Origin of the sequence: uncultured Campylobacter sp. (assembly GCF_938030145.1) — a bacterium.
Classification (GTDB): Bacteria; Campylobacterota; Campylobacteria; order Campylobacterales; family Campylobacteraceae; genus Campylobacter_B.
The window spans coordinates 1-41,633 of sequence record NZ_CALHGM010000022.1; the positions used below are offsets into that span (position 1 = coordinate 1).

Annotated in this window: 39 protein-coding genes and 1 other RNA gene; 18 read left to right on the forward strand and 22 right to left on the reverse strand. The window is 46.2% G+C overall.

The window, feature by feature from the left end; genetic code table 11:
• Positions 1-83: 83 nt before the first annotated feature.
• The 7 genes from Q0323_RS04735 to Q0323_RS04765 all read right to left on the reverse strand — a co-directional run bounded on the left by Q0323_RS04735 (position 84) and on the right by Q0323_RS04765 (position 9,005).
• Positions 84-1,448 (reverse strand): sodium:solute symporter, encoded by a 1,365-nt coding sequence (locus tag Q0323_RS04735; RefSeq protein ID WP_298052041.1) that lies wholly within the window; start codon positions 1,446-1,448, stop codon positions 84-86.
• A gap of 2 nt (positions 1,449-1,450) precedes the next feature.
• Positions 1,451-3,613 carry an adenosylmethionine--8-amino-7-oxononanoate transaminase gene (gene bioA / locus Q0323_RS04740; RefSeq protein ID WP_298052044.1) on the reverse strand — a complete coding sequence of 721 codons (2,163 nt, stop codon included), beginning with the start codon at positions 3,611-3,613 and terminating at the stop codon, positions 1,451-1,453.
• Between the two features lie 185 nt (positions 3,614-3,798).
• Entirely contained in the window at positions 3,799-4,311 is a 513-nt protein-coding gene (locus Q0323_RS04745) for a pyridoxamine 5'-phosphate oxidase family protein (protein WP_298052047.1), read from the reverse strand.
• Positions 4,312-5,472, reverse strand: coding sequence for a cell division protein FtsZ (gene ftsZ, locus Q0323_RS04750; protein WP_040303139.1), 1,161 nt, complete (start codon positions 5,470-5,472; stop codon positions 4,312-4,314). It abuts the gene before it with no gap.
• Positions 5,473-5,494: 22 nt separating this feature from the next.
• Positions 5,495-6,862, reverse strand: coding sequence for a cell division protein FtsA (gene ftsA, locus Q0323_RS04755; RefSeq protein WP_298052049.1), 1,368 nt, complete (start codon positions 6,860-6,862; stop codon positions 5,495-5,497).
• Positions 6,855-8,312 (reverse strand): peptidylprolyl isomerase, encoded by a 1,458-nt coding sequence (locus Q0323_RS04760; protein WP_298052051.1) that lies wholly within the window; start codon positions 8,310-8,312, stop codon positions 6,855-6,857. The genes ftsA and Q0323_RS04760 overlap by 8 nt, the downstream gene beginning before the upstream one ends.
• Before the next feature lie 132 nt (positions 8,313-8,444).
• Positions 8,445-9,005 (reverse strand): class II aldolase and adducin N-terminal domain-containing protein, encoded by a 561-nt coding sequence (locus Q0323_RS04765; protein ID WP_298052053.1) that lies wholly within the window; start codon positions 9,003-9,005, stop codon positions 8,445-8,447.
• Positions 9,006-9,069: 64 nt separating this feature from the next.
• Here Q0323_RS04765 and rsmH point away from each other — a divergent pair, with 64 nt between their 5' ends.
• The 3 genes from rsmH to Q0323_RS04780 all read left to right on the forward strand — a co-directional run bounded on the left by rsmH (position 9,070) and on the right by Q0323_RS04780 (position 12,767).
• Positions 9,070-10,005, forward strand: a complete 936-nt coding sequence (gene rsmH, locus Q0323_RS04770; RefSeq protein WP_298052056.1) for a 16S rRNA (cytosine(1402)-N(4))-methyltransferase RsmH — start codon at positions 9,070-9,072, stop codon at positions 10,003-10,005.
• Between the two features lie 889 nt (positions 10,006-10,894).
• The gene (locus Q0323_RS11265) at positions 10,895-11,707 is read left to right on the forward strand and encodes a hypothetical protein (RefSeq protein ID WP_366939554.1); all 813 of its coding nucleotides are present in this window, start codon (positions 10,895-10,897) and stop codon (positions 11,705-11,707) included.
• The gene (locus tag Q0323_RS04780) at positions 11,697-12,767 is read left to right on the forward strand and encodes a DNA recombination protein RmuC (protein ID WP_298052060.1); all 1,071 of its coding nucleotides are present in this window, start codon (positions 11,697-11,699) and stop codon (positions 12,765-12,767) included. Before Q0323_RS11265 ends, Q0323_RS04780 begins: the two co-directional genes overlap by 11 nt.
• Before the next feature lie 2,055 nt (positions 12,768-14,822).
• On the opposite strand, the gene Q0323_RS04785 is transcribed toward Q0323_RS04780, so the two are convergent.
• Positions 14,823-15,101: a hypothetical protein gene (locus Q0323_RS04785; RefSeq protein WP_298052063.1), complete on the reverse strand. Its 279-nt coding sequence runs from the start codon at positions 15,099-15,101 to the stop codon at positions 14,823-14,825.
• 37 nt (positions 15,102-15,138) lie between these two features.
• An RNA gene (rnpB, locus tag Q0323_RS04790) (RNase P RNA component class A) lies at positions 15,139-15,455 on the reverse strand.
• A gap of 99 nt (positions 15,456-15,554) precedes the next feature.
• On the opposite strand from rnpB, the gene Q0323_RS04795 reads away from it, so the two are divergent.
• Both Q0323_RS04795 and Q0323_RS04800 read left to right on the forward strand, forming a co-directional pair.
• Positions 15,555-15,833, forward strand: a complete 279-nt coding sequence (locus Q0323_RS04795) for a hypothetical protein (RefSeq protein ID WP_298052066.1) — start codon at positions 15,555-15,557, stop codon at positions 15,831-15,833.
• On the forward strand, positions 15,796-16,161 hold the full coding sequence (locus tag Q0323_RS04800) for a hypothetical protein (protein ID WP_298052067.1): 366 nt from the start codon (positions 15,796-15,798) through the stop codon (positions 16,159-16,161). Before Q0323_RS04795 ends, Q0323_RS04800 begins: the two co-directional genes overlap by 38 nt.
• 412 nt (positions 16,162-16,573) lie before the next feature.
• Here Q0323_RS04800 and truD read toward each other — a convergent pair whose 3' ends face one another.
• The gene (truD, locus tag Q0323_RS04805; RefSeq protein WP_298052069.1) at positions 16,574-17,686 is read right to left on the reverse strand and encodes a tRNA pseudouridine(13) synthase TruD; all 1,113 of its coding nucleotides are present in this window, start codon (positions 17,684-17,686) and stop codon (positions 16,574-16,576) included.
• 106 nt (positions 17,687-17,792) lie between these two features.
• On the opposite strand from truD, the gene Q0323_RS04810 reads away from it, so the two are divergent.
• Entirely contained in the window at positions 17,793-18,827 is a 1,035-nt protein-coding gene (locus Q0323_RS04810) for a hypothetical protein (protein ID WP_298052072.1), read from the forward strand.
• Between the two features lie 164 nt (positions 18,828-18,991).
• On the opposite strand, the gene Q0323_RS04815 is transcribed toward Q0323_RS04810, so the two are convergent.
• From Q0323_RS04815 to Q0323_RS04850, 8 genes are all read right to left on the reverse strand, one after another.
• A complete protein-coding gene (locus Q0323_RS04815) occupies positions 18,992-19,474 on the reverse strand; it encodes a hypothetical protein (RefSeq protein ID WP_298052074.1) in 483 nt (160 codons plus the stop codon).
• Positions 19,475-19,489: 15 nt separating this feature from the next.
• A complete protein-coding gene (locus Q0323_RS04820; protein ID WP_298052075.1) occupies positions 19,490-19,975 on the reverse strand; it encodes a hypothetical protein in 486 nt (161 codons plus the stop codon).
• 476 nt (positions 19,976-20,451) lie between these two features.
• Positions 20,452-21,138 (reverse strand): 1-acyl-sn-glycerol-3-phosphate acyltransferase, encoded by a 687-nt coding sequence (locus Q0323_RS04825; protein ID WP_298052078.1) that lies wholly within the window; start codon positions 21,136-21,138, stop codon positions 20,452-20,454.
• Positions 21,119-22,411 carry an SH3 domain-containing protein gene (locus tag Q0323_RS04830; protein WP_295152901.1) on the reverse strand — a complete coding sequence of 431 codons (1,293 nt, stop codon included), beginning with the start codon at positions 22,409-22,411 and terminating at the stop codon, positions 21,119-21,121. The genes Q0323_RS04825 and Q0323_RS04830 overlap by 20 nt, the downstream gene beginning before the upstream one ends.
• Entirely contained in the window at positions 22,405-23,070 is a 666-nt protein-coding gene (gene purQ, locus Q0323_RS04835) for a phosphoribosylformylglycinamidine synthase I (RefSeq protein WP_298052080.1), read from the reverse strand. The genes Q0323_RS04830 and purQ overlap by 7 nt, the downstream gene beginning before the upstream one ends.
• Entirely contained in the window at positions 23,067-23,303 is a 237-nt protein-coding gene (gene purS / locus Q0323_RS04840) for a phosphoribosylformylglycinamidine synthase subunit PurS (protein ID WP_298052083.1), read from the reverse strand. Before purS ends, purQ begins: the two co-directional genes overlap by 4 nt.
• Positions 23,304-23,306: 3 nt before the next feature.
• Positions 23,307-24,026 (reverse strand): phosphoribosylaminoimidazolesuccinocarboxamide synthase, encoded by a 720-nt coding sequence (purC, locus tag Q0323_RS04845; RefSeq protein ID WP_297896375.1) that lies wholly within the window; start codon positions 24,024-24,026, stop codon positions 23,307-23,309.
• Between the two features lie 10 nt (positions 24,027-24,036).
• Positions 24,037-25,335: a S41 family peptidase gene (locus Q0323_RS04850; protein ID WP_298052112.1), complete on the reverse strand. Its 1,299-nt coding sequence runs from the start codon at positions 25,333-25,335 to the stop codon at positions 24,037-24,039.
• A gap of 216 nt (positions 25,336-25,551) precedes the next feature.
• Between Q0323_RS04850 and Q0323_RS04855 the strand changes: the two genes are divergently transcribed.
• The gene (locus Q0323_RS04855; protein ID WP_298052085.1) at positions 25,552-28,161 is read left to right on the forward strand and encodes an AAA family ATPase; all 2,610 of its coding nucleotides are present in this window, start codon (positions 25,552-25,554) and stop codon (positions 28,159-28,161) included.
• A 959-nt stretch (positions 28,162-29,120) separates the two neighbouring features.
• Here the strand turns inward: Q0323_RS04855 and Q0323_RS04860 are convergent.
• From Q0323_RS04860 to ppk2, 3 genes are all read right to left on the reverse strand, one after another.
• Positions 29,121-29,255 (reverse strand): hypothetical protein, encoded by a 135-nt coding sequence (locus Q0323_RS04860; protein WP_298052087.1) that lies wholly within the window; start codon positions 29,253-29,255, stop codon positions 29,121-29,123.
• Between the two features lies 1 nt (position 29,256).
• Positions 29,257-29,502: a helix-turn-helix transcriptional regulator gene (locus Q0323_RS04865; RefSeq protein ID WP_040303199.1), complete on the reverse strand. Its 246-nt coding sequence runs from the start codon at positions 29,500-29,502 to the stop codon at positions 29,257-29,259.
• Between the two features lie 650 nt (positions 29,503-30,152).
• The gene (gene ppk2 / locus Q0323_RS04870) at positions 30,153-31,055 is read right to left on the reverse strand and encodes a polyphosphate kinase 2 (RefSeq protein WP_297879905.1); all 903 of its coding nucleotides are present in this window, start codon (positions 31,053-31,055) and stop codon (positions 30,153-30,155) included.
• A gap of 108 nt (positions 31,056-31,163) precedes the next feature.
• Between ppk2 and dsbD the strand changes: the two genes are divergently transcribed.
• Both dsbD and hisB read left to right on the forward strand, forming a co-directional pair.
• Complete coding sequence (gene dsbD / locus Q0323_RS04875; RefSeq protein ID WP_298052089.1) at positions 31,164-33,137, forward strand: protein-disulfide reductase DsbD; 1,974 nt, start codon at positions 31,164-31,166, stop codon at positions 33,135-33,137.
• A gap of 48 nt (positions 33,138-33,185) precedes the next feature.
• Positions 33,186-33,764, forward strand: coding sequence for an imidazoleglycerol-phosphate dehydratase HisB (gene hisB, locus Q0323_RS04880; RefSeq protein WP_298052092.1), 579 nt, complete (start codon positions 33,186-33,188; stop codon positions 33,762-33,764).
• Between the two features lie 205 nt (positions 33,765-33,969).
• Here hisB and Q0323_RS04885 read toward each other — a convergent pair whose 3' ends face one another.
• Entirely contained in the window at positions 33,970-34,368 is a 399-nt protein-coding gene (locus Q0323_RS04885) for a hypothetical protein (RefSeq protein WP_298052095.1), read from the reverse strand.
• Between the two features lie 72 nt (positions 34,369-34,440).
• Here Q0323_RS04885 and Q0323_RS04890 point away from each other — a divergent pair, with 72 nt between their 5' ends.
• The 9 genes from Q0323_RS04890 (at position 34,441) to mrdA (ending at position 41,245) form a co-directional block, all read left to right on the forward strand.
• Positions 34,441-34,578: a hypothetical protein gene (locus Q0323_RS04890; protein ID WP_005869117.1), complete on the forward strand. Its 138-nt coding sequence runs from the start codon at positions 34,441-34,443 to the stop codon at positions 34,576-34,578.
• Between the two features lies 1 nt (position 34,579).
• On the forward strand, positions 34,580-35,527 hold the full coding sequence (locus Q0323_RS04895) for a substrate-binding domain-containing protein (RefSeq protein ID WP_298052097.1): 948 nt from the start codon (positions 34,580-34,582) through the stop codon (positions 35,525-35,527).
• 86 nt (positions 35,528-35,613) lie between these two features.
• Positions 35,614-36,102 (forward strand): HAD family hydrolase, encoded by a 489-nt coding sequence (locus Q0323_RS04900; RefSeq protein ID WP_298052100.1) that lies wholly within the window; start codon positions 35,614-35,616, stop codon positions 36,100-36,102.
• 55 nt (positions 36,103-36,157) lie between these two features.
• Positions 36,158-36,691, forward strand: coding sequence for an LPS export ABC transporter periplasmic protein LptC (gene lptC / locus Q0323_RS04905; RefSeq protein ID WP_298052103.1), 534 nt, complete (start codon positions 36,158-36,160; stop codon positions 36,689-36,691).
• On the forward strand, positions 36,655-37,170 hold the full coding sequence (gene lptA, locus Q0323_RS04910; RefSeq protein WP_298052105.1) for a lipopolysaccharide transport periplasmic protein LptA: 516 nt from the start codon (positions 36,655-36,657) through the stop codon (positions 37,168-37,170). The genes lptC and lptA overlap by 37 nt, the downstream gene beginning before the upstream one ends.
• Complete coding sequence (locus Q0323_RS04915; protein WP_298052108.1) at positions 37,167-38,066, forward strand: GTP-binding protein; 900 nt, start codon at positions 37,167-37,169, stop codon at positions 38,064-38,066. Before lptA ends, Q0323_RS04915 begins: the two co-directional genes overlap by 4 nt.
• A gap of 112 nt (positions 38,067-38,178) precedes the next feature.
• A complete protein-coding gene (locus Q0323_RS04925) occupies positions 38,179-38,973 on the forward strand; it encodes a GNAT family N-acetyltransferase (RefSeq protein ID WP_366939556.1) in 795 nt (264 codons plus the stop codon).
• Positions 38,940-39,428 (forward strand): hypothetical protein, encoded by a 489-nt coding sequence (locus tag Q0323_RS04930; protein ID WP_177389110.1) that lies wholly within the window; start codon positions 38,940-38,942, stop codon positions 39,426-39,428. The genes Q0323_RS04925 and Q0323_RS04930 overlap by 34 nt, the downstream gene beginning before the upstream one ends.
• A complete protein-coding gene (gene mrdA / locus Q0323_RS04935; RefSeq protein ID WP_298052110.1) occupies positions 39,425-41,245 on the forward strand; it encodes a penicillin-binding protein 2 in 1,821 nt (606 codons plus the stop codon). The genes Q0323_RS04930 and mrdA overlap by 4 nt, the downstream gene beginning before the upstream one ends.
• Positions 41,246-41,633 lie beyond the last annotated feature (388 nt).

Sequence of the window (41,633 nt, forward strand, 5' to 3'; positions counted from 1 at the left end):
CAGCTTCACTCTTATGCGATAACGATATTATTAAACGCGCCGTATCCGCCCGCGTAAAATTTACCGAAAGCGGCTAGCTGCGCTTATTTCTCTTCGTACTCGCTTGCTTTGGGTATGCAGACGCAGTTTGGATCAAGCTTTGAAGAGGCTGCGTTAAATTTTAATCTGGCCGCCAGGCATAAAATGCACGCCGTAATGATCCCTGCTACGGCAAAGGCATTTATACCGCTAATAGCCGCGGCTAGCCCCAAGGCGCCGCCTAGATACATGGCGCACAAAACAAGATCCTTATCGATCTTGCCGCGAAAGATGATGGCGAAAAATAGCGCCGTCGCCACGCCGCTTACGAAGATGTTGCTCGCTGCGAAGAGATAGTTTAAAATTTCGCCCCCGAAGCTTGCTAAAAGTAGCGCGATCGCGCCGAAACCTAGCGTAGCGATGCGGTAAATTTTTAGATCCTCGCTTCGCAAAATATCGTGCGCGAAGATGCTAGAAGCCGTGATCAAGCAGGTGTCCGCAGAGGATATGATCGCCGCCAATAGTCCCAGCATCAAAACCGAGCCCAACGACGCAGGCAGCGCATTAAAAAGGCTTACGTTAAGCAGATTTTCGCCGCTCGTGCCGGCGGTCGCAAGGCTCATCGCACCGAAACCTATAAAAGCGATCATTATGCTGCTGATTGCGATTCCAAAAGCACCGAAGATAGAGCCCAGGATCGCCGCGCGCTCGTCCTTTGCGCTTAAAATTCTAGAAAATAGCATCGGATCGATCACGTAGCTAGTACCGATAACCAGCAGATAATATCCGATCTTATCGTATCCGAAGGTGTCATTTTTGAGCGTAAAATTTACATTTTCAAATACCTGCGGCGAATTAAAATTTAGCCAGAGCAAAACTGCCAAAAACGCCGCGATTACGATAGCGTATTGATATACATCACTTCTAATGACCGCTCTTTGTCCGCCCAAAATCGTATAAACGGTGATGACCGCGCCTCCGATGAGTAACGAGGAGTTGAAATTTAGATCAAACGTCGAGAGTATGCGTGCGCTAGCGCTAAACTGCGCCGCTAAAATAGCGCACCACGCCACGCAAATGATAACCGCGCTAACGAGCCTGGCTCTTTTGTCGATAAAAATTTCTGCTATCTGCGCGAAAGTCAGCGCCTTGCTCGCGCGTAGAATTTTCGCAATAAAAATCGCTAAAATCATCAGTCCGATCGCGCCGCTTAAAAGCCACCAAACCGCGGCAAATCCATACTTTTGCATATTCGATACCACGCCGATCGTAGCTGCGCCGCCCACGCAGGTAGCGACTATCGAAAAAGCAATCTCAAAAGCGCTTGCCTTTCTGTCCGCGACCAAAAAGCCCTCAAGGGCGGTCTTTTTGCGAAATTCCAAGAAGCCTAGCAAAAGTAGAAATATGATAAATACGATTAAAATTTGCAATCTTATCCTTTATAAATTTTTAATTTTACCGCATCGCGGATCGCTTCGCAAAGCGCCTGCGTATCGCTTCTGGGCGTGATGAACGGCGGCATGAGATAGATGTTTTTGCCAAAGGGTCTGATCCAGACGCCCCTTTTTACGAAAAATTCCTGCAGCGCCTCTACGTCCACTGCCTCCTTCATCTCTACGACGCCGATAGCGCCCAAGGTGCGAACGTCTGCCACGCCGTCTAAGCTCCTGCACCCCCTCAGGCCCTCTTGCAGGTCTGAGTGGATTTGCGCGACCTTCTGCGCCGTGTCCTGCGCGCATAAAATTTCTAAATTTTTAAGCGAAACGGCACAAGCTAGAGGATTTGCCATGAAGGTCGGTCCGTGCATCAAAACGCCGCCGTTTCTGCTCACGCCGTGCGCGATCTTTTCGTTCGTCAAAACCGCCGCAAAGCTCATAAATCCGCCGCTTAGCGCCTTGCCTATGCAGATTATGTCGGGCGCCGCGCTACAGTATTCGTATGCAAATACCCTGCCCGTGCGCCAAAAGCCGGTGGCGATCTCGTCAAAGATAAGCACTGCGTTCGCTTCGTCGCACAGCTCGCGGAGACGGTCTAAAAATTTCGGATGGTAAAACCACATCCCGCCAGCTCCCTGGACGATAGGCTCGATTATGATGGCTGCGATCTCATCTTTGTTTTCTTTAAAAATTTTAGAAATTTTATCCGTGCTAGATGGGTCAAACGGCGCGTCGAAGCGACAGCTCGGGCGCGGCGCAAAAATTTGACGCGCCAAGATACCGCTAAATAGCGAATGCATGCCGGTGACCGGATCGCAAACGCTCATCGCGCCGAACGTATCGCCGTGGTACCCGCCTCTGACGGTTAAAATTTTATTCTTTTTAGGCGATACGTTTTGCTGATAGCAGATCGCCGCTTTCAATGCCACCTCGACCGCTACCGAGCCGCTGTCCGCGTAAAAGATGCGATCAAATTGCGGCAACATCGAGAGTAGCTTTTTGCCTAAATTTACCGCGGGCGCGTGGGTAAGCCCGCCGAACATCACATGAGAAAATTCCTTCATCTGCGCGGTCGCCGCGGCATTTAACGTCTCGCTGCCGTATCCTTGCACGGCGCACCACCAAGAGCTCATCCCGTCGATCAGCGCGCCCTGCGTCGTGTAGATTTTATTGCCTTCGGCGCGGAGCACGCCGTGCGCCTTAAGCGGATGCGTCGCGGAAGTGTAGGGGTGCCAAAGATGCTTCGCATCGAAGTTTAGATCAATGGGGCCCGTGTTTGAAGCACTCATGAGCGGCGGCGCGACGTGGCTGCTTTTAATTTCGCCGTCTTGTTCGCAGACCTGCGCTGTGTCCAAAGCAAAGCAAGCATCGCTATTTTTAGAATTTTCATCTAAATTTGCATCCTTCTGACCCCTTTGCGCCGCATCCAAGGCTATCGCAGCGGTTTCGTTTAAATTTGCCGCGCCCGCGTCCATCTGCGACGGATCGTTAAAATTTAGCGAGGCGATAAAATTTTCAAAAGAGCGTGCTGCCGCTGCAAAGTCGTCTTTTTGAAATTTGCGTAGCGATATGACGGGTATGCCTTTGAGTTTGCTTTTCAGATACGCTGCGTTCGATACGCAAATTTCGTCCTTTTCGTCGGTGAAATTCAGAACCAGTGCTGCGATTTTAAGCCCGTGCGAGCGCAGGACATAGACGCTGCAAAGTGCGCTGTTTATTGCGCCCAGCTCGTTTTTGCAGACCAGAACGATCGGCGCATCTACCGCTCTCATCACGTCTAAAAAGCTCTCGTGCGAATTTAGCGGCACGAAAATACCGCCTGCGCCTTCGATCAGCGTGATTTCGCGCTGCGCCGAATGAGCGTCGATAAATTTTAAAATTTCATCCGTCTTGATCTCTCGATGCTCTAAACTCGCGCTGTAATGCGGCGAAGCCGGAAATTTAAACGCATAAATCGGCGCAATGTCGCTATATGCGTTTACTTTAGCATATTCGCTCACATCCGGCGCGACAAGCCTGCCGCCGCTCATCTCACATCCCGTCTGCACGGGCTTTAGCGCGATTGCGGTGCGACCGCTTTGCAAAAACGCCCGCAGAAGCGAAGCCGTAACGAATGTCTTTCCTACCTCCGTATTCACGGCGGTTACAAAAAATTTCAATCTCGCTCCTTAAAAGCCTATCATAACTGAAATCAAATAGCGGCGTTGAAAAGAGGTACCGCACTAAACCCAAGCGAATGTCGATCGCAAGTAAAGTAGGGCGGTCGACAAAAAGGATAAAAACATATAAAAGAAGAGATTCCCGCAAAGTAAGGCATGGCGCAGGAAGCGCAAATTTGGACGCATTATAAAATTTTAGCCTTTGCGGTTACGGATTTTATTTTGAGTTCGTAAATTTTCGTGCGCTTTAATGATGCTCTGGAGGCGAACTCCACGCGCGACATGTAGTTTGGGGTGTATTTTTCGCACAGTATTCGCAGGGCATAAATTTTACGCTCGTCATCTTCTACTTCGCTTGCTTCGCAAACGGCGATCGCGCTACGGTACTCCGTCGTATAAACTCTAGAGCCTAAAGCGGCAGCATCGTTTGCGATAGATCGGTATTCTTCGTCGCTTGGGGTAGGAACGCGGTTGTAGCTAACAAAAACCGCCGTTACCGCGCGTCCGCTTTGAAAGAGTTTTGCTTTTGTGCCGGCAGGCGCACCGTGAATATAAATAATGTCTGCATCGCGCACCGGCGAGATAGGCACACTAAAAATTTCGCCGCTATCGTCTATGCAGCTAAGCGTAGCGTATTCGCTCTCGTCGATGATTTTTAACGCCTCATCTTCGCTTAGCTGCCTATCTCGTCTGCGCATTTAGTCCATCTGGTTTCGTAGGAATGCGGGCTCGTCGAGCTCGTCGTAAGTCTCGTCTCCGTTAAAATCGCCGCTACTTACCTTTTGTCTAGAAAAGATAGAATTTCGACCCATGCTCTCTAAAAGCGCCTTCCTACGATCCGCTACGTTATCGCTGGCGACCTGCTTTTTTTCCTCGATGCTCCTTTCAAAGCCGGTGGCGATGAGAGTAACTTCGACGCGGTTGTTTTCCATCTTAGGATCGGTGGTGGTGCCCCAAGTAACGTCGGCATCCTTATCCACTGTATCTTCGATGATATTCATCGCGGATTCGATCTCAAGCAAGGAGCAATCAGGCGACATCTTAAAATGCACTAGCACACCCATAGCGCCGTGGATGGAGGTGTTATCCAAAAGCGGAGATTGGATCGCACTTTTTAGCGCTTCTTCTGCTGCGCCATCACCTTCGCTAACGCCGATACCCATAAGCGCCAAACCGCGGTGCGTCATTACCTTTTTTACGTCGGCATAATCGACATTGATATCGCTATCGCCAGACTCTAAGATCACGGAGATCATACCGTTTACGGCTTGGAATAGGACATTATCTACGATTTTAAAGGCATCTTTTAGGCCGGTTTTTTTATCGATGATCTTCAATAAATTTTGATTTGGGATAACGATTATGGAATCGCACTCTTTTTTAAGCTCTTCAAGACCCTCTTGTGCTAATCGCATGCGCTTTTTGCCCTCAAAACCGAAAGGGGTGGTAACGACGCCGATAGTTAGCGCTTTTTTCTCTTTCGCAGCTTTTGCAACGATAGGTGCAGCGCCCGTACCAGTACCGCCACCTAGACCGGAGCCCACGAAAACGATGTCGGAGTAGTCCAAGCGGTCCTTAAGATCGTCGTAGTTCTCCTCCGCAGCCATCTTAGCAAGCGCTGGATCCATACCGCAGCCAAGGCCTTTGGTGGTGTTTTCGCCTAGTAAAATTCTAGTATTTGCGATCGACTTTTCTAACGCCTGTGCGTCGGTGTTAGCCACCATAAGCTCAACGTCGGTTTTGGTAAATCCTTCACGAATCATATGATTTATCATGTTGCATCCGCCGCCGCCGACGCCGATAACCTTCATCTTGGCACCGTAGATGCCCTTTCTTTCTTCCATACTATATCCTTTCACGAGTATCTCCTTAGCTTAAAATTTAAAACCAATTTTTCATAGACGACCAAATTTTATTGAAAAAATTCTGTCCGTCTTTTTTGGGAAGTTGGATATTTAGATCCTCCTTCTTAGCCACACCGTTATCCGCTCTGACGCCCTCTTTTTCTATTGCCTTACTGACCTCTTTTTCATAATATTCGTTCACGTTTCGCTTCGGAGCTTTATTTATAACTTCGTCCTTGTAGCGGAGTTTGCCGTTAGAGTCCATCTCGTAAGGGGTGAATTCGCCGAAACCATACATGCAAAGTCCTAGTGCGCAAGAATTTGAAATATCATCAGCAATCTCGTGTAGACCGCCCACGCTTTTTGCTCTTGCAACCCTAACGGAAGTATTATCAAAAACTATCGCCGCTAAATCACGCACATCGTCTAGCTTCGCCATACCGCCCGTGATTACAATACCTGCGCCTATGCGGTCTTTATAGCCGCTTCTTTCGATCTTATCGGCTATCATATCGAAGGTCTCTTTAACGCGAGCCAGGATGACTTGAGAGATGATCTCAAGGCTTATGATATGGTTTTCTGACTCGCTATCTCCTAAAGCAGGCAGCTCGACTTCGCTATTGCCTTGATTTATTAGATCGTTATAAGTAATTTTAATGTTTTCCGCATACGGAAGCGGCGTGTGTAGAGCGCGCGATAGATCGTTAGTAACGTTATTGGAGCCGAACATAACCACATCGTTATAACGCAAGGAATTTCCCAGGTGGATGACTATATCGCAAGTAGCACCGCCCATATCGATCAGTACGACACCTAGCTCTTTTTCGTCCTTGCTAAGCGTAGATATAGAAGATGCATAGCCAGAAAGGACGATGTTATCTACCTTTACGCCCGCCATCTCAACGGATTTTTTCAAATTTTTAATAGAGCTTTCCGGCGCGATGACGATATGTGTAGATACCTCTAGGCGAGTTCCGCTCATGCCGAGCGGATCTTCGATGTGTTCCTGCTCATCGACTCTAAAATCATACGGAAGCACATGCAAAATCACGCTATCGCTAGGCACATTTGCTTGCGCTTCAGCAACCTGCATGGCACGCTTGATTTCATCCAGCCCGATCTCATTTTCCATGGTTATGACACCGCGAGATTTAACGCTTTTAGCATATGAGCCAGAGATAGATATAATGGCTTTATCATAGCTTCTGCCAGCGCCTTTTACCGCTGCTTTCACTGCCTGTTTTATTGAGCCCGCGGCTTGCTCTATGTTTGTTATAACGCCCTTTTTGATACCTAAAGTATCGGCTCCGCCAACGCCTAAGACCGTAAAAATGCCATCATTTTTAGCGATTATCGCGCGAATTTTAGTCGAGCCTATATCTAGACCTAAAATATATTCACTCACTGTCTTTACCTTTAAAATATCTTTCGGTTTTATAGCGCTTTTCTAGCATTTTGGTTAGATCGTCTTGCAGATTGGAATTTAATAACGTGGTTATCCTATCAGCTACGATCGTTTTTTCTTTATCTATCTCTTCGCTGTCGCCTAGGCTCTGCTGTGAAATTTTATACACTACGGCTTTGTTATCAAACATCACTATACCTTCTTTCGCGGGCTTATTAAACATATCGATAAGAAATTTATAAAATTCGTCATCGCTTAGCTTGGTATTATTTTTACTATTAAGAGATAGCGTGCCGAAATCTTCGCCTTTGAAATTTTTAAGCGAATTTTGAGCTCTTTTTTCAAGTAGCTCTTTGCGTTTCTTCGTTTCAAATTCTTTAGAAGCCAAAGACTTAGCCTCTTCAAAGCTCATCTGCCTAGGCTGCTCTACACCGTTTAGTTTAGCAATCAAATATCCACCTTTGTACTCGAAAGGCTTGATGACATCTCCTGGCTTTGCCACCTCAATCTCAGATATTGGAAAATTGCTAGCCGTAGCAACTATGGTTTCATTAGTATCGATTTTGCCTTTTTTAATATCTGGAAAATCTTTTTTTGCGATTTTTTTAGCCTGATCCATTCGGTAATCTTTTAAGACATTAGGTTTGGCTTCTGCAAAATCCAATAATTTATCATCTAGGCTTCTATACTTGCCTCTGTGTTCTTCATAAAATTTACTTAGTTCGGTCTCATTCACATCGGCATTGCTAGGTGCCACAAAATATGTTCCTAGAGTATATTTTTTCTCGGTCATAAAGTGCGATTTCTCGCCTTCCCAAAATTTCTTTAGCTCGTCGTCGTTAAAAGTGACGTTAGCGTCTGCGTAGATTATCTCTGCAGAAACCTTATCCTGCATCAGCTGTGATGCTGCAAATGCTTCTACGATCTTAGGGCTAGGCGTTATTTTTAGTGCTTTGCCGAGCTTTTCTAAAGTTAGGACCCTTTGTAGATTGCGCTCAAATTCCTTTTTAGTAAGTCCTGAATTCCTTACGACATTATCGTAAAGTTCCTTACTAAATGCGCCATTTTCTTGGAAATTCGGCGAGTTTAGCACAAATTCCGCCACATCTTTATCACTAGCCTGAACGCCTAAGTCTTTAGCAAAATTTAGAAAATACGCTTCGCCGATTAGCTGATCTACTGCGATCTGATCTAGATGCATATTTTTGGCTTGTTCTTGAGTAAATTGCCCATCGCTCATAGCACTCAGCCTGTTGTATAGTTCGGAATATTTTGTGTTTAGTTCTTGATTTGTTATAGAGATCTGCCCTACTCTAGCGATTGAGCCTGCACGGTTAGCGTTCATATCATATGCGCCCCAGCCGACGAAGCCTGCGCCCACGAAAGCTATCGTGCTTATCCAAATAGTCGGTATAAGCGACTTCTTATGCTTTTGCATCCATTCTATCATCTAAATCCTTAAATAGCTAACTAAAGAAAATTTTTGTTAGTAATTATACAGATAAAACCTTATGTAAGGCTGAAAAATAGGCATTTTTAGCGAATTATAACGCGTTAGTAAATGATTTGGTATACATTAATCTTAGCTTAGCAAAAGTAGCTTTGAACTCATTTCTAAAATCGCTATTTTTTTCGCCATTTGCTGCGCGCTCCTTGCATGGGCAAAAACCCCATAGCCGCGAATCACCATTATATCGCTATTTTCATTTATCATATAGTTACAAATTTCATACGGCGCACGCTCGTGCCAGTCGTCGTAGTTCTTAGGATCGTAAATTTCAATGCGCCTAAATTTGCCCACCCCAAAGTAATCTCGCGGCAAAATAAAATCATGCTCCAGCGTATATGCGACGAGATATGGTGGTGTCGCGTAGGTTACAAATTTTGCCTCTTTTATATTTTTGTAGATATTTATATGTATGTCACTATCGATGCTAGCATCCTGCCAGCGGTAGTCTTTTTTTGAAAACAGCGTTATAAAATCATCCCTATTCAGGCTATCGAAAATCGCGTCTTTTTTGTTGATCAAGAACTGATTTTCTTTAATTTTTGCTGAAATCGAGCCGTGAAAGATCCCAAAAAGCCTATCTCTAAACATCGAAAGCGAAATTTTTCGTAAAATTTCATAATAATACTCGTCCATCTCTTGCCTTTATAAAAAATTTCGCTATTATATAGGATTAGAAATTTCAAAAGGATAAATTCAGGTGCAAGCTCCACATATTCCGGTACTTTTTTCGCAAACGATCGCCGCATTTTCGCAGCTTGAGGACGGCTACGTTATCGACTGCACACTAGGCTACGGAGGGCACAGCGAGGGCATTTTGACCGCTAATCCGCAGCTTAAGCTTATCGCTTGCGACAGAGATGCCGAAGCGATAGAATTTTCGCGCGAGCGGCTTAGTAAATTTAAAGATCGCATAGAAATTCACAAAGCAAAATTTAGCGAAATTTTAGAAATTCTGCCCGAGCAAAAGCTCCGCGCAGTTCGCGGGATATTAGCCGACATCGGCGTTTCATCTCTTCAGCTGGATAAAAACTGTCGCGGCTTTTCCACTAAAAGCGACGCGCTGGATATGCGAATGAACGAAAGCGCAACGCTAGATGCGGCGTATGTCGTAAACCGCTACTCGCAAGCGGATCTAGCGCGCATTTTCCGCGAATACGGCGAGCTAACAAATGCTAACGCAATCGCCTCCAAAATAGCTACTGCGCGGGCTAACGCACCACTAACAAGCGCCAAAGCTTTGGCAAATTTAATCGGAACGAAGCCCGTTAAAGGGCGTAGCATCAGCACGGCTACGCTAGCATTTCAGGCGATCCGCATCGAGGTAAACGACGAGCTTAGCGAACTAAAGCGCCTGCTGGCGCTCATTGAGCAAAAATCGCGTGATTCAATTCTAACTAATGCAACTGTCGCTATAATTTCATTCCATTCGCTTGAAGATCGCATAGTAAAGGAGCAATTTAGAGCGTGGGAGCGCGATTGCGTCTGTCCTAGCGAGTTTATGCGCTGCGAATGCGGCGGCGGGCATTCGTTAGGCAAAATCCTAACTAAAAGCCCTATAACGGCGGATGCGCAGGAACTCGCACAAAATTCTCGAGCAGCGAGCGCGAAGCTTAGAATTTTTCGGCTAAAATAACCGCCTTTGCTTGCTATGAATTTTAAATTTTGACGAAATTTTGTAAAATTTATAGATTTGCAGGCATTAAATTTTAAAATTTTACGGAATTTTGAAATTCAGCTTTCAAAGATTCGCTTTAGAATTTATGATATTTTCAGCGTTACTTCGAACGCGCAATGTCTAAATCATAAAATTTAACGTTGAATTTTACGCTAAATTTAATGTATAATTTTATGAGATTTAGCTGCTGCATATTTTAAAAGCTAAGTGACAGCGCAATACAGAACCGAGCGAGAGTTACAATTTGGCGCCTAAAGCAAGCGGCGTAATGCCAAATCTCGCCCTTTGCTTTAACGAAATTTTGTAAGCGAGCAGTAGTTTCATTGACATTTTAATGATAGAGCTTATCTTGCAAATAAATATCTACGCTTAACGTTTTAAGGCGCATCGAAGACGCAGTAAAAATTTTAAGCGGTTTTTCAGATGATTTGACAAAATTTTATAAATAGTCAATCTCGGTAAAGTGAGCTCGATTTTTACCTGTCAAAATGAATTTCCCAAGCAGGCGATGCAAAGGCGAGCAAAACTAACACGATGCTTCCTTTTGTAGCTTCCGCTGCTATACAGTATCATAATAAAGAGCGAGTAAAATTAACAAAAATAGCCGCTAAATTAAAATTTGCCTTTGCTGGCCGAGATAGAATTTGGCAAGTTAAGATAAAATTCCATTTACCGAGGTAAAATTGCAAATAAAAATTTTGCTCGTAGCTTTGCTTTTAAATTTTACCTTAACGGCTCATTGCTGGGCGCAGGCGAGCTGCGGGTTTCGAGCAGAATTTATCTTGACGCAAGCGCTTTGGCGGCGAGTAAAGATAAGACCGTGGTTTTAAATTTATGGAGATTTTAGATGAATAAATATGAATATTTTGCCGAAGACGATGACGGACACGACTTCGCAGGAACATCCGATCTAGCGGGCATAGAGCTTGCGAAAAGACGAGCTATGGAGGATCTGACGGATGAGGAGCTAGAGGATAAGCTTGCCGCGGATCTTTCCGTAAAACGAAACTACGCGAGCGCAGCGGGCGGTTACGACGATTTTACTAGCTTGGGATTCGAAAGTTCAGGCTTTACAAACACCCAAAACTACCTAAATTCAGAAAGCGGCGGAACAAAATTTAATAAAAGCAACAAAGCAAAATTTAAAGGACGCGACGACACAAATCTTTTAGCCAATCGAGGCAGCGAGAAATCCGCAACCGGAGCGAGCTACGGCGATTTCGCAGGCGCCAATTTTGTCGGCAAGGCGGATTACGCGGCGTTTGCGGGTGCGAACTTTACAGGCACGCAAAATCAAAATTACGCGGATATGGGCGCGCATGATTATGCAAGCCTTGCTGAAGGACGCGGTTACGGCAGTTTCGCGGGCGCACAAGACGAGCTACTACGCAACTACGATGCCGAGAAAAAAAAGGAGAAAAATCTCACGCTTTATCAGCTTTTAGTCGTTTATCTGCTGATCGGATTTGCGTTTTTGCTGACGGTGCCGGCGATTTACATCCGCAACGAAATTTATTACATCAGCCGCGACATCGCCGCTCTTCGCACTAAACACGAGGTTTTGCTTGAGGAAAATCGCGCGCTTAACAACGACATCGAATATCTACGCTATAAAAATGAAATTTTAGATCCACAAAGCGTGCAAGAAAATGGGCGCTGATGGGATTTTGCTCGCGGCGTTTGCATTTTTTGCTGCGCTAGTGCTTGCCCTGCTGATCGCGCTCGTGCTACAAAACCGCCGCATAAGCGATGCAAACTCCGCGCTTAGCGAGCTTTTAAGTGAAAGGCTCACGACTCAAAGTGCGAGAGCAAGTGCCGAGCTTTTTAAGCTAAATCAAAGCCTAAACGACGGCTTTAACGATAAGCTCTATTATCTTAATAGATCCCTAGGCGAGGGGTTGCAGCGCCAAAATAGCGCGCTTAGCGAGAATTTAAGCTCGCTAGATCGTGGCTTTAAGGACATAGCGGAAAATTTAGCGCGAATGAGCGAGCAAAATAAAACTTCACTGCAGGTGCGCGACGAAATCGCAAGGCTAAACTCGATTTTAGGCAACGTCAAGCTGCGTGGCAACTTCGGCGAGTACCGATTAGAGAGAATTTTATCGATGATCTATGGGCAAAACACCGCATTTTATGAGCTGCAAAAGCACCTACCAAACGGCAGGATCGCAGACTGCGCGCTGCATATCGCAAAAGGAAAAATCCTTTGCATCGACTCAAAATTCCCACTTCAAAGCTATGAAAAAATTATCGCCGCCTCCGCCTCAAACGACGCCGCAGCGCTTGCTAGTGCGGATAAGCAACTCGCCGCTGATATGAAAAAGCACGCCGCAGATATCGCGGAGAAATACATCATACCGCCTCTTAGCACGGAGTTTGCGGTGCTATTCGTGCCCAGCGAGGCGGTTTTCGTCTACGTCTGCGAGAAGCTGCCGCAGGTGCTTGAATACTGCGCGCAAATCGGCATTTTTGCGGCATCGCCCACGACGCTACTGGCGCTTTTAGGCACGATCCGCACCTTCGTAAAAGACGAGGCGCTCGCGCAAAATATAAAATCGGTAAAAGATGAAATTTACGCGCTAAAATCGGACTTTGAGGCGCATGCTAAGTATACGACGGCGCTTCAAACATACGCAGATAAGCTCGCCGTGCAAGCAGAGCTTTTAAACAAAAATACAAAATCTCTAAAAGCCCGCTTTGAGCGTTTTAGCGAACTGTGAGGCGGGCAAACGTAGCGTACAATGCAGCTTGGAGTGCTTTAGCAAGCTTATAACGCGGCGGAATTCCACAGGTGGGCGAGTGGCATTCAAATTAAATTTGCACCTCGCCTATTTTGCAAATAAAATTCCCATTTGGGGTAGATAGACGGAATTTAAAACTCAGCTTAATGGATTTGTTACGCGAGCAAGCAGAATTCAAAGGCTGTCTGACACGCATAAAATTTGATTAACTAAATTTCATGGGCGCGCGAGCTAATTCAATCCGCTTAAGCATTAAACGCCCTCGTCACGATGTGAGTAAGATCAATCGCTACGCTTTCCGCTCCAGAAATTCAGCGCTGCTATACCGAAACAAAATTTGACGCCACATATTGCATGCGTAAATTTGCGGTCGTGGGCAAATTCTACATTTCAGAGGTGAAATTCATGATTCATGAGCGAAATTTCGTATTTTGGCGAAACTTTAAAAAGCGGCTTATAGGCACTACGAATTTAAGACAATAGCGCTGCGAGCAGGATTAGCCGTTTGACGCTAAGAAATTTATGGGCGTTGCGCGGATATAATTTCAGATTTTGACAAAATTTCAAAAGCGATCTGCAAGCACGCAAAATTAATCTGCAATCCCAAAAGCTCGTAAATTTGCATTTTACGGCGACACAAAAACCTCGCGCATTAAAGCGTAGTCAAGATAAACATCGCACTAATACGCGGTGGTACTTTGGGCGGTTGGTGCAAGCGTAAAGCAAAAATCGCGGTTACTTGCAAGCTTAAACCCTCGCTCCGCATAAACAAGCCAAATAAAATTCTGCGCCGAATATTTCTGTCGCCATTCGTAAAATTTAAGCGCAATTTAACTTGCGAAATTTTACCAGCCACAGCAAGCGGCGTAAATTTTAAATTTAACTCGCGAAATTTTAAAGTCGTAGCATTCTGAGCGGCTAAATTATCGGCAAAGACCTTAAACTCTGCCTATCATAAAACTTTAGCTTTTGCATTGCAGGCTTGCACGGCTTTTTAAAATTATCCACCGGGCGACTTATTTTGTGAATCCAACGTTTATTCGGAGTAAAATTTCAAAAACGGGTACAAATCTCAAAACATACGCCGTATTTAAAAATACAAAAAGATTAGGCGCGCAATTTTACACGGCGGCAAGATGAAATTTTAAGTTCGACGCGACACCAAAACACACAAAATTCTCCTGCGAAATCATAAAATTCTAAAATTTCTCGACAAAAATCAAAGCCATGGCACTGCAAATTCGCCAAATACCTTCGCGCTAAAAATTCCAAAGCTCACCTTTGCAATCCAAAATAACTGAACGTCTAAATTCTGCGCGCAAATTAAAATTACCGAACGTAAAAACCGCATGCCAAGCGAAAAAATCGCACTGCACCTTAAAGCTATCCTAACGATCTCGTTTTACCGCCTTTATATGCCGCGAAAATCGCGCAGCAGGTCAAACCCGAGTAACAGGATTTTTGAGACCTGATTTTACGATCGATCCAAGCGCCTAGGCGCCAATTCAAATCTACTCGATGAAATTATTTATATTGAGGCTGCGAGGCTTTGACAGACGCATAAACGGGCATAACAGCCAACTCCACTCGACGGAATTTTTAGTGCGACTTTATACCGATCCGATTAATAAATCGTTCGTCGTCCGCCTCGCAGCTAAATTTTGGGGTATTGCTTTGCCACTTCAAGCCACTAATTCAAATCCGCGCGACGGAATTTTTGAGCGCGACTTCGCAACTTCAAGGCTTCGCGCCGATTCGATTAATAAATTGCGCGCTCCTTAGCCAATGCGCGCGTATGTGGCGCCGTTATATGATTACCGCAACTTGGCGCACCAAGCTAAATACGGGCATGAATAGACATCGTGCCCATGCTTCACGCCACGACTTTGTATCGCTAGATCCAAACGTACGTAATAAATTTTAGATATTTTTTTGCTTGACGCAAAATTTTCAATAGTTTTTAGAGATTTTATAAAATTTTAAGTGCTTTGCACCGCTGCGATACAGCCGTACAACCGCACCAAATCAGCGCTGCTACTTATCGGTCGCGCAATTTTCGTTGTAGTAGGCGATGGTGCGCTCGTACTCGTCGTAAGCCTGTATATAATCGTTCGCGACGCTTGGGTTTGCGTATCGATCCTCTACCGCCAAAAGCTTCGCCTCTAGCTCTTTGTAGCGCCCATAAACCTCCGCACAAGCACGATCATGGGCGTCACCCTGCAATATTATTGACTTATCAGGACCTGCACTCGCGCAGCCTCCGAGCCCTAAAACGACGGCGCAAAACGCACCACATAAAATTAAGCTTTTCAAAATTCTTTCCTTATTTCAAGTAAATAAATTCGGCGTAAAAAGAGGTGTGGTTATAAGCCGAGTTCCGTTACAGCGGTCATTTATCTAGACCGATTTTTGCAAATCGGTTCGAGCGAACGGTTCGAATATAAGACGAAACCACCCGTTCTTGCTGCAGGTTGGGTTTGCATTGCCGCTCGTGTCTCCACGCGCGCGGTGGGCTCTTACCCCGCCCTTTCACCCTTACCGCTTGCGCGGCGGTTTGCTTTCTGTTGTACTTTCCCTAGGGTTGCCCCCGGCGTCCGTTAGACGCAACCTTGTCTTATCGCAGCTCGGACTTTCCTCTCCTTGCGGAGCGACCGCACGCCACACCCGAGCGCAATTATAGCTTTTTTGGCTTAAATTTTGCGGCGCGCGGAATTTAAGGGGTGGAATTTTTGGCGTGAGCAAGTATAAACTCCCGGCCCTGCACCATTGCCGCTGGAGGATGACGACGATAAAGAAGCTAATAAATTAAATCACATCTTTAACAAAAAAGAGCATAAATTAGATGATTTTTTAAATAAATTTGAAAATAATCAACAACAAGCTTATAATGCTATAATTAAAAAACTTGAAAAAGATATGGCAAATAGTAAGTTGCCAAATAATTTTACTAATGGTCATAAAGTCAATATTAAAGGCTATGAAATTACTGTACGTGGAGTTATAAAAAATGGAAAACCAAAAATCGGAACGATGTTTATCCCTTGATAATTTTACGGATATTGCAAATATCGAAGCTGAAATTATTAAGCTAATAAGTGATGATTTAAGCGATTATGCGCTTTATGAGCAGTTTAAAAATTCAAAAATTACAAAAAGAGAGGTTTCGACAGCCGGATATTATTGCCATTTCAAGTGTAAAAAAATATTAGAAAAAAGCAAAAACAACGGTTTTATCGGCAATGTAAATTTAACGCTTTCTAATGAAAACATTGGAGGAGCAATGGTTCTTTTGGAAAATGGAATTTTAAAAATGTTAGAATGCTACTTTTGGGAAGAGAATAATTTTTTTGAAAATATGGTAAACGAGCGATAGTAGATAAAAGACTTAAGCGATTTTAAGCTTAATAATATTTTGCTGGTTATTGACGAAAATAAATTTGGACAACTATAAAAAGGTGAAATTTAGCAAATTTTACCTACGGCCGAGCAGAATAAAATTTTAAATTCTATGGCTTAGGCAAAACGGCGCGCTTCCTACGATGAAATTTCACGAAATTTCATAAAATTTTATCTACCGCGCAAATTTAAACCCACGTAGCTGGTTTTGAAATTCCGTAAAATTCCGCGCGATATGGCGTGATTTGACGTGGGCGTGACATGGGACGCGCGAGCCCTAATTCGCGACGCAGTGCGGCGCGTCGTAGCGCAAGTGCGGCGTGAGCCCTACTCCGCGGCCGCGATTTGACGTGGTGCGGCACGAGTCTTACCCTGCGGCGCGATGCAGCTCAATCCTCGTCCGTCGCGGCGCCTTCGAATACATTTCGGTGCAAAATTTCTTCCAAAACGACCGTCGCGTAAGAGCCTTTCGGCAGGTAAAAACTGAAGCTAAAATGCGCATTTTGCACATCGTAGGCGTGCTGCACGCGCTCCATAAAGCTCCACGCAAACCTGCGCGAGCCGTTCATTTGCGCCTCAAGCTCGCGAGCAGGCGCGAAAATCTCATCTTCAAATCTGCCGCCAAGCCCGCTAGCTCGCAGCTTCGCTCGCCCCGCGATAAGGCCTGCGCTCGTGATTTCTCGCCTCGCAAACCGCTCGCACTCCGCGCCCAGATCGTCGCAGCTAAAAAACACGCCGTGCGGAAAATGTCCTAAAATCTCGCCTCTTAGCAGCTTAAAAAACTGCGGCTGAGCCACGATCTCGCGCGCCTCCTCCTTGCTTAGCCCATAAATTTTAGCAAACTCTCCAAGGCTAAATTCCGCGGCAAATTTTGAAATTTCGACCCGCTCGCTAAGCCAGCGATTGAAAAGCTCGCTCTGATAGGCGCTGATTAGAAAGTCGCGCATTTTTGGGTTTTTAAGCCGCCTCTGTCCGCGCAGCACCTCCTCGCCCTGAGCTGCGTTGTCGCCGAACTTGCCGAAGCGCTGATAGCCGAAGTAGTTCGCAAAGCCCTCGCGCTCTAGCGTATCTAGCGCGGCTGTGAGCTTGACGGCGTCGGGTGGCAGGACCTTTTTTAGGCGGATGAAAAAGTCGTTGCCCTTTAGATGTCCGATTTTAAGCTTGTTTTTGTGCCTTTGCACGCTTAAAATTTTAAGGCTCTCGTGCGAAAATCCGCCCAGCGCAGGCTCAAATTTAGCAGGCATGCTAACGTGCTGCGTCGTAAGCCCCTGCTTGTCCTTAAGCCCCGCGTAGCCGAACTCGCGCATCTTTGCACCCGTGCACTCGCTTAAAATCCGCAACGCCTCGTGCGTGCTGATGCCCTTTTTTTGCAGCAGCAAAATGCAGTGCTCGCCTTCACCACTAGGCTCGTAAAGCGGCACTTCGCGCACGACGAAATCGCTGGAGTTTTTACTAAAATGCGCATTTATCGGCGCGTGATTTAGGGTGTATAAATTTTTCATAGCCGGCCTTTGCGTTAATCTAAGGCTCAATTTTATAAAATTGAGCCTAAAAAACTCATTATTAAGGCAAATTCTAGTATCATTCGCCATAAAAAAAGGATGAAAAATGCTAATCAGGCTCTTTCGCTTCGATCCTCGCTGCGACGTCACAAGCTACTTCAAACCCTATGTTTATGAAAGCGCGCCCTTTGCCGATCTTGCGGCGCTGCTTGACGACATCTACGCGCACGATCCCTATTTTAGCGCACAGGGGGTGGAATTTGTAAAAATCGGCGGCACCGCGGTAAGCGTAAAAGAGCCGCTAGATACGCTGATAGCGCACTTTGGAAGCGAGCTAATCATAGCCCCTCTTAGCGAAAAAGAGTCGATTAAAGATCTGCGCTGCGAGCCGAGGGCGTTTTTGGATAAATTTAAAGCTTTCGAGAGCATCGCGGACGCTGCTGATTTCGAGTTTTACAAAAGCCTCGCGCCTTATTTTTACTCGACGAAAATCCCCGCATGCTCGCAGGAGTTCTTGGGCAACAGCGCCTTTATCTTCGCGCACCGCCTGATGCAGACGCACCCGAGCGAGCGTATGAGGGTTTTAGAGATCATCGAGCCGCAGATGGCGTATTTTACGAAGTGCGACGCCGTGGGGATGGAGTTTGACGACCGCGCGGCATACAGGGCGTTTTGCGATATTTTAAAATACGAGCCCGCGCGCAGCAATAAAATTTTAAGCGCGCAGAGCATGGCGGAATTTGACGCAGCGGGCGCGAAGCACAATTTTAGCGGCTTTAACGTCGCCGTGTGGTACGACGAGGCTGCGGAGGAGCTGGCTAGCAGGCTGGGCGCGCAGATCGTGCACTTTGGCTGCGAAGGCGCGCCGCTTGGAGCGCAGATATATGAGCGCGAACGGGAGTGCGCGCTGCGGCTGGGGGGCGAAATTTTATTTGACGCGTTTGATAGCGGAAGCGATTTTTTGCTACTGAATTCCAAGCTTGCGCTTGATTTTTTAGACGGCAGAAGCGATGAAATCCAAAGGCTTTTCGGCAGAGGTCTCGCGGGCTTTTATCTAATCGCGACGGATGAGCTCATCGCTCTAGCTCGCGGCGAGAGGCCCGACTTTTCGGCACGCAAGTTAAAGCCGACGCTGATTTAAGCGGACGAGGTTTTAAAATTTATCCTATTACGACGGTAAAATTTTAAATCGACTGTATATTGATGATCGGCATAAAGCAAATAGTTTTCTTAATCGCAGGCGGTTTAATCATCTACTATTTCTTTAATTCGGTATTTGCTTGTTTTGCCTTGTGGCTCGTATTCTTACTTTGCTATAAATTGACTATTAAAGCTTACCTTTAATTTCTCTTTTAAAGTAAAATTTTCTAGTCCAACTCCGCCACCGCCATATATGTTTAAAATTTTTCTCAAAATATCTATAATTTCATCGCTGGTTGTATTCTCGGCATCTGTTTTTATATCGTGAAGCTCATAAATAATTCTATGCGGATCGCCAATCGTTTCATCATTAAAAATCCGCCTCAAGTCCAGCTCTATATCGTTACTTTTATAATGCAATAACCATATCGTTTTAGTTAAGGCATAATCTCCTATATCTCTTAAATGATCATGCAATATACGAATTAGCCAAGTGTTATTTTCTCGGTCTATACACCAATCTAATCTTTCTAGGAACCATAGACTAATTTCATCATCATCATATTTTTTGCGTATTTTGTTTATCGTTTCCAATAAACTATATTTTTCAATATCCTCTTTTGAAATACGCTCTGTAACAAACGCCACCTTATCTCCTTTTCTTTAAATTTTAGATCTGAAAATTACTTGAATATTCTCTTTAGGGATAAAATACGTTATAACGTCTCCTCCCTTAAACTCATTTAAAATTTCTTTTAAAATATCTACAATCTCCTGCTTTGTTATATCCCCAAGATCGCTTCTTATAGATTCCAGTTCATATATTAGTATAAACGGATTATCCGTATCTTTTTTACCGGTATATTCATTATGTATATTCCTCAGATCGATTTCTATATCTTTACCCTTGTAGTGCAAGATCCATATAACTTCGCCGCTATAATTCATATCTCTTGGATCCCCAATAATAATACTACGCACTACAAAAAGCCAAATACCCCTATCTCGATCTATGCACCAATCTCTCGAATTTAAATCTACCCAATCAAGCTCACCCTGATGATATTTTCCACATATCTCATTGCACGGTTTTAGCAAATCGTATTTCTCGATATCCTCTTTTGAAATTTCCTCTGTAACAAACGCCACTCTCTCCTCCTTAAGAATTTAAAATTTTAAGACTGCTTGCGGGTTGCCGCCGCCTTTGCTCTTGCGACAAATCGTTTAGCCATTTGCGCAAATGGCTAAATATACGCTAAATTTTATCTTGCCGCGCCGCGCAAATTTTAAAATTTCGCTTTTATACAGGCGCTGTTTTCTTGCGGGTCTCTCGCCGATAACTCGCCGCCTGCCGCTTAGATGAAATTTTAAAATTTAGCCGTTCGCCGCGCACGTACCGCGTATGAAAACTCCACAATCCGCCGCTAAATTCCATTTGCGGCCGCCAAAAATCGCGCGGGCTTGTGCGAGATAAAATTTTATAAATTCTGTCATCTACGCAAACGGACGAAATTTTAAAATTCCACGCCGCAAATCAAAGCGCAAATAAACGCGCCGTCGCGCAGAAATCGCGCGAACTAACAAAAGTCGCGTTTAAATTTCATCGATAAATTTATGAATTCTGCCTACGCTTCGGCGGTTTCGTTTTCGTCGATTACGGCTTGCATCGTGTCTCTGGCGTGCTGCAGCCAATCTTTATCGCTCGTGTCGAGCAGGTCTAGGTAGATGATTTTGATGTGTCCGCTGTGGACGGTGAAATCGTGAGAGTTTGCGATGTGCTGCGTGCCGATAAGCACCACGGGCTGGACGCGCAGACCAAGCTTGCTAACGATCGCTTTGGCGCCGCTTTGGAATTGCAAAAGCTGCGTGCCGCGATGTCTGGTACCCTCGGGAAACATCGTGATGACGCGCCCTTCGCTCACGCGCTGCTGCACTTCGTGCACGATCCGCACCAGATCGCGCGGATTTGAGCGATCGACTTGGATCATCTTCGGAAGAGTGATGATTTTGCCAATAATAGGGATGTCTGCGATCTCCTTTTTAGCGATCCAACAGATATCGGCAGGATGGGTTTCTTCGAGCACGACGATATCCATTATGCTTTGGTGGTTGGCGATTACTAGCTGCGCGCGCGGATCGGGGGTACCTATGATCTGGATATCGTATCCAATGCCGTAGCGCTGGAAGCGCCCCCAAATGCGGCGAAAGCGGCGATGAGAGGAGTTTTTCACCGCCATGGCGATCACGACGCAAACGACGGTAAAAATAAACCAAATCGCGTAAAATAGCGCTCTAATCCTTGCTAAGCTCATCTTTTTTAACCCAGCCGATCTTGTTGCCGCCCAGCATGATTTTATAAAATTCCTTATTAGTGCCTAAAATTTCAACCTTTTCGGGATTTTTAGTCACGTAAAACACGGTGGAGCTTTGCATAGGCAAAATTCTAACCGGGGAATTTTGCGCGATACTGCCCGTGCCGTAAGGCCTTTGCGCATAGAAATTTACCGCCAAAATCAGCACCGCAAAGATAAGCGGCGTGATATTTTTACTAAGCAGAAACATCACCAAAAGCACAGCAGCTAGCGTGTAGATCGCGATCTGCTTATAGGCTTCGAACTTGCTCTCTTTCGGATTTAGCCCGATCTGCGTGCTAAGATCCTCGGCGCGCGGATTAAGCTCAAGACCGAAATTTTCAAATTTTTTAGTATTAAGATTGAAATAGCTGAAGTCTAAATTTGTGATATTTTTATCCACGACGGCGAAATAATATCCACTCTGACTTGCGTATGTGCCGCGTACGGAATCCACACCCTGCTTGATAATGGCTGGATTATCGATACTAAAAGCGCTGATTGCGCCGTTTCGGATACCAAGATCAAGCGTGAGTAAATTTGAAGCGTCGTCAAATTTTGTAGTTTTGTAGTTTTTAAGTTTCAACTCGTCGGCTACGATATGCGAAAAATTAGGCTTCGTATCAAGCTTCATAAATTCCGGATTATCAGGTTTGATAGAGCTTTTTTCAAAAAATTCTCCGTTACGCTGCAGCGTCAAAACGAGCTCATTTATCTTATCGCTCTTATCGCTTGCCGCAAACCACAGCGTCGTCTCAAACATCTCGTCGCCCTCAATCCACGTAAGATTGTCGGCATTAAGCCACTTCATACCGTTGGTGCGGCTGATCTCTAGCTTTGGCTTAACGGTGATTTTCTGCCCCAAATATACGGCGAAATCAATCTTAAAAATTTGATTGCAATACACCTTCCTAGGCATCCCGCTGGCTTTTAGCGTAAGCTCCTTAGGCTTAATGTCCTGATAGACCTTATCGTCGGATACATCAAGATCGACTTCGTTAGTAGGCGCCAAAGCCTTAAGATCGTCGATGCTTAGATTATCCATCGACATAACCTCTTTTTTATTATACTTCAGCATCACCTTGGAATTATCGCGCGTCTGCGGCTCGTCGGGCTTATCCTCAGCTTTTTTCGGTGCGTATTTACTTAGATCATCAAGCGAATCGATCTCAATCTCCGGCGCAGCAAACGCAAGCGTGCAGACACCTAAAATAGTAAGAATTTTTTTTAGCAAATTAAGCCTTTTAGCATTTTCTCTCCGTCTGTGCCGCCTAAAATAGGCTCTATCGCGCGCTCAGGATGCGGCATCAGGCCGAAAATCTTTTTGTTTTTATCGCAAATCCCGGCGATTGCGTCCACTGAGCCGTTTGGATTTAGATCCGCGCCTTTTGCATCGCAGTATTTCAAAAGCACACAGTCCTCGTCGTATAGCGATTTCAGCGTATCCGCAGACGCATAATAGTTTCCCTCGCCATGCGCGATCGGGATATTTAAAATTTCGCCCTTATCGCAACAGTGCAGAAATTTATTATCGTTTGAAACGACGCGCAAATTGTGAAATTTTGAGATAAAGCTTAAATTTATATTTTTATTCATCGCGCCTGCGAGCAAGCCTAGCTCCAAAAGCATCTGAAAGCCATTACAGATGCCTAAGATATAGCCGCCGCGCGCAGCATGAGCGAGAACCGCCTTCATCACCGGGCTAAATTTGGCAATAGCAGCCGTCCGCAGATAATCTCCGTGGCTAAAGCCGCCGGGAAGCACGATCAGATCGGCATTTATGTCGATTTCTTTATGCCAGATTATCTGCGTTTCGCAACCAAGCTTATCAAAGGCGTATTTGCTGTCGCGCTCGCAGTTGGTGCCTGGGAAATTGACGATCGCTACCTTCATATCACGATCTCGTAGTCTTCGATGATGGTGTTTGCCAAAATTTCATCGCACATCCTAGCGACATCGGCATAAATTTTATCCCTATCCTCGCCATCTAGCTCAAGTACGATCTGTTTGGCTACGCGCACATCTCGCACGCCGCTAAATCCAAGCGCAGCAAGGGCGTGCAAAACCGCCTTGCCCTGCGGATCGAGCACGCCCTGCTTAAGCCTTACGTTTACGATTACCTTCATCGCTTATCCTAAAATTCTACGCAAGACCTCTTCGTAGGCCACTTTTACGCTACCGAGATCCTGTCTAAATACGTCCTTATCGAGCTTTTTGTCGGTCTGTTTATCCCAAAAGCGGCAGCTATCGGGGCTGATCTCGTCTGCAAGTAGAATATTGCCGTCCTTATCCCTGCCAAGCTCGATTTTGAAATCCACGAGCTTCAAATTTCGCTCGTCGAAAAATTTAATCAAGATTTCATTGATCTTGCGTGCGATCTTTTTGAGCTCGTCAAGCTCGCTTTGGCTCTTTACGGCGCCAAGCAGCAAGCAATGCTCGTCGTTTAGGATCGGATCGCCCAGCTCGTCGTCTTTGTAGCAAAACTCTACCAGAGCAAACGGAAGCTTCGTGCCCTCTTTGATGCCTAGGCGCTTTGTAAGCGAGCCGGTGGCAATATTGCGAGCGATGATCTCAAGAGGGAAAATCTTGCATTTTTTTACGAGCTGCTCGGTCGGACTGATCGTCTCAACAAGCGCGGTGGCGATGCCGTGCTTTTTAAGCAGATCAAAAATCAGCGTCGAAATTTTGCAATTCAGCGCGCCTTTGCCGCTCTCTTCGGCTTTTTTGACGCCGTTAAACGCCGTCAGCGAATCTTTAAATTCCGAGATTAAAAGGTCGTCACTTTCGTTAACCGACCACATCTTTTTGCCCTTGCCTTCGTAGATAAGCTCTTTTTTGGTAGCTTGCATCACACTCTCCTTACTTGATGTTTAGAATTTTTATCGCGTCTATTGCGGTTTTTAACTGGATATCATTATTAATCTGCTCTGCTGTTATGAAATTTTTCTCATCCTTTTTCTGCTCGTCTTTTTTCTCTTTTTTATCGGTCTCAACCTTAGCAAGCTCGCTTTTTAGGTGCTTTTTAAGATCAGCTTCTTTTAACGAGAATTCATCCTCGTCACGGCTCGGCACCTTGCCCGGCGCCACTATGAGATCAGGCGTCACGCCCACCGCTTGGATAGTGCGGCCGCTTGATAGATAGTAACGCGCTATGGTTAGTCGCAAGGCTTCTTTATCCTCGATCGGGAGGATCACCTGCACGCTTCCCTTGCCAAAAGTTTTTTCACCGACCAACACAGCGCGCTTTAGATCCTGAAGCGAGCCGCTTACGATCTCGCTTGCGCTTGCGCTGCCGCCATTAACCAAAACCACGAGCGGCAGATCGGTGATCTTCTTTTTAGGATCGGCGTTATGCGCTTCAGTTTCGTTTTTCGCGCGCCCTTTTTGAGAGACAATAAGACCTTTGCCGACGAATAAATTCACAAGTCCGATCGCTTGATCCAAAAGCCCGCCCGGGTTGTTTCGCAGATCCAAAATAATACCCTTGGCGTCTCTGTGCTCTTTTATAAATTTGCTCGCGTCTGAAACTACGTGCTGATCGAAATTCGTAACGCGCAGATATAAAATTTTATCATCCTCGATCATCTTGGCATAAACCGATTCCACTTTGATTATGTCGCGTATGATCTCGACGTCGAAAGGCTTGCTAACGCCTTTGCGTACAATCGTTAGAGTGATTTTGGTTTTCGGCTTGCCGCGCATCTTCGAGACCGCATCGTCGATCGTAATGCCGAAGGTCGCATTGCCGTCGATACGCAATATCACGTCGTTGGCCTGAATGCCTTTCTTGTCGGCAGGAGTGCCCTCGATAGGCGAGATGACGGTTAGAGCGCCGTCTTTCATACCCACTTGAATTCCAAGCCCACCGAACTCGCCCTCGGTCTGGACTTTCGTGTCGTTAAACGCCTTTTCGTCCATATAGCTTGAGTGCGCGTCGAGGTTATTCATAAGCCCCGAGATCGTCTTGTCCACAAGCTCCGAGAATGTCATCTCATCGACATAATTGTTTTCGACGATCGCAAGTGTTTTGGTAAGCTTAGCTAGCGCCTCCAGACGCGTTTTTTCGCTGTCTGGCTTTTTGGTCGCGTTGACCTCTCTGGCTTGTAAATTTCCGGTAAAAAAACTAACGCCTAAAAATAGAGAAAATATGAATCCCAAGCCGAAAAAGAGGTGTTTTTGTCGCAAAGTTTATCCTTGAAAGTAAAATGGAGTGAATTTTATAGAAAATTGGCTAAAAATAAGGTAAATTTCATACGAAATTTGCGCGTTTACAGATAAATTTAAAGCGAAAATTTTAAAATCTCACTAAAAAACCTTGACATAAAGACACTAAAGTTATATAATGCAATCAACTTCAACTTTAGGAGAAAATTTATGAATGAAACTATTGAAATTTTAACCGATAAAATGCGCTCTTTGCTCGAAAGCAGCGTTTCTTTGGCGATCCATTCCAAAAATAGCGAAGTGGGCGTATTGCACATGCTCTGGGCTTTGGTAGCCGACAGCGGCTCGGTGCTAAATCAAATTTTTAATAAATTTAGCATCGAAAAAACCGCGGTCGAGCTTGAGATCAAAAGCGAAATTTCAAATTTGCCTACGAGCTCAAATGTCACGAAGGAAAACGTGCGAATCTCGCGCGAGCTGATGAACTCCCTAGAGCTCGCAAAAGGGCTGATGACGAGCTCGGGCGATAAATTTATCGCCGTAGATACCTGGCTGATCGCAAATTTAAACGCTGATCCGCTAAAGAAAATTCTGTCTAAATTTGCAGATCTTAGCGAGATCAAAAAGGAGCTAGAGGCGCTTCGCGGCGGTAAAAGCATCGATTCGCAAACCGCCGACGAGACGCTTGAAGCGCTTAGTAAATTCGGCGTCGATCTCACCGCCAAGGCAATCGCGGGCGAGCTTGATCCGGTAATCGGTCGCGACGAGGTTATTTCGCGAATGATGCAAATTTTAATCCGCAAGACGAAAAACAACCCCATCCTACTCGGCGAGCCGGGCGTTGGAAAAACCGCGGTCGTCGAGGGTCTTGCACAACTGATCGCCAAAAAAGAGGTACCGCTCAGCCTGCAAAACAAACGCGTCATCGCGCTTGATATGAGTGCGCTGATCGCGGGCGCAAAGTACCGCGGCGAGTTTGAAGATAGACTCAAAGCCGTCATAAACGAGGTCGTAAAAGCCGCAAACGTCGTGCTTTTCATCGATGAAATTCACACCATCGTAGGCGCGGGCGCAAGCGAAGGCTCGATGGATGCCGCAAACATCCTAAAGCCCGCCCTTGCGCGCGGCGAGCTACATGCGATCGGCGCTACGACGCTGAAAGAGTACCGAAAGTATTTTGAAAAAGACGCTGCGCTTCAGCGCCGCTTCCAGCCCGTGACGGTCGCGGAGCCTAGCGTGAGCGAGGCTACGGCGATCTTGCGCGGCATAAAAGAGCGGCTAGAGGTGCATCACAACGTCACCATCACCGATAGCGCGCTTGTGGCGGCTGCAAGGCTAAGCGACCGCTACATCAGCGATAGATTTCTGCCGGATAAGGCGATCGATCTCATTGACGAAGCGGCGGCGGAGCTTAAAATGCAGATCGAAAGCGAGCCCAACGAGCTTGCCAAGGCTAAGCGCGACATCCTCACACTTCAGGTCGAAAAGGAAGCCCTTAAGATGGAGGATGACGGCAAAAACGACGAGCGGCTCGCGCAAATCGACAAAGAGATCGAAAATTTAACCGAGCAGAAAAACGCGCTTCAGGCTAAATTTGAAAACGAAAAGTCCGTATTCGGCGGCATCAGCGAGGCGAAAAAAGCAATCGATAGCCTTAAAAACGAAGCTAGCCTAGCAAGACGCAACGGCGATCTTAGCAAGGCTGCCGAGATCGAATACGGCAAGATCCCCGCCGCGCAGGCGAAGGTTAAGGAGCTTGAGGCGAAATGGGACGTGATGAAAGAAAACGGCGTGCTTTTGAGAAACCGCGTGGACGAGGAGAGCGTGGCCGAAATTTTAAGCAAATGGACGGGCATCTCGGTAAGTAAAATGCTCTCCTCCGAAAAGGAGAAATTCCTTCACATCGAGGAGCATCTAAAAGAGAGCGTCGTGGGGCAGGACGAGGCGCTACACGCCATCGCTCGCGCCGTCAAGCGCAACAAAGCGGGGCTCGTGAATGAAAACCGCCCGATCGGAAGCTTTTTGTTTTTGGGCCCTACCGGCGTCGGCAAGACCGAAAGCGCAAAGAGCTTAGCTAGATTTTTATTCGACGACGAGCGAGCGATGATCCGCTTTGATATGAGCGAATATATGGAAAAACACAGCGTCAGCCGCCTGCTCGGCGCGCCTCCAGGATATGTGGGCTACGACGAGGGCGGACAGCTTACCGAAGCGGTGCGCAGAAAGCCCTACTCCGTGCTGCTTTTTGATGAGATCGAAAAGGCACACAAGGACGTTTTTAACATCCTGCTTGGAATTTTAGACGACGGACGCGCGACCGATAATAAGGGCGTTACGGTCGATTTTAAAAACACGATCATCATCCTAACGAGCAATATCGGCTCGGCTAAGATTATGGAGCTTGACGCCAAAAATGCAGACAAGCCGCGCGAGGTCGCGCTTGCAGAGCGAGAGGAGGCAATAAAGGGCGAGCTGAAAAATTATTTCAAGCCCGAATTTATCAACCGCTTGGACGACATCGTGATCTTCAACGCCCTAAGCGAGGACGATCTTATAAAAATCGTGGGCATTATGTTTAAGAGCCTGCAAAAAACACTCGCAAACCGCGGCATTGGCGCAAGCTTGAGCGAAGATGCCAAAAAGCTCATCGCCTCGGCGGGCTTTGATATCGAATACGGCGCAAGGCCGCTGCGCAGGGCGCTTTACGATCTAGTGGAGGATAAGATCGCCGATATGATCCTAAGCGACGAGATCAAAACCGGCGATCGGATCGAAATCGGTGCGCGTGACGGCGAAATAGAGATAAAGAGAGTGAAGTAAAATTCGGCGGAATTTATCCTGCTGGGTAAATTCCGCGCTTTGGTGGAACAAATTTGGCGAGGTAAATCTAAAATACTTTATTAATATAAATTGGGCGAATAATCTATCTCCTTGGGAATTGAAACTTGGTATTTTGCGCCATGATAGGATCGGCGCATAGTAGAATTCCATCCCGTTGGGAATTGAAACCTCTTTTGGTGGGAATTTGTAACCTACCCTCTATTGTAGAATTCCATCCCGTTTGGAATTGAAACTTCTGCCACTGCATTTTATAGCGTCCCGCAGGAATGTGGAATAATTCTATCCTTTGGGAATTGAAACGCCTAAATGGGCTTATTGCACGATTTGCGTAGGCGGCAGAATTCATCTTATTTAAATCAAAACGGATCTACGCGATGCAACTTTTACGGCGGAAATGGATAGAATTCTCATCTCGCTATAAAATTTAAAAAGATTAGTTGTGGCTGGGATAGGATACAGCATGGGGCACTTATGCGAAATTTCATTCGGTTTCAATTTGCCACCAAATATATTAAATATAGGTTACGAATGAAATTTTGGAGTTACTCACAAATTAAAATTTTAACGAACTGTATATTTGCCGCAATATAAATAGATTTAAATACAACTCATTTAATAGCAATTCAAAATATTTATAAAAATGTACGCTATGGATCTTAAAAGCTAGGTTAAAGAAGGAATTCTGCATTAATTTTAATTAAATTTACGCTACAAATTTAAGATCATGTGCCAAAGTATAGAATTTAAAATTAAATTTAGATGATGCCAAAGAGGCAGAAAGATGGAAAAAATTTTATAAAGCAGAATTTGGTAGCATCCTCTGAAACTGCAAAACAAAGAATATCGGCGTGGTCGTCATAAAAAGGAAAAATCATCTAAATTTAATGGATACTACCACCTTTGCCACATAAAGTATAATAAATAAATGCCTCCACCAATTATTTTTTAAAATTTTTAAAAAATTTCTTCAAAACCGTCTTATAAAAAATCGCGAATTTCGACTCTTTTTTCTCATAAATCACGCGAAAGACACCCTGCAGATCCAGCTTTTCTTGCAAAGTAATGTTTTGCACTCTACTCTCCTATAAGTTTTTTTATCTTATGCAGCACAAACGCAGCGTCGTCGCTATCGAGCTCGCACAACATCTGGCATATCGCGGTCGCGGCTTGCGGCTTGGTCGTGCCCAAGCGCCAGTCCTGATACGTCCGCATCGACACGCCTAACCTCTGCGCCATCGCGGCATGCGAGATCTTTTTGCCGTTGTTTTTAGCTTCGACGGCATTGTGCAAAATGTTGAATATATCGCTCGTTTCTAACATATGAAAATTATACAATTTTATTCGTTAATTATACATAAAATCGTATAAAATTAATAAAAATCGTGTTATTCATAAGTAAAAATAGCAAAACACTTCGTTTATACGTGTGAATTATACAGAATACTGCATAAAATAAACATAAAATTTTATAAAATTTTGCATATTATGCCGTAAAGATGAACCGGCTTGCACAAACAGGCATCTTATAGAACGGCACATTAAATTTTAAACCGGGATAGAATGAAATTTTACATATCGAAGCTTTCGGGATTTGATTTTTTTGATCGGTTCTGGTAGCAATTACAAACAAGATGTAATTTTACCCTATGCCGAGCCATATCTGCCGGCACAAAGAGCGTTTCAATTCCCAACGGGATGGAATTCTACGTCTCGCAGTTCTTCACAATCTCTTCCGCTTGAGCGTTTCAATTCCCAACGGGATGGAATTCTACCCTTCGGCGAGATCGGCTACCGCCTCACAAAAAGCAGTTTCAATTCCCAGCGGGATGGAATCCCGCTAAAGATCTTAAATGAAAAGCTGTAAAATCCAATGCATTTCTATATATTAGGAAATAAATTCCTAATGAGGCAATTCCTGGCAAGTAAAGTCTCCCTAGCAATTCTTAGCGAGTAATCTCCATTGGCAAGATTCAACCCTTTTTCTTATCCTTCTTGTTCTTGCGGGAGGGGCTTTCCAGCTTGCGCCAAGCCTCGCTTTTTTGGCTGTCCTCCATTAGCACTATCTCCCTGGCGCCGTTTCGCACGAGGTTCGGATCCACTGCAAGCTCCTTTGCATCGATCTTTTCAGGATAGTCTATGCGTGAGAGGATGCAGCGGAAGGCGTTTAGCCGCGCGATCTTTTTGTCGTTGCTATCTAGGATCGTCCACGGCGCAAACTCGGTATTTGAAGCGAGCAGCATCGAGTATTTTGCGAGCGTGTATTGATTCCACAGCTCCTGCGATCTCGCATCCACCGGCGAGAGTTTATATTGCTTCAGCGGATCGGTACGGCGCGATTCAAAGCGCCTTTTTTGCTCCTCTTTGGAGACTGAGAAGTAAAATTTAAACAAAATTATCCCCGCACTTACCAAAAGCTCCTCAAATTTAGGCACTTGGCGCAGGAAATCTTTGTGCTCGGCGTGCGTGCAAAAGCCCATCACCGGCTCAACCATCGCGCGGTTGTACCAGCTGCGGTCAAATATCGTGATCTCGCCGCCGCTGGGTAGGTGCGCGACGTATCGCTGGAAGTACCACTGCGTCTTTTCGACGTTGCTCGGCTTTTCGAGCGCTACGATGCGGCATCCGCGTGGATTTAGATGCTCGGTTAAACGCTTGATCGTGCCGCCTTTGCCCGCCGCGTCGCGCCCCTCCATCAAAATCAAAATTTTTAAGCCTTTTTCTTTTACGAATTTTTGCAGCTTCAAAAGCTCGATCTGATATCTTTCAAGCAGCGTTTCGTAGTCTTTGAACGAGATTTTTTCGTACTTTGAGCTTTTAAATTCTATCTCTTTCAGTGCTATTTCGCCTGTTTCGGTTTTGATCTCTTTGCTCATATCGCCTCCTAAAAATTTTGAGGAATTTTACAAAAAAGTTCTTTATATTACACTATAAATTCATACTTATTACGTTAGAATGTAGGAAAAAATTTCAAAGGATAAAATTTGATCAGATCACTTATTTTGGCAGCGCTTTTTCTTTTAGGTTTAGGCGCCGAGCCCCTGAAACCCTCCGATGCGTTCAAGCTTAACGCGACGGCGCAAAGCGATAGCGTAACGCTAAGCTTTGATATCGCGGACGGGGTCTATCTCTATCAAAACGAGATAAAAATTTTCATTGGCGGCGCGGAGGTGACGAATTTAATAAATCTGCCCGCCGCGACCGAATACAAGGATTATAAAATTTACGAGGGCAAATTTAGCATCGCCGTGCCTTTGGGCCTCGTGCTTGCAAATGCTGCAGACAGCGATGATTTCGTGCTTAGCGGTGATTTCCTGGGCTGCACGAAATCGGGCTTTTGCTACCAGCCGCAGCAGTTCGGCTTTAGCTTCAAGCGCGTGGTGGAGGGCTATCAGATCAGTAAAATTTCAAACTCCGAGCTGAAAAAATACCGAAGCGGCGTAAATTCCGCGCAGATTTCTACCGCATACAGCGCACAAAGCGGGACTGTAAATTTTAAAAGCAATGCCGCAGCTTCGGGCGCCGCGGCAAATTCTGAGGCAAACTCGCACGCGACGGGAAATTCCGCGGCAAGCTCGGCAGAAAGCGCTGCGGTAAATTCCAACGAAACCTCCGCGCAAAAAACTTCTCGCGGCGCAAATCCCATCTCCGAACAGGATAAAATTTTAAACGTTCTTAGCGGCAAGAGCTTCATCGCGGCGATCTCGCTGTTTTTCGGCTATGGCGTGCTGCTCTCGCTAAGCCCTTGCGTCTATCCGCTCATCCCGATCCTCTCGTCGATCATAGTGGCAAAAACCTCCTCGAAGCCGAGCGCGAAAAAAAGCCTCGCCGTAAGCCTCGCGTATATTTTCGGGATGGCGAACTCGTATGCGATTTTAGGGGCTTTCGTGGCGGTTTTCGGGCAAAATTTACAGGGCCTGCTGCAAACTCCTCCCGCGCTGATCCTAACCTCGCTCATATTCGCCGCGCTCGCGTTTTCGATGTTTGGATTTTACGAGATCCGCTTGCCTGCGCGCTTTCAAAGCTTCTTAAATAGCAAAAGCGAAAATGCTGGCGGCTTGATCGGAGTTTTTTCGATGGGGCTTATCTCGGCGCTCGTCGTATCGCCGTGCATCTCCGCTCCGCTTGCGGGCGCGCTCGTTTACATCGCGAGCAGCGGCGACGTTCTGCTGGGCGCGGCGGCTCTTTTTGCGCTGGGGCTCGGAAGCGGCGCGCTACTGCTTGTGGTGGGGCTCGGCGGCGCACTGCCTAGACCCGGAGCTTGGATGGAGGCGGTACCTAAAATTTTCGGCTTTTTGCTGCTTTTTACAGCGGTGTGGATTTCGCGCACGCTCATCGGCGAAAATTTAAGCCTGCTGATTTACGCGGTTTTAGGCGCGATTTTCGCAGGATTTTTGGGGCTGTTTGACGGCGGCGCGAGCGGGATCAAGCGCGCTTTGGCCCTTGTAATCGCGCTATATTCGGCGCTGCTGCTTGCGGGCTTTGCCAGCGGTGCGAAAGATTTTTCCAGGCCGCTTGGTAATCTAATCCCGCAAAGCACGAGATATTCCAGCGGTGGCCCCGGCGGCGAGAGTTTGCAAGCAGGCGAAATTTCTCGCGCTAAAAATTTAAGCGGCGCGCATTTTTCGTTTGTGCGCGATCTGGCGCAGCTGCGTGGCGAAATAGAAAATTCCAAAAAGCCCGTGATAGTCGATTTTTGGGCTAGCTGGTGTAAAAATTGCGAGCAGAGCGAGCGAGCGTTCGCAGATCCCGCTCTTACGGGCGCTCTTGATAAATTTAGCCTTTTAAAGATCGATCTTAGCGAAGATAGCGAGCAAAATAGAGCGATAAAAGCGCATTTCAACGTATTCGGTCCGCCTACGATTCTGTTTTTTAAAGAGGGCGCCGAGATTGCGAACCTGCGCCAGATCGGCAGCGTAAATTCCGAAAAGCTGGCCGAAATTTTAACCGAAATTTAGTGAAATTTAGATAGATTTCAAACAAAATTTAGTTTTAAGGATTGCGCGATGATAAGCAAAAATAGGGCTACGAAAGAGACCAAAATCGAGCTTGAGCTTGAGCTTTACGGGCGCGGCGCGGCGCAGATACAAACGGGCATCGGTTTTTTTGATCATATGCTTAGCGCGTTTGCCAAGCACGCGTGGATCGATCTGAACCTGCGCTGCGAGGGCGATTTGCAGGTCGATTTTCACCACAGCGTCGAGGACTGCGGCATCGTGCTCGGAAGCGCGATCAAAGAGGCGATCTATCCCGCGCAAAACATCGAGCGCTTCGGCGATAGCGTCGTCGTGATGGACGAAGCCGCCGTAAACGCCGCGCTTGATTTTTCCAACCGCGCGTTTTTGGTATTTGATTGCCCGAGCCTAAAGCGCGGTAAGATCGGCGAATTCGACGCTGAGCTCGTGGAGGAGTTTTTCCGCGCTCTGGCTTTCAATGCAAATTTAACGCTGCATCTATGCCAGATCCGCGGCGAAAATCTGCACCACGTTGCAGAGGCCGCGTTTAAGGCGTTTGCCGTCGCATTCCGTCGCGCGATAAGTATCAACGAGCGTGCTGGCGTGCCTAGCACTAAGGGCGTTTTATAGCGGTAAATGCGCGCTAAATTTAGCAAAATTAGCAATTCGCGGTTTTGAAATTTTATCGGCGTTTGAAATTTTACTCTCGCGCTCGCTTAAAATCCGCGAAATTCCGTCTTTGCTCGGGCGAGGATCGCCGCTTTATTAAGAGTTTGCTCTAGGCGCATTTGCGCTTGCGCTCTTGCTTGACGGGCGTGTAAATTTAATCGGCGCGCTAAAATGCCGCTTTGTACATTAAAAATTTAAAGGTAAAAATGAATATTTTCGGATCGCTTATGGAGATTTTAAATGTGCTGTTTTTGATCTGCTTTGTTTGGCTCATCGCGTGTTTGATTAAATTTATCAGATCAAAAAACGAGTCGGAGCGCCATAAAAGAGATAAAAAATTTCTAATTATTTCGGTGGTTGCGTTTTTGTGTACTTTCGCTCCGCTGGTATATTTTGAGTGGCTGCCGGATCTGTTCATCTCGATCTCGGTTTTGATCGCGCTGCCGATAATTTCGTTTATTTTCCTCATCGTGTATTTAATAAAATTTATTAAATCCGCTAAAAGCGCGCCCGAGCAGCGCAGAAAGATTAGAAATCTCCTGATTCTCTCTGCGTTTTTATTCATAATCTTTTCAGCCGCCTTAATGGGCTTTTTATGGCTGCTTAACAGCGCTCTTTCGCATATGTGAGGCACAAAATGAGCGATGAAATTTTTCAAAAAACGATCGCCGTAATATTTACGGCTTGGGCGATTAGCGTTTGTGCGCTAGTCGCAGCGGCGCTGTATCTGCAGAGCAAATGCTCGATCATCTCATATATCGCAAACGGAAACTAAGATGAAGCGTGCAATTATCGCCATTTTTCTGGTGTTTATCTTAGCGGCTTTCGATTTTGCGTTTTACCGCCTCGTCGTGAAGCGATACGTAAATCAAAGCAGCGCCGAGATGCAGGCCAAATCGATCGAGCTGCATAAATTTCTGCCGTTTGAGCAGGGCTCGCAGATCGTGCGGGTTAGCTCTAGCTTAAAACTTAGCGGCGATCTGCCGATAATCGACGGAGCAGCGGCTTTGTATCCCGTCTTTTCGGCATTCGTCGCGGCGAGCTATCCTAAGGAAAGCGTGGAATTTGACGGGCAAAATTTCACGAGTGCTAGCAGGCTTAAATTTAGCAATACCCGCGGCGCGTACAAGGCCATAAGCGACGGCGAGGCGGATCTTATTTTCGTCGCAGCCCCTTCGAAGCAGCAGCTTGATTATGCGCGCGAAAAGGGGGCAAACTTGCGCTTCGTGCCGATCGGGCTGGAGGCGTTCGTCTTTATCGTAAATTCGAATAACAAAGTATCTAATTTAACCGTGGATCAGGTGCGGGGGATCTATTCTGGGGAGTTTGACGATTGGTCGCAGCTCGGCGGCGAGCGCATGCGAATAGATGCCGTGCAGCGAAACGCAGGTAGCGGCAGCCAGAGCGCGTTTTTGAAATTTATGGGCAAGACGCAGCCTAAGCGCAAGATCACAGGCTTTTTCGGCAGCGCAATCGGCTTTTCGTTTCGCTATTATGTCGAGGGGATCGTGCAAAACGACGGCGTGAAGATGCTTAGCCTAAACGGCGCGTATCCGAACAAAGAAAATATCGCTAGCCGCAAATACCTGCTCGTAGCCGAAATTTACGCGGTTTACGATGAAAATAACAAAAACGAAAATATTCGCATCTTGATAGATTGGATCCTTTCGCCGCAGGGGCAAAGCATCATCGAAAATAGCGGCTACGTGCCGATTAAGGGCTAAGATCGCAGCTTAAATTTATACGGCGTTTGCCAAAAATTCAGCCAAATTTCGTTAAAATCACAAAATTTCAAAAAACGGAAAACGAAGTGATAAAGATCATATTTTTAGACGTAGACGGCTGCCTTAGCGACGGCGGGCTGTACCATTCAAACGGCGGCGAAGAGATGAAGAAATTTAACGTAAAAGACGGGTTTGGCATCCAGGAGTGGCAGCGGCTGGGGTTAAAGGTCGCGATCATCACCGGCAAAAGCTCGCAAATCGTCGCGAACCGCGCGCGAGAGCTAAAGATCGATACGCTCTTTCAAGGCGAAAAAGACAAACGCGCAAGGGCGGAGCAAATTTTAAAAAATTTTAACATAAGCTTTGAGGAAGCTGCCGCGATCGGCGATGATATAAACGACGCGAAGCTTTTAAATGCGGTCGCTATCAGCTTCAAGCCCGCCGATGCGCTAAGCACGCTAAAAGCGGACGTCGCGCTAAGCAAAAACGGCGGCTGCGGCGCAGTGCGCGAGATGATCGAAATACTCGTCGATAAAAACGGTATGCGCGAAGAGTGGAATAGCAAATGGCTGTAGTTTCGCAAGCGCGCGCGAGGGGCAAAATTCTGCGCAGATCAAAAGGAGCCGAGCGATGGTGATAAAAATTTTCTACGTCGCGATTGCGATCTTTTGCGTCGCGATGGTGTTTCTAAGCGTGCAGACGCCGTATTTTAGCGATATGTTTAGGCAGGATCTAAGCATTGCGAATATGGAGATGAAAAAGATCGTAGATTATCAGATCGGCGAGCGCGTGGATGCTAAATTTACCGCAGATAGCGGCACGCGCTATAAGGATCGCGACGAGTTTGTAAATTTTAAAGCCGAGGAGATTAGCGCGGATCTAAATCACACTTTGGTTTCAAAGACTGCGACGCGTGCCGGCGAGCTGATAAAATTTACCGGCGACGCGCATTATATCAACACGGACGGCTTTGATTACACGGCGCAGGAGATCATCTACGATACGAGCAGCAAGATCGTCCGCTCCGACGTGCCGTACGTGCTGCGCCAAGGCGGCGATCGCATCACGGGTGCAAGCATCAGCTACGATACTAAAACCAAACAAACAAACTCAAAAGGAATCCACGCATGGTATTTAATAAAAGATCAAAACTCCACGAACTAATACTTTCAGCCGCGCTAATTGCGGGCTTTGGCGCGACTACTCTTAGCGCCGCGCAGGAGCAGGTCGAAGTCACGGCGGATAATTTTTTTGCCGACGAGATCAAGCAGATCAGCGTGCTGACGGGCAACGTCCGCATCAAAAAGGGCGCTTACGATACGCTAAATTCCGACAAAGTGACGATCTACTTCGACGCCAAGCGCCAGCCTACCAAATACGTCGCGACGGGAAACGCAAATTTTAAAATTTTACTTAATCAAAAGCATTACGATGGCAAAGGCGGCGTGCTGACCTATGATCCGACTATCGAGGCTTACACGCTTGAAAACAACGCCTATCTGCACGAAGCCGAGACCAAAAAGGAGGTTTACGGCGATAAGATCATCGTAAATCGCCAAAAGGGCACCTACGAAGTAAAGAGCGGCGGCGGCGAGAAAAAGCCCGTGCGTCTGATATTTCAGGTCGAAGATCAAAACAAATGATCTATCCTAGCAGCGCGCAGTTTATCACCTCCGCCGCAAATATCGCGGGCGCGCCCGAATTTGCGATGAGCGAAGTGGCGTTTTTGGGGCGTTCCAACGTCGGTAAAAGCAGCCTAATAAACGCGCTTACCGGGCGCAAAAATCTAGCCAAATCAAGCTCGACGCCGGGCAAAACGCAGCTGATAAATTTTTTCGAGGTTAAATTTAAACAAAAGCTTGCCGCAGACTCGGACGGCTCGCAAAATGAAACATCGCCTGATCTAGCAAGCAAAGAGGCTTTAAGCTCGGGTGCGAATTGCGCGCGGGATCACGCGAATGTTATGGTGTCTGAGCTAAATTTAAAGCAGGATGCTATTTTAAATTTAAAAAGCGTTTCGGCGGATTTTGGATCGGATCGCGAGGTGGATCTTGCGGCAGGTCTCGCGTCAAATTCCGTGCAAAGCTCTGAATTAAATTTTACAGGCAGATCCGCGCTAAGCTTAGCGGGCAACCCCGCTTTTTCCGATCTTGCGAGCTTGGGGGAAAATATCTCTTTGATCTTCGTGGATCTGCCGGGGTTTGGATACGCTAAGGTTTCTAAAAAACTGCATTATATCTGGCAAAAAAATCTCGACGAATTTATCAAAGAGCGCCTAAATATCAAGCTTTTCGTCCATCTCATCGACGCGAGGCAGTTTGATCTTGCGATAGATAAAAATTTGCAAAACTATCTCGCTAGTTTTCTGCGCGGCGATCAAAAGGTCGTGAGGCTCTACACCAAAGCCGACAAGCTCAACCAAAGCGAGCGTGCAAAGCTTTTAAGGTACGATCCGCAGGCGGTTTTGGTCTCTACGCTAAAGGGCAGCGGGCTGCAAAAAGCACGCGAAATCATCGTGCGCAGGGCGTTTGGATTATGAAATTTCTAAATTTAAATACGTTAAATTTTGCGGCGCAGAATTTCAAAATAATTAAATTTAGAGGATATAAAATGCGCCGCCAAGATCGCGCAAAGATTAGGGAAAATTTTAGATGATACGGCTAAAAAAGGCGCGCCTTTGCGACATTTCGCGTATGCAGGAGCTCGTAAAAGAGGAGGTGCAAAACGGCGTGATCTTGCCGCTTGAAAGCGATGAGATCGCATCAAATATCCGCTCATACGTGCTGGCGTTCGGCTGCGATTCTAAGGCGGATACGAGTTTTGATTCCAAGGAAAATTTGAGTTTTGATTCTAAAGAAAATTCCGATTTAAATTTAGCCAGGAATTCCAATTCAAATTTAGCGCGCAATTCGGATTTAAATTTAATCCAAAGCTCCGCAGAAAATTTTGCCGAAATTACTTCTGAAAATTCCGCCGAAAATGCCGCGAGTAATTTTGCGCCGCAACGAGCTACGCCGCAAAGCGAAGCGCAAGCTGGTAAAGAGCAAATTTTACGGAGCGAATATTCACAAAGCGCGGGCGTTTCTCAGACCGAACGTTCGCAGCCCCACGAATCGCAGTGCTTAAAAGAAGCCGAAATTTTAGCGGGCTTTGCTTCGCTTAAAATTTTTAACGCAGATCTTGCCGAGGTGCGCTCGCTCATCGTCGCTCCGCAGTTTCGCAGGCGCGGCATTGCCAGAGCTATCGTAAATGAGCTGCTCGGTGAAGCGAAATTTTACGGGCTAAGAAGCGTATTTACGCTCACCTATCAAAAGGAATTTTTCGAGCGGCTGGGGTTTACCGAAATCCCAAAGGACGAGCTGCCCGCGCAAAAAATTTGGGCCGATTGTATTAAATGCAAAAAGTTTCCGGTATGCAACGAAATCGCACTTATCTATACGTTATAGCGGATACGCTTTTTAGCGCGGGAGTTCTTTTTTACCTGCTTCTAAGTGCGGTGTATAGGGGACTGCCGCCGCTGATCGGATTTTTTTTCACGGCGATGGTGGTGCAAAAATATGAAAACGACGTTAAATTTAAAAAGTTCGGCTTTACCTGGTTTTTCTCTATTTTTTATCTATTTTGCGCCGAGCAGATCCACGGATTTAACCTATTTAGCGTGGCTATCGCGTATTGTATATTTTATTTCGTGGTCTATGAAAACTCATTTAAATATATTAAATTTAGAAATTTTTTGATCTGCTTTTACGTGATGATTAGCTATGTTTTGGTCTTTGTGGTGAGCAACGCGATCTCGGCGATCAAAAAGAGCGAGTATCTGCCCCTAAGCGGCGAGTATTTAAATTACATCGTGATTGAAATTTTGCTTGCTCTGCTCTTTTTTAAGGGGCGGTTGGTATGAGGCTGAAGTTCGTATTTGCTTTCGTGATACTATTTTTTAGCATGCTTTTGGTTAGAATTTATTATCTTTCGATCAAATCGAACGAATTCTACGAGCAGGTCGCTAAAAATAACGTCATCTCTACCGAATATATCCCGCCGGTGCGCGGTCAAATTTTAGACGCCAAAGGCCGCCCGCTCGCGATAAACAATCTCGGCTTTTCGCTATCCATCGCGCCGCATCTAAAAGACGCCGCGCTGCAAAGCGAGCTAAATAATATCTCGCGCTACTTCAAAGATCTCAATGTCACCGCGATGAGCAAGAGCTACAAGGACGCGAATTCCGCTTATAATCAAGACTTTATCGAAGTCGTGCCGTTTTTGGACTACAACGCCACGATACAGCATTTCGCGAGCTTGAGCCTGCACGAAAATATTAAAATTTCGCCCGCTTCGCAGCGCTTCTATCCTTACGGCGCGCTTGCTTCGCACATCATCGGCTACGTCGGCCGCGCCAATAAAAAAGATATTCAAAACAACCCCCTAAGCGCGCTTACCGGATACAACGGCAGAAGCGGCGTCGAGGGGTATTATAACGAGCTTTTGCAGGGCAGCAAGGGCGAGCGCAAGACGAAGGTTACGGCGCTAAATCAGGTCGTAGAGGAGATTTCGATGCAAGAGCCCAGCAGCAGTGAAATTTCGCTTACCATTGATCTTGAGTTGCAAAAATACCTCGAGGAAATTTTTAAAGATAAAGACGGCGTAGCGATCGTGATGGATCTGCGCGACGGCGCTATCATCGCGGCGGGCAGCTTCCCCGAGTACGATCTAAACACCTTCGTGGGCGGAATTTCACAGGCGCAGTGGGACGAGCTGATAAAAGATCCGCGCCATCCTTTTACGAATAAGCTCGTAAACGGCCTCTATCCGCCGGGCTCTGTAATCAAGATGGCAGTGGGGATGAGCTTTTTAAACAGCGGCAAGATCAACGAAAACTGGAGCGTGTTTTGCAGCGGCGCGATAGAGCTTGGAGGGCGAAAATTTCGCTGCTGGAAGAGCTGGGGTCATGGCCGCGTGAGCCTAGTAGAGGCGATTAAAGGCAGCTGCGACGTGTATTTTTACGAAGGCTCGCTGCTAGTGGGGATCGACTACATGTCCGCGTATCTGCAGCGTCTGGGGTTTGGTAGTAAAACAGGCGTCGATCTACCCAATGAGTTTGTAGGCACGATGCCTAATAAGGCCTGGAAAATGCAGAAATTTAAGCGCGCGTGGTATCAGGGCGAGACGGTCAATGCCTCGATCGGCCAGGGCGACGTGCTCGTCACCCCTATGCAGGTGGCGAAAAACACCGCGCAGATCGCCTCGGGCAAGGCTATCACGCCGCATTTTTTAAAAAGCATCGACGGCAAGCCGGTGGAATTTACCCCCACCGAGCTTTTCACTCCGAAAGAAAAGGCGCAGCTGCCCCTCGTGAGGCGCGGGATGTATGAGGTCGGCAACAACCCAGACGGAGGCACCGCCTACAAGCTCATCCATACCGCAGTAGTGCCTCTAGCGGTCAAGACGGGCACCGCGCAGGTCGTGGGCATCTCTCAGACCGCCAAAAAGCGAATGAAAGAGGCCGATATGGACTACTTCCACCGCTCGCACGCCTGGATGACGAGCTTTGGTCCTTACGACAAGCCGCAATACGCCGTAACAGTGCTCGTAGAACACGGCGGCGGCGGCGGAAGCGCGGCGGGTCCCGTAATAATGCAAATCTACGAAAAGCTCGTCCAGATGGGCTACATCGACGCCAACGCAACGACTATCAAAGACAGCGCAAAGAAAACGAAATAGGCGGAATTTAAAATTATAAAATTTTAGAATTCTGCTCGTCCTTTGCTTGCTTTAAATTTTAAAATTTTATGCAGCCCGGAGGAGATAGAATTTTATTTAGCCTTTGCCTGCTTTAAATTTTAAAATTTAGCGTAGCACAGAGGCTTTGAAATTTAGAATTTTACCCGTCCTTTGCAGACTTTAAATTTTAAAATTTAGAGTAGCAAAAGACCTTGAAATTGGGTAGGGCAAAGCGATTTTAAATTTTAAATACATTATATATTAGCGCATAGGCAGATATAAATATATCGTAGTATAATCCGAGAATTAAATTTTAAGGAGGAGAGAATGGCGTTTGTAGCAGAATATATTTCTAAAGAGGATATTAAGAAATATGATATTATAAATC

Coding starts and splice junctions, on each gene's coding strand:
- Q0323_RS04745 (WP_298052047.1), bottom strand. CDS start 4,311: ATGCGCAGACGAGATAGGCAGCTAAGCGAAGATGAGGCGTTAAAAATC.
- Q0323_RS04760 (WP_298052051.1), bottom strand. CDS start 8,312: ATGATAGAATGGATGCAAAAGCATAAGAAGTCGCTTATACCGACTATT.
- Q0323_RS04765 (WP_298052053.1), bottom strand. CDS start 9,005: ATGGACGAGTATTATTATGAAATTTTACGAAAAATTTCGCTTTCGATG.
- Q0323_RS11265 (WP_366939554.1), top strand. CDS start 10,895: ATGAATAAATATGAATATTTTGCCGAAGACGATGACGGACACGACTTC.
- Q0323_RS04780 (WP_298052060.1), top strand. CDS start 11,697: ATGGGCGCTGATGGGATTTTGCTCGCGGCGTTTGCATTTTTTGCTGCG.
- Q0323_RS04800 (WP_298052067.1), top strand. CDS start 15,796: ATGGAAAACCAAAAATCGGAACGATGTTTATCCCTTGATAATTTTACG.
- truD (WP_298052069.1), bottom strand. CDS start 17,686: ATGAAAAATTTATACACCCTAAATCACGCGCCGATAAATGCGCATTTT.
- Q0323_RS04810 (WP_298052072.1), top strand. CDS start 17,793: ATGCTAATCAGGCTCTTTCGCTTCGATCCTCGCTGCGACGTCACAAGC.
- Q0323_RS04825 (WP_298052078.1), bottom strand. CDS start 21,138: ATGAGCTTAGCAAGGATTAGAGCGCTATTTTACGCGATTTGGTTTATT.
- purQ (WP_298052080.1), bottom strand. CDS start 23,070: ATGAAGGTAGCGATCGTCAATTTCCCAGGCACCAACTGCGAGCGCGAC.
- purS (WP_298052083.1), bottom strand. CDS start 23,303: ATGAAGGTAATCGTAAACGTAAGGCTTAAGCAGGGCGTGCTCGATCCG.
- purC (WP_297896375.1), bottom strand. CDS start 24,026: ATGCAAGCTACCAAAAAAGAGCTTATCTACGAAGGCAAGGGCAAAAAG.
- Q0323_RS04855 (WP_298052085.1), top strand. CDS start 25,552: ATGAATGAAACTATTGAAATTTTAACCGATAAAATGCGCTCTTTGCTC.
- Q0323_RS04865 (WP_040303199.1), bottom strand. CDS start 29,502: ATGTTAGAAACGAGCGATATATTCAACATTTTGCACAATGCCGTCGAA.
- ppk2 (WP_297879905.1), bottom strand. CDS start 31,055: ATGAGCAAAGAGATCAAAACCGAAACAGGCGAAATAGCACTGAAAGAG.
- hisB (WP_298052092.1), top strand. CDS start 33,186: ATGATAAGCAAAAATAGGGCTACGAAAGAGACCAAAATCGAGCTTGAG.
- Q0323_RS04885 (WP_298052095.1), bottom strand. CDS start 34,368: ATGAATAAAAACGCAGAGAGAATCAGGAGATTTCTAATCTTTCTGCGC.
- Q0323_RS04890 (WP_005869117.1), top strand. CDS start 34,441: ATGAGCGATGAAATTTTTCAAAAAACGATCGCCGTAATATTTACGGCT.
- Q0323_RS04895 (WP_298052097.1), top strand. CDS start 34,580: ATGAAGCGTGCAATTATCGCCATTTTTCTGGTGTTTATCTTAGCGGCT.
- lptC (WP_298052103.1), top strand. CDS start 36,158: ATGGTGATAAAAATTTTCTACGTCGCGATTGCGATCTTTTGCGTCGCG.
- lptA (WP_298052105.1), top strand. CDS start 36,655: ATGGTATTTAATAAAAGATCAAAACTCCACGAACTAATACTTTCAGCC.
- Q0323_RS04915 (WP_298052108.1), top strand. CDS start 37,167: ATGATCTATCCTAGCAGCGCGCAGTTTATCACCTCCGCCGCAAATATC.
- Q0323_RS04925 (WP_366939556.1), top strand. CDS start 38,179: ATGATACGGCTAAAAAAGGCGCGCCTTTGCGACATTTCGCGTATGCAG.
- Q0323_RS04930 (WP_177389110.1), top strand. CDS start 38,940: ATGCAACGAAATCGCACTTATCTATACGTTATAGCGGATACGCTTTTT.
- mrdA (WP_298052110.1), top strand. CDS start 39,425: ATGAGGCTGAAGTTCGTATTTGCTTTCGTGATACTATTTTTTAGCATG.